The organism is Vreelandella aquamarina (genome assembly GCF_020075495.1).
GTDB classification, from domain to species: domain Bacteria; phylum Pseudomonadota; class Gammaproteobacteria; order Pseudomonadales; family Halomonadaceae; genus Vreelandella; species Vreelandella aquamarina_A.
On sequence record NZ_JABYQT010000010.1, the window covers coordinates 1 to 57,671 of the forward strand.

The window sequence follows — 57,671 nt, forward strand, 5'->3', positions numbered from 1 at the left end:
GGGTGGGGGGTATGGCAGCATCGCCATTCCCCGTATCGGCCATGAGGTGATTGTCTCGTTTCTGGAAGGCGACCCGGATCAGCCGTTGGTCACCGGGCGCACTTATCATGGCGTGAATACCGCGCCGTACCCGCTGCCCGAGCACAAGACTCGCACCGTTATCCGTACCCAGAGCCACCAGGCCGAAGGCTTCAACGAGCTGCGTTTTGAAGACGAAGCCGGTGAGGAACAGATCTGGCTCCACGCCCAGAAAGACCTGGCGCTGTTGACGCTTAATAACCGCACGGAAGAGATTCAAAACGATAGCCACCTCAAAATACGTAACGACCGTATAAGTGAAATCGACAACGACGACCACCATACGGTGCATGGCCACCGTCATGCCCAGGTCGACGGCGACGATCACCTGACCATCAGCGGCACCCGCCATGAAAGAGTCGGCCAGGCACAGCTGGTGGAAGCCGGGCAGGAGGTGCATCAAAAAGCAGGGGCAAAAACCGTTATCGATGCCGGGGCGGAAATCACCCTCAAGGCCGGTGGGAGCTTCGTTAAACTCGACCCCAGCGGTGTCACCATTTCAGGCCCTCAGGTCCGCATCAACTCCGGCGGCAGCCCCGGCGTGGGGAGTGGGCAGGCAGTAATGAACGCCGTCTTGCCCGGGCATGTGAAGCCGGAGCAGCACGAGCGTATTGCCCCTTTGCAGCAAAACCAGCTGATGACTGCTGCCTTGCAAGGGGCTGCAGTGGTCGAGATATGCCAACGGCTGAAAGACGGCACCAATGATAATGTTCATGCCTGCGCATTAGGGGAACAGTGCCCATGCCGGTAAGCACGCCGACCATGTCAGTCTTTTATCTAGCCGATCTGGCATTGTATCCGTCGCTATTGCGCAGGATGTTTCAAGCAGATGATCGTCCCGTCTATAAGCTTTTATATCTGCAAACGGCTTATGCGCAACACGCACAGCAAGGCCCGGTTCTGATCAGTCCTTCAAATGCCCGTGCCCATGCTGCTGCGTCAGAATGGATGCAGCAGGGCGCGGCTATCGCACTTCGTACGTATGCAACGTTTTCAACGGTGGTCGAGCATTACCGTGGCTTATTGCATGTGGATCGGCAAAGCGGCCCTCCAGCCCTGTTTCGTTACGCTGATCCCCGGCTGTATGCCGGTTTGATCCGTGTCTTGACCGAGGGTGACGTTCACTCATTGCTGGGCCCCGTCAGCGTCATGGAGGGCTTTGCCAATGATGAAACATGGCAGCTTGAATCACCCGCACCGGATAACGAGCCATTAGGTAGCTTCAGGCTAACGGCAGCCCATGAGCAGGCTTTGCAGAGCGCGCGTGATCACACATTCTGCCTGCAACTGATCAGCGACCATCACGTTTCCTATGCGCAAGCGCAGCAATGGTTACAGCAAATGAAACAGCTGCCCCTGGCCACTGAATATGCACGCTGGGAAGGGTGCCAGATATTGGCGGCATCACACTATCGCGCGCCGCTTTCTTCCCAATACATGGCGCAGCTAACGCGGCATGAAGGCTCCTGGCAGGCGGTGCTTGATGAGCTGAAGACGCTGGTCAGTGTGCAAACTCCTCTAACCGACGGTGATGACACATGACAGAGACCCTATCGCCCCCTGCCTTGCAGCCTAGCCGAACCGGCGAAAGCGGCGTCAGCACGCCCTCACACTGCAGCGTTGCGGTCACCGTATTGATCGTGCACCGCGATACCTTGGGTCGTTTTCTGCCCGAGGGTACGCCGGTCAAGCTATGCGATTCCGAGGAGAAGACCGTCAGTGCGCGCATTGATGCCGAAGGCATTAGCCGCCATGAGGGCGTGACGCCTGGAAAGGTCGCCTGGCAGCTGGAAAATACCCATGGCCTGCACCTGGTGGCGGTAGATGACGAGCCGCTAGACCCCCGTGAAGCGGCGGCCGCTCCCCCGGAAGTGGAGGTGGCGATAGAGGAAACGACCATTCAGGCCGTCTACCTCCCACCGCCTATCAGTCTTAACTTGCGCGACGAGAAGACCACGCCAGAAGATGACCTGTTAAGCGAAGAGCAGCTGGAACAGCTACGGTTGGCCGGCAATAACGCCACGCTATTTCTGCATGGCTACAATGTACCCTTGGGCGAGTACGGTACGTTTGCCTCTTGGGGGCAACATGCCGATATCAGTACGCCGCCTCTGTTAACCAACGCGCATACCGCAAGCCGTGCCACGATCTTGCAGGATATAGACAAGGTCGAGATGTCTATTCCGGTTACCCGGGGATACACCGCCAACAACTCGTACCATACACCCATGGAGAATAGGCCAGACGATTTCCGCGAGGCGCACTGTAATGGCAGCGGCGCGAGCAGCTGGTTCGTGCACATGGAGTACCAGCTAAACCGCGCCGCGGGCATGACCGAAGATGACTGGCAGCCCTATACCCGCATGGTGGGCATCGCCTGGTTTGGCGATACCGGAAGCGTCGACTTTTTTCAGGCCGAACTCAATGCGATGGCCGCGGGACGCCGCCTGGTAGCCTTGCTCGAGCAGTTGAACGAAGTCGGTATTGCCATCAATATCATCAGCCATTCGCTGGGCGCGCGCGTGGTGTTGACGGCGCTCAATATTCTCGGTGAGCAGGAGCGCCACCAATGGGTCGACAACCTTTATTTATGGCAACCGGCGGTGGCCGATAATGCCCTGGTCAATGAGGCGTCTCAGGACAGCCATCCGCTAGGCATGGGGATATTCCCGGATGCTCATAAGGCTGCCCGCAAGATTGTCGTGCTGCAATCGCAGCAGGATGGCATTCTTGGGCCGCCGCCAAGCGAGGCAGAAAACGTCTGGGAAGCATTTTGGGAATCTCCTGATCATGTAAGAAATATCTTTTCAGCGGATGACATGCTGGATGCTACCTTAGGAGCGGCTGGGGGGGCCTATAGAAAGAAATGGTGGGCCTTCCCCATTGGCTTATCTGGACCCATCACGGATTACTATATGGGTAAAGCACCAGCCAATACGGTGAGACCCACGCCCCTGAGTTCTGATCCCTATAGTCGTATACATGACGCTAGGCGCGCAGATAATGCCTGGGCCGTTTTCCGAGAACAGGCCATTCAGGAGGCGCGTGAAGCAATCGCCAGCGCCGATCCCTTGCCCATTTACGACCTGCTGGCCCCACTTGCCCATCATGCAGTGGTGAGTGAGGAGCGAGCAGCCGATTATATCGATCGTTTGCAAAGGCTTGTCCAGAGAAATTGGTGGGCAGACAAGGCGCCCAGGGCTGCGCTGGGGAGTATTGGGTTTAGTGCACTTATGCTAGAAAATCGATTTATCGATAACAAGTTAGATAACGATGATTACAGTTTCGTTGACCAAACGCTTTGGCTACTCAATCACTCGGGGATGAAAATCCCTAGTGATGAGGTATTTGAGAAGAGTTATGAAGAAGGAATTATGCAGCCTTTACTACTCAATAGCGGATTTGGCTACTATGCACCGATCTAACAAGAAAATTATGGGAATTGGAATATTTGTGCTCATCCTTATGGCTTGGGGGATACTGGCCTGGAAATCTTTGTATGAGCTTGAGCCAGTGATCTCGCTCAGTATTTCCAGTGATGGCCACTATGTGATCTCTGCCCACGAAGATGGTGCATTGGTGCTGTGGAATGTTGAGCACAAAAAAAGAGAGGTGCTTTCTAATGATGCCAATATCTACAGCGCTTACTTTATCGAAGAGAGCGATGTCTTCCTGTGGCAGGATCAGAATGATGTGGTTTACATCCAGCGCGTTGACGGTGAGGTGATCGAGCAATTCGAACATTTCACTACGTATGGGCATGTGATGGACTCTACCTTTTCCGACTACCTGGCCTCCGATGAGCGTTGGAATATATTTCATGGTCATGGGAACGCCATGCAGCCGGTAATGCAGGATGGTACCTCCCCAAGTTTTGTAGGATCAGGAAAGATATTGAAGATTACTCTCTCGGAGGAAGGACGAAAATTTGTATCGGCTGGCTCGGATAACCGCGGGGGCGCTCCTTCAGTTGATATGGAGGAAGTTCCTCCTGTCTCCCCTGACCGTAGGTTCAGCAGTTACTCAGGACTCACCCTTTGGGATCTTGATACGCTCTCGCCTATTGCTTTATTACCGGGCAACTCCTACAAGCTGGATGCCACTATTAGTCCCGACGGGCAGTGGGTAATCAGTGGTGATGAGAATACAATTGGATTGTTCTGGAATACAGATGAGCCTCAAGAGCGTCATCGAATGGCCAGTTATTATCATGGCCTTTATGATGACACCCTTCCCGAAGGGCTTGATGAAGATGACTATTGGGATGAGAGCCAACTCATTTCCGTTCCTAAATCTAGTAATTCCGATCAATGGGGAAATATTCGTGCCCTGGCAACTCCAACGACGATCTCTTTAGCCTTTATCAATGGCAGTGAGGAATTCTTGCGCATTGGCTACAGCCAGTATCGCAAGGATGGCACTAGTGAAACCTATGCTGCCCTGTTTGAAGTCGGCAACCCCTGGCCTCAGGCTTATCTCGACCTAGGCACGGGCCCTTTTCCCTCCGTCAATAACTACTCCCGCAACCTGAGTATCGACTCCGCGCCTAATGCCAACCTACTGGTCACCGGCCACGCCTTTGATGGCGGTATCACCGTGTACCGCTATGACCCCGAGGAGCGCACGCTGACCAGGGAGTGGGTAGGCCGATAATGCTGGCGAGCCTTAAACACCGGCGCCGTGAACTGGCGATGATTGCTTTAGTTATCGGTTTGGGCACCTGGCTCTGGTCTACGCTTCACCATTTGGGGCCGGTGACCTCGCTAAGTGTTTCCAGCGATGGCCGCTATGTGCTTTCCGCCCATGAAGACGGTGACTTGGTGCTATGGGATGTTGAAAACCAAGAAAGAGAAGTGCTATCCAGTAATGCCAATATCTACAGCGCTTATTTTATTGAGAAGAACGATGCCTTTCTATGGCAAGACCAGGATGATGTAGTTTATGTACAGCGTGTTGATGGTGAAGTGATCGAAGAGTTCGAGCATTTCCCGACGTACGGACATGTGATGGACTCCACCTTTGCAGACTATCTGGCTTCCGATGAGCGTTGGAATATATTTCATGGCTACGGGGAGTCCATGCAGCCCGTGATGCAGGACGGTATTATCCCAAGCTTTGTAGGTTCAGGAAAAATTTTGAAGATTACTCTCTCGGAGCAGGGGCGAAAATTTGTATCGGCTGGCTCGGGTGATAGCGAGAGCCCAAGCGTTGACGAAGTGCAAGCAGTGGCGCCTGAACGCCGATTTAGTAACTACACGGGGGTAACTTTATGGGATCTTGATACTTTTCAGCCAATTGCCATGCTGCCAGGAAATTCGTTCAAGGTAGATGCCACTATCAGTCCAGATGGTAGATGGGTAGTCAGCGGTGATGAGAATATCATTGGACTGTTCTGGAACACGGATGAGCCTCAAGAGCGTCATCGAATGGCTAGCTACTATCACGGCCTTTATGATGACGGTCTTCCTGAAGGGTTGGATGAAGATGACTACTGGGATGAGAGTCAATTGATTTCCGTCCCTAAATCTAGTAATCCAGATCAATGGGGAAATATTCGCGCCCTGGCGACTCCAACCACGATTGCTCTAGCCTTTATCAATGGCAGTGAGGAATTCTTACGTATTGGCTACAGCCAGTATCGCAAGGATGGCACCAGTGAGACCTATGCCGCTTTGTTCGAGGCTGGCAACCCCTGGCCCCAGGCGTATCTGGATCTGGGCACATCCCCTTCCCTTCTATCAATAACTACTCTCGCAACCTGAGTATCGACTCCGCGCCCGATGCCCGTCTGCTGGTCACCGGCCACGCCTTCGACGGTGGCATCACCGTGTACCGTTATGATCCCGAGGAACGCACATTAACAAAGGAGTGGGTGGGTCGTTGATGCTGGCGAGCCTCAAGCACCGACGCCGTGAACTGGCGAAGAAAATTAAGGTAGAGGATAAATTATGCGTCGAGTTCGGTGGGGAGTCGCTGTGCTGGCAATTGTTATCGGCGGGTATGTCATCGGAATCGGCGGCATGTGGGAGCACGTTAGCAATGATTTCATGAAGGACGATACCCCTTATGGGCCTGGCGATTTTCGGATAAGCAATGAGCAAGTGCTATCCATGAAACTTACAAATCCTGAAACTACTTTCAAGCATAGAACCGATGAAGAAGTAAATGCTAACGTCAAGCTTGAATACAGCGAGCGCTGGATGGCTAGTCCCTCTGAACGTGCCAATCGCCGTACTGTACGCATCCTGGCAGGAAATATCGAAGACGGGATCGAGCGACGCTTTGAAGAGCGGGCTCAGCAGGCAGATTGGTGGCTTTCTCCCGACTGGAACACGCTTTATCTTGCGACAGGCTGGTCGGATCGTTCTGTTAATAAGCCCCGAGGGCAGCGCTATCACCCACAGGCCACTCAGCTATTTAAATCCACAGACCAGGGCGAATCCTGGGAAAAAATGCGCTGGCCTGAGCATCAGAACATCTCGGCACTGCGCTTTCTGGATGCCCAGCGCGGTTATCTGATTGGTTGGGGTCCCCATATTTGGCGTACCGAGGATGGCGGTGAGCACTGGGAGGAAATCCCTGTACCCGCCGGGGCACGCAACCCTGAAGACGAACGCCAGCGTTTCGACCTGGTCGCGCTGGGCCAGGATGACGTGCTGCGCATGGCGTTTCTTGATGAGGCCCGTGGCGAAAGCGTCATCTATTCGCTTGCCTGGGGTGAAGACGAACCAGTCTTCGATGTGGCAATAGGTGATTACAGGATTAACGATATCGCCGCCAATGAGCAGGGCGAGGTCTATATTCTGGCCCGCAAGGGGCGCCCCATGGGCTTTAGGCCCAAGAAAGAGCTGGTTAATCACCCCAGCTCTGTTTGGCACTGGAATGGCGACCAGTTAGCCGAACTGCATGAGTTTGATAGCGACCTGGTGGGCTATGCCCTGTACATCACCCCTGAAGAAGGATTGTTGTTTGATGGGGTTAACGAAGGCAGCTTGCTGGGCAAGGATGTCACCGCCATCAGCTACGACGGCGGCGGCGATTGGAAGATCGAAAACGAAGGGCGAAGTGCCGAGGGCGGCTATTACGATACCCGCACCGGCGAACGGTGGCGGGTCTCTGGTTATTCGCTTTACCGGCGGGAAATTCCCTGAGAAAGACTGCCTTTTGACAAGATGATTAAATATCTATCCTGGTAAGACAATAGAGCGGCCTATAAGTCGGGGCCGCCCATTCTCTGCCGAGCTCCTATGCGCTACTCATCAACCATCGGTTCAAACCGGTCGACTGATCGTTGTGTGACGGCGTTTTCCCGCGATACACACCTAACCAGCAGCGTTTGTTAATGTTGTGAAGCGCATGTCAGCGGGTTAGCGTAAAGCATGCCCTTAAAGTGCCTTGATCGCTGCTGGGACACGTGCTGGCTGTCGGCGTAACGCATTGCGCAGGGGCCGGCCAAACCCCTTCAGGCTGATCTCGAAACGGTCACCATCGCGGATCTGGATCTGATCGGCAAAGCTGAGCGTGGCGGTGCCGAAGAAGTGCACGTGGACATCGCCAGGGCGGCGAAAGCCTGGGTATTTGAAGTGATGGTATTCAAGGTTGGCAAGGCTATGAGCCATATTGGCTTCACCGGTTAAAAACGGCTTTTCCCAGAGCGTCTGGCCATCGCGCACGACGCGGCTGGTGCCTTCAAGATGAGCGGGCAGTTCGCCGATCAACAGTTCAGGGCCGATGCTGCAGGCGCGCAGCTTGGAGTGGGCGAGCCACAGGTAGTTGAAGCGTTCGGTGACATGGTCGGAAAACTCGTTTCCTACAGCGTAGCCGATTCGCCACGGCGTACCGTCGTCAGCAACGATATAGAGCCCGGCAAGCTCGGGTTCTTCACCGGCATCCTGGGCAAATGCGGGGGAGGGCAACGCCGCTTCCGGTGCGACGATGCAGTCACCGTCGCCCTTGTAAAACCACTCGGGCTGCGCTCCCGGCTGGCCCTCGGCGGGTTTTCCGCCTTCCACGCCCAGCTTGAACATGCGCATGGAGTCAGTCAGCTCGTCGTCGCTGACCTGGGTCTTGGCGTGCATGGCCGAGCGGGTGTCGGCGCTGCCCAGATGGGTAAGCCCGGTTCCCGTGACCAGGCAGTGCGCGGGGTCTGGATGGGTGACGGGGGGAAGCAGGCGCTGCTCATCGATCAACGTTTGATAGTCGATCAGTACGTCGCTCTGGCGAGCCGTTGCCATCTCTTTCAATGAGCATCCCTCTGCCATCGCCGCCTGGGCAAGGCTGTAGGTGCCACCGTCGATCTCGATAGGCCTGATCTGTTCGTGATTTTCGACCAAGGCTACCCGCACCCTGTTGGCCTCTACGTACTGAATGAGTCGCATCGTGGTTATCCTTGTGTGATGTGAGCTATACAGCTGGGCATTGAGTAATACGGTTAAATGTCATACTTTATGAGCATATGTTCAACATATACTTTTGTATGTTGTTTGTCGCAGGCAGTCACACACTGGCGAGCGAGAGCGCTGGTGAACGGTTGTGATAGCGTCTGGGCAAGTACGCTATGATTAGGCACGAATGGAAACAGGACCGATTGCAGTGACGTCATCTCTGAACAAGCCTGTGGCTCGCCCCAGCATTGCGGAGTACCTGATCAGTGACATCCTGGCCGGGCAATATCGGCCGGGTGACTTCGTGCCGCGCGAGCTGGATCTTTGTGAGCGCTTTGCGATCAACCGGTCGGCGGTGAGAAGCGATCTTCGCCAACTGGTGGACGGGGGGATTATCGAGCGCATTTCAGGGCACGGTTCGAAAGTGCGTGAATATTCACAGTGGCACATTCTTGATCCACAGGTGACCGATTGGCTGACCCGCTACGCGGCGCCCAACCCTGATATTCAGCGCCAGATTCTCGCTTTCCGCCTCGATGTAGAGCCCTACGTGGCGATGACCGCTGCCAAGCGTGCCACGGCACGGGATTTGGTGGCTATCGAAGAGGCATTTGAAGGCCTGGGTCAGAACCTGCGTAATGCCACTTGCCCTGAAGAGCGGCGCTTGCATAGTGAATGCGATGTCGCTTTTCATGAGGCGATCTTCAAGGCGACTCACAACATTGTTTGGGCACAGCTTTCACATATCTTGCGTCCTTCCATCTACATGCTGGTCTCCATGTCCAATGAAAGTGCTCTAGACCCTGACGAGAGTTTGGAGCAGCATCGTCAACTAATGGAAAGTATTCGCCTGCGCCGCCCTCGGGAGGCTTTTTCAGCGGCTCAGGCCGTGTTGGCAGGCACTGCAAAGGCGTTGGGGCTTGAGGATGGTGCCAGCTCGCTAGGCTGTAGCATCAAGCACCGCTGAGCCTTGCATTGATTCCACTTTTGCTAACAAGGCAAGTGTATGTCTCATGTAATGATTGGCCTGGTCGGGGTGGGAAAAATTGCCCGCGACCAGCATATCCCTGCCATGACTGCGGTTAGTGGCTGTCAGCTTGTCGCCACCGCTGATCCTCATGCGGCCCTGCCCGATACCCCCGCCTATGCGTCGCTTGAGGCCATGCTGGATGCTCACCCTGAAATAGCCGCGGTGGCCGTCTGCACGCCTACCCACCTGCGCTACTCTCAAGCACGCCTTGCGCTGATGCGAGGCAAGCATGTACTGCTTGAGAAACCGCCAGGAGCCACGTTAAGCGAGGTAGAAGACTTGATGACGGTGGCCGACCAGCAGGGGGGCAGCCTGTTTGCTGCCTGGCATTCACGCTTTGCGCCGGGTGTTGCCCATGCCAGGCAGTGGTTGGCAGAACGCCGTATTCAGCGTGTTGAAATCGAGTGGAAAGAAGATGTAAGGGTATGGCATCCAGGCCAGGCGTGGATCTGGCAGCCCGGCGGTATGGGGGTGTTCGACCCCGGTATCAACGCGCTCTCCATTGCCACGGCTATCTTGCCCCAGCCGTTTTTCCTGCGCGGTGCCACACTGCAGGTGCCCAGCAACTGCCAGACCCCCATTGCCGCTGAGCTTAGTTTTACCGACGCGCATGAAGCTGTTATCGAGGCGCATTTCGACTTTCGCCAGACCGGGCCGCAAACCTGGGATATCCACATCGAAACCGATGCTGGGCGGCTTGACCTGACTCAGGGTGGCTGTTGTCTGGCCATTGATGGCGAGATGGTCGTCGAGGCCGAAGAGCGCGAGTACGCCGGGCTTTATGGTCATTTCGCCGAGCTCGTCGCCCGGCATGAAAGCGATGTGGATGTCGCGCCACTTCGCCAGGTGGCCGATGCGTTCCTGTATGGCCACCGCGAAATGGTCGATGCGTTTATCGAGTAGGGGCATTCTTTTACAGGTGTGCATGCAGTCACAAGGTCCGGCATGTGCCGGACCTTGCTGATTCGATGGGCGTCGTTCCCTTCAGCAGGGCGTTTCTAGAGCCCTGGCCCGTGTCATTCCACCGAACCGACCTCGGTGCCCCAGTTACTGATGATCTCTTTTACCAGCGTGCCGGAGTCGGTCAGGTCTGAAGCGTTCCACTGGCCTGTAGGGCTAGCACCCGGTCTGATGATGGAGGCACCTTCATTCTTGTCGCTCACCGCCCAATTGAGGTGCGTGATATTGTTTTCGGCGAGAAAGTCCATCCACTCACGCGTGCTCTGCTCGGCCACGGCTCCGCCGCCATCGGCGTTGACGGCGCCCCACTCCGTTACCATCAAGGCGGCGCCGTTATTCAAGGCGGTTTCGGCCTTGTCGCGCAGGGATTGCCCGTGGGTACCGGCGTAAAAGTGCAGTGCATAGGCAATATTGCTGCCCTGGATTGGGTCGGCGGAGGCGGCATCGACGTCTTGCGACCAGGTGGGTGTGCCCACCACGATGAGATTGTCAGGATCGATGTCGCGGATAGCGGCAATGACATCTTCTGCATAGGGCTTGACCACATTACTCCAACTTACCTGCAGCGGCTCGTTGTAGATTTCGTAGATGACGTTGTTGTGGTCACCATACTGCTGCGCCATTTGTTGGAAAAAGCGAATGGCATCCTCCTTTTTATCTTCGCCGTGATGCGTGTGAAAATCGATGATGACATACATGTCATTGTCGATAGCCGCGTCGACAATCGTTTCCACCCGTTCGACATTGGCTTGAGGATCCTGCTGGTAGGAGCCACCTTCATCTGCCCCCATTGCTGCTCTGACGATCGTGGTATTCCAATCCTCCTTTAACCACTGCACCACCTGGGCGTTATACATTTTCTCCTGATCCCAGCCGGTATTGCTCCAGAAAAAGCTGTTACCGGCAAAGCTCTTGGCTTCCCCGCCGCTCAGAATCTGATTGCCTTCGACGCTTAATGGCGGGACGTCCGCAGCGGCAGCGGTACTTGCACTGATTGCTAACGTGATGAGTGCGGGCTTTAACCAGACAGGCTTGGCCGCGGAATTGAGTAGAAATTTCATCAAGTGCTCCTTTACCAACAGGTAGGTGAACTTCAGTGAAACGGCTTATGCTGACGCAGCATCAAGAGCTGAAGCAGCAGTAAGAAAAGCGTAGTTCATGGCTGTATATATATACAGTATTTTTGTAAAAATACGACTAGCCTCCCGATACGTTTCAAACGATCTGGCGAGGTGGCAAGGTATGGTTTCCAGGCTACAAGCGACGGGAGGCGAACGTATTCTTCCAGCTTGTTCGATCAGCTTATTTGATCAGTTCGCGCAGCGTGTTCATCAATACCGCCGCGCCCGGCGAAAGCCGTTGGTGGCGCAAGCTGACCAGCCCGTAGGGCTGCACGTTGAGCGTTTCCACGAAAGGCAGCAGATGAAAGCGTTCGGGAGTACAGAGCAGGTCGGCGGTTTCACGGGTGGTGACAGTAATGGTGTCTGATTTCGAGGCCAGCGCCAGTGATACCAGCAGGTCAGTGGTATCGACTACCTGGCGCGGCGGGGTTACCTGATGGTGCAGAAACAGGCTGTCCACACGCTGTCGCATGAGCGCGCCGGGAGGCTGAAGTGACCACGGATACGCCGCCATATCGGCCAGACTCAGGGGTGTCTTACCTACCAGCGGGTGCCCTTCACGGCAGACAAAGCACAACTCCTCCTCGCCGATCTCTTCAAATACGAAGCGTTCTATATCGCTCCCTGCGGGTATACGGGTAATCGCAAAATCCAGTTCACCTTCCAATAGACGTGGTATCAGCGCTTTGCTGACATCCACCTCCACACTGATCTTGAGCTCTGGGCTGTTCCTGTGTACCCGTTCGATAGCGCTGGTCAGTAGCGTAACGGCAGGCGCCATGACGGTGCCGATGGCTACGGTGCCCATATTGCCGTTACGCAGTGCGCTCAACTCTTTCCCGGTATGGTGCAGCGTCGACAGCACGCTGTGCGCCTGACGAATCATTACCTCTCCATACCAGTTGGGTGTCAGCCCACGCGGCTGGCGATCAAACAGGCGCACACCCAGGTTCGCTTCCAGGTCGCTGAGCAATTTTGAGGCTGCGGGCTGGCTCATGTTGAGCTGGATAGCCGCGCGATGCAGGTTGCGATGCTCGTCAAGCGCCAAAAAAAGCTGAAAATGACGCAACTTTAGTCGAGCGTTGAGAAACCAGTTACTGTCAGGAACGCTCATGGAATAAGCCTTTCAGTGTTTCTGATAACAATAAATGTATCGGAATTAACGTGTTTTTATATTGGTTGGTTATGGCAGAGCCGTCTAGTGTAGAGCGTGTAATAGCGAGCCTCATGTCGCACGAATAACAATAATGACGTCAATAGGAGGAATAACATGCACCTCATGCCCACACACGCAGCTAGCGTTGGTTCGAGGCTAGTGCTGAGTGCAGGTGTCGTTGCACTGCTGACAAACCTTGCCCAAGCCCAAAGCGACCAGGAAGCCATGGCGAATAGTAACGCAGGGAGCACTATCGAACAGTCGACGTTCGGACAGTTGCCTGATGGACGTGAGGTGGAGAGCTACCGGCTGACCAACGCCAATGGGGTCGAACTTCAGGTCATCAACTATGGCGGCACGATCGTATCGCTGAAGGTGCCCGATGCAGAAGGCAATATGGACGATATCGTGCTGGGGTTTGATTCACTGGATGATTACCTGTCCGACACTTACCAGCAGGCCAATCCTTATTTTGGCGCGCTTATCGGCCGCTACGGTAACCGTATCGCCGAAGGTCAGTTTACGCTGGAAGGAGAAACCTACACGCTGGCCACCAATGACGGTGATAACCATCTGCACGGCGGCGAGCAAGGATTCGATCGCGTTTTATGGCAGGCCGAGCCGTTTGAAAATGACGCAGGTACGGGGCTGGTGCTGCGTCACCTCAGCGAGGATGGCGAAGAGGGCTACCCCGGCGAGCTTGCCGTTGAAGTCACATATACCCTTACCGATCAAGATGAGCTGATCGTCGATTACCAGGCCGAAACCGACAAGACGACACCCATCAACCTGACGCAGCATAGCTACTTCAACCTCAAGGGTGAAGGAAATGCCTCCATCCTTGATCACCAGCTCATGCTCAATGCCGATGCCTTTACGCCGGTAAGCGAAGCGTTAATTCCTACTGGCGAACTGCGCGACGTGGCTGGCACGCCGTTCGATTTCACCCAGGCCACACCGATCGGGGAGCGCATCGATCAGGACAACGATCAACTGCGTTTCGGGCAAGGCTACGACCATAACTTTGTGCTCAATCGAGACGATGCCGAACCGGGGGATCTCGTGATGGCCGCCAGGGTGTGGGAGCCACAAAGCGGCCGAGTGCTGGAAATTGAAACCACCGAGCCCGGTATCCAGTTCTACTCGGGGAATTTCCTGACAGGTGACCTGATCGGTAAAAACGGGCAGGCCTATCCACAGCGCTCCGGCTTTGCCCTGGAAACTCAGCACTTTCCCGATTCACCCAATCAGGACGGCTTTCCCAGCACCCTTTTGCAGCCGGGCGAGACGTATCGTTCACGCACCCTCTTTCGCTTCTCCGTCCAAAGCGATATGGGCGCATAACGCTACGGCTGACTGACCGTAGAGTGTGATAGCAACAATAACACCAACAACGAAAGCATCAGGAGCACAACAATGAACATTGTAACCACGTTTACACGCCTGGCGCTGGGCAGCGCCATCATGCTGGCCTCGCTGGGTTCTGCGCAGGCGCAAAGCGACGATGTGAAAATTGGCTTTATCGTCAAAAAGCCTGAGCAGGCCTGGTTCATTAACGAACAGCGCGCGGCTACGGAAGTGGGTGAGGAGCTTGGGTTTCAGGTCGTTCGCCTGGGGGGCGAAGATGGGCAGGAGGTACTCAGCGCGATTGACAACCTCTACTCCCAGGGCGCGCAGGGCTTTGTCATCTGCCCGCCAGATGTACGCCTGGGGCCGGCGATCATGAACCGCGCCGAACAGTACGGCATGAAGGTCATCACCGTGGATGACCAGTTCGTCACTTCCAGCGGTGAACCGATGGAGGGCGTGCCGCATCTGGGCATGTCCGGCACCAAGATTGGCCAGCAGGTAGGCGAGGCGATTGCCGCCGAAATGCAGGCACGGGGCTGGGACATGGACGAGGTCGCCGCGCTGCGCATCACCAACAACGAGCTACCCACGGCGGTGGAGCGTACCGACGGCGCCACCCAGGCACTGCTCGAGGCGGGCTTTCCCGAGGCGAACATCTTCGATGCACCCCAGCAGAGTACCGATACCAGCGGGGCGTTCTCCGCGGCATCGCCGGTACTCTCCCAGCGCGGCGGCTATGAACACTGGGTCATCTACGCGCTCAACGAAGAGAGCGTGCTGGGCGGGGTGCGGGCCACCGAACAGTACGGCCTGGCCGCGGAAGACGTCATCGGCGTGGGCATCAACGGCTCCGGCGCGGCCTTTGCCGAGTTCTCGCGCAATAACCCCACCGGCTTTCATGGCACCGTGGCGGTGAGCTCCACCATGCACGGCCGTCAGACCGCGGAAGATCTCTACTACTGGATCAGCGAAGACCGCGAGCCCGAGGCCAATACCGAGACCACCGGCACGCTGATGACGCGGGATAATTGGCAAGAGGTGCGTGAAGAGCTGGGCCTTTGAGGCCTTTCGGTGAGGAGGAGAGTGAGATGACCGATCCCTACCTTCGTTTCGAGGACATCAGCGTGGTGTTTCCCGGCGTGCGGGCGCTCGACAAGGTGAGCTTTGCCGCCCACGCCGGTCAGGTCCATGCGCTGATGGGCGAGAACGGTGCCGGTAAATCGACCCTTCTCAAGGTGCTCAGCGGCGTCAACCGCGTCACCGAAGGGGCGCTCTGGATCGACGGGCAGCGTCACGTCTTTGCCAACGCGCGAGAGGCGCTGCGCGAAGGCGTGGCAATCATCTATCAGGAGCTGACGCTCTCGCCGAACATGTCGGTGGCGGAAAATCTGCTGTTGGGTCAGTTGCCGACCCGGCAGGGGTTTGTCGACCGGCGCCGATTGAAAGAGCGGGCGCTGGCAATCCTGAAAGATCTGGGCGAAGGCGCCATTCATCCATCGACGAAGGTTCGCGAGCTCTCCATCGGCCAGCAGCAGATGATCGAGATCGGCCGGGCGCTTCTGCGCGACGCGCGCATCATCGCCTTCGATGAGCCGACCAGCAGCCTGTCGGTACAGGAAACGCGCCAGCTCAAGCGCATCGTGGCACGCCTGCGCGACGAAGGGCGGGTGGTGCTCTACGTGACCCACCGCATGGAGGAGGTGTTCGAGATGTGCGATGCGGTCACCATCTTTCGCGATGGAAAGCACATTCGCACTCATGAGCAGATGGGTACGCTTACCCACGATCTTCTGGTCAGCGAAATGGTCGGGCGGGATATCGATGACGTCTACGGCTATCGCGCCCGTGAGACGGGCGATACGGTACTCAGCGTCGAGAGCATCGAGGGCCGCGGTATCAACGCGCCGGTCAGCTTCACGGTGAAAAAGGGCGAGGTGTTCGGGCTGTTCGGCCTGGTCGGTGCCGGGCGCAGCGAGCTTTTACGTCTGGTGTGCGGGGTCGAGACGCCCAAGGGCGGAAGTGTGACCTTCAACGGCACGACGCGGCGCTTCAAGAGCCCCGGCGAGGCAATTCGCGCTGGCATCGCCATGTGCCCGGAGGATCGCAAGTCCCAGGGCATCTTTCCCGTGGCGAGTGTTGCCGACAACCTGAACATCAGCTGCCGACGCTTCTTCAAGCGCTGGGGCGTGTTCCGCCATCCCGGGCGCGAGCGGCGCAATGCCGAGGCGTACATCCAGAAATTGAGCGTCAAGACGCCGGGCTACCGCGCGCCGATCGGCAAGCTCTCCGGGGGTAATCAGCAGAAGGTGATCCTTGCCCGCTGGCTGGCCGAAGAGATCGATCTTTTCGTCATGGACGAACCCACCCGCGGTATCGATGTGGGGGCGCGGCGCGACATCTACAGCCTGCTCTACGATCTGGCGGAGCAGGGCAAGAGCGTGGTGGTGATCTCGAGCGACCTGGCCGAGGTGAGTTCGATCTGCGACCGCATCGCGGTGATGCGCGACGGTGAGCTGATTGAGGTGGTCGAGCGCGACGAGGCGACGCCGGAGCGCCTGCTGGGGCTGGCGCTGCCGGCATGAACCGACATTCAAAGGGTTTCACGATGACAACGAACAAGACAACCCATTATCACGATGACGGCCAGGCGCCCGCGCGCCCGGCCGGTCGCCAGGGGCTGATCAAGCCGCTGCGCACGCTTCTCGATACCTCCGGACTGATCGCGATCTTTCTGCTGCTGTTCGTGGCGCTGGCGGTTTTCATCCCCGATTTTCTTACCGGGCGCAACATGGTGGGACTGCTGCTCTCGATCACCCTGATAGGGAGCCTTGCGACCACCATGATGCTGGTGTTGGCGCTGGGTGAGGTGGATCTTTCCGTGGCCTCTATCGTGGCCTTTGCCGGGGTGGCAGCGGCCGTCGTGACCTCCAGTACCGGTAGCGTTTTTATTGGCGTGATAGGCGGCATTGTGGCCGGTGGCGCGGTGGGTGTCTTCAACGGTTTCGTGATTGCCAGGTTTGGCATCAACTCGCTGATTGCCACCCTGGCGGCCATGGAGTTCGTTCGCGGGCTGGCCTATATCACGTCCGGCGGCGACGCGGTGATGATTACCGTACCGGGTTTCTTTGATCTGGGTAGCGCCTCGTTTCTGGGGCTGACGCTGCCGGTGTGGACCATGCTGTCCTGCTTCGTGATCTTCGGCGTGGTGCTCAACATGACGGCGTTTGGCCGCAACGTACTCGCCACCGGTGGGAACTCGGAAGCGGCGTCGCTTGCGGGGGTCAATGTTCGGCGCCTGAAGATCATCGTCTTCGGCTTGCAGGGGGTAGTGGCAGGTGTGGTTGGAGTATTGCTGGCATCACGGATGGGCCTTGGCGACCCCAATACCTCCATGGGGCTGGAGCTTGCGGTGATTTCTGCCTGTGTTCTGGGTGGGGTGGCGCTATCAGGCGGCGTTGCCACTATTACCGGGGTAGTGGTCGGGGTACTGATCATGGGCTGCGTGCAGAACGCCATGGGGTTACTGAACGTGCCAACGTTCTACCAGTACCTGGTACGTGGAGCAATTCTGCTGCTGGCGGTGATGTTTGACCGCTGGAAACAGGCCCGCCGACAGCGCGCCTGACGCCACCTTTTACTACTTCCTTTTTGCTTCGACTTTTTACCGATCCTTTACGGAGAGACGCCCATGTCTGATCGCAAGCCGCCCCTACGTTCTGCCCAGTGGTTTGGCACCGCCGATAAAAACGGCTTCATGTACCGTAGCTGGATGAAGAATCAGGGCATTCCCGACCATGAATTCCAGGGCAAGCCGATCATCGGCATCTGCAACACCTGGTCGGAGCTCACGCCCTGCAACGCCCACTTTCGCAAGCTCGCCGAGCACGTCAAGAAGGGCATTCTGGAGGCAGGGGGCTATCCGGTGGAGTTCCCGGTCTTTTCCAGCGGCGAGTCCAACCTGCGCCCCACGGCGATGTTCACCCGCAACCTTGCGAGTATGGACGTGGAGGAGGCGATTCGCGGTAATCCCATCGACGCCGTGGTGCTGCTGGTGGGTTGCGACAAGACGACACCGGCGCTTTTGATGGGCGCGGCGAGTTGTGATATCCCCACCATCGTGGTGACCGGCGGGCCCATGCTCAACGGCAAGCACAAGGGACGTGATATCGGCTCCGGCACCGTGGTCTGGCAGCTCTCCGAGCAGGTCAAGGCGGGCGAGATCTCGCTGCACGATTTCATGGCCGCGGAAGCCGGCATGTCGCGCTCGGCGGGCACCTGCAACACCATGGGTACCGCGTCCACGATGGCCTGCATGGCGGAATCATTGGGTACCTCGCTCCCCCACAATGCGGCGATTCCCGCGGTGGATTCGCGTCGTTACGTGCTTGCGCACCTCTCGGGCAATCGCATTGTCGAGATGGTCAACGAAGATCTCAAGCTCTCCAGAATCCTCACCAAAGAAGCGTTTGAAAACGCCATTCGTACCAACGCAGCAATTGGCGGCTCCACCAATGCGGTAATCCACCTCAAGGCGATCGCCGGACGCTTGGGGGTCGATCTAAAACTGGACGACTGGAGCCGGATAGGGCGCGGTACGCCTACGCTGGTGGATCTACAGCCATCCGGGCGCTATCTGATGGAAGAGTTTTACTACGCCGGTGGGCTGCCCGCGGTGCTCCGGCGCTTGGGCGAGGCCGACCGGCTGCCCTTCAAGGATGCGCTAACCGTCAACGGCAAGACGCTGTGGGAAAACGTCAAGGATGCCCCGCTTTATAACGACGAGGTGATCCGACCGCTAAATAACCCGCTGACAGCGGATGGTGGTATCTGTGTGCTGCGCGGCAATCTCGCGCCCAATGGCGCGGTGTTAAAGCCCTCGGCAGCGACGCCGGAGCTGATGCAGCACCGCGGTCGCGCCGTCGTGTTTGAAGACTTCGATGACTATAAAGCACGCATCAACGACCCGGACCTGGACGTGGAGGCCAACGATATTCTGGTCATGAAACACTGCGGGCCTCGCGGTTATCACGGCATGGCGGAGGTCGGCAATATGGGGCTACCGCCCAAGCTTCTTGCTCAAGGCGTTACCGACATGGTGCGTATATCCGACGCGCGCATGAGCGGGACCGCCTATGGCACGGTGGTGCTGCACGTGGCACCGGAGGCCGCCGCAGGTGGACCCTTGGCCGCGGTGCGTAACGGCGACTGGATCGAACTGGACTGCGCCAGCGGCCGGCTGCATCTGGATATCAGCGAGGAAGTACTGGCGTCACGTCTGGCAGAACACGACGCCACCGCCGCCTCCACACTCATCGCACGCCAGGGCGGCTACCGCCAGCTCTATATCGAGCGAGTGCTGCAAGCCGATGAAGGCTGTGACTTTGACTTCCTGATTGGTTGCCGGGGCGCTGATGTGCCGCGCCATTCGCACTAGACCAGGTTTTGTATTGGCTAATAAATAGTCGAATGTATCAAAAGAGCAGCCCCATCAAATGAAGCACCTCTATTAAAAGAACAATAGGAGAAACGTATTTATGCATGTTCGTGCATCGTTACATCACGATTTCAAGATTAGTCGGATTGATGATCGTCTCTATTCTGCATTCATCGAGCATATGGGAAGAGCGATCTACTCCGGGATTTATGAACCAGGCCACCCTCAAGCTGATCTCAATGGCTTTCGCAAGGATGTACTTGAACTGGTACGAGATCTTCATATTCCTGCGATTCGCTATCCTGGCGGTAATTTTGTATCTGCCTATCACTGGGAAGACGGCATAGGCCCCAAAGAGAATCGCCCGGTAAGGCTGGATCTGGCCTGGCGTTCAAAAGAGAGCAATCAAGTAGGCATCAACGAGTTTGCCCAGTGGGCCCAGATGGCCGGAATCGAGATGATGCTGGCCGTCAATCTTGGTTCGCGTAGCCTTGAAGATGCGCGCAATTTTGCCGAATACACCCTTCATCCTGGGGGCACCTACTGGTCGGACCTTCGCCGTAGCCATGGGGTTCAGGAACCCTACAACGTCAAGATGTGGTGCCTGGGTAACGAGATGGACGGCCCTTGGCAGATAGGCCAGAAAAAGGCCAAGGAGTATGGCCAACTGGCGAATCAAACGGCCAAGGCGCTCAAGGCACTCGATAGCAATATCGAAGCGATTGTGTGCGGTTCCTCCAACGATCAAATGCCGACGTATCCTGATTGGGAGCGTGAAGTGCTCGAAGAGTGCTACGAGAATGTCGACTATATCTCGCTGCATAAATACTTCGGCAATTCGAGCCGCGATACGTTGAACTACTTTGCCAAGATCGAAGAAACCGGCCGATATATTCAGGCCATTGGCGGCGTGATCGATTTCGTGAAAGCCAAGAAGCGCGCCAAGAATGATGTCTACATCTGCTTTGACGAGTGGAATGTCTGGTATCACCGCCGTGAAGAGGATGCTAGACGTTGGCATGAATGGAATTGGCCGGAAGCCCCGGCACTGCTTGAAGAGGATTACAACTTTGAGGATGCGCTGTTCGTTGCAGGCTTGATCAATGAATTTATTCGGCGCAGTGACCGTGTGCGAATTGCCTGTATTGCCCAGCTGGTTAACGTAATCGCCCCTATTCGTGCCGAAAAAGGCGGCCCCGCCTGGCGTCAAACCATCTATTACCCCTACCAGTTCGCATCACTTTATGGACGTGGCACTGCGCTTGATGTGGCGGTCGATGGCCCTACCTACGACTGCAACGTGGCAAGCGATGTGAACTACCTGGATGCAGCAGCGGTGCATGATGAAAAGGCCGGCATGGTGACCCTGTTTCTGGTTAATCGTCATCTTGAAGAAGACGTAGATCTGGACATGACGCTGACGGGGTTTTCCAACGCGCGGCTGGTTGAGCACAACGTCATGGCGGGATTTGGGCTACGTGATACCAATGGGGCGGATAACCCGGATGCAGTCGCACCGCGCAACGGCACAGGTATCGGTGTCGATAATAGCCGTATCAAGGGTAAGTTGGCAGCACTCTCTTATCACGTCCTGCGCCTTGATATATCAACGGGAGTCAGCACATGACAGGCGTTACGCTAACATCTGTCGATAAAGTCTTTGGCTCGGCCAAGATTATTGACAATGTGTCGATGGACATTGCCAAGGGGGAGTTCGCGGTCTTTGTCGGTCCTTCGGGCTGCGGTAAGTCGACCCTGCTGCGCATGATCGCGGGGCTTGAGGAAACCAGCGCGGGCACAGTCGAAATCGAAAGCCGGGATGTTACTCAGGTCGAGCCCGCTCAGCGAGAAGTGGCCATGGTGTTTCAATCCTATGCCTTGTATCCCCACTTGAGTGTGTTTGACAACATGGCGTTCAGTTTGCGCCTGGCCAAGACCCCCAAGCAGCAGATTACGGCTCAGGTCAATGAGGCAGCGCGCATCCTCAAAATCGAGGAGCAGCTAGACAAGAAGCCCTCCAAACTTTCGGGAGGACAGCGTCAGCGGGTGGCGATTGGGCGGGCGATTGTGCGCCAGCCCAAGGTATTTCTGTTTGATGAGCCGCTTTCCAATCTGGATGCAGAGTTACGCGTGCAAATGCGCCTTGAGCTTTCTCAGCTACACCGGCAGCTTGGCTCTACCATGATTTATGTGACCCACGATCAGGTCGAGGCAATGACGCTTGCCGACAAGATTTTTGTCCTGCGCGGAGGCGTTGTTCAACAATCCGGCACGCCTTTGGCGCTTTATGACGACCCTGACAACCAGTTCGTCGCCGGCTTTATTGGTTCGCCCGCCATGAATTTTCTGACGGCAACAATTAGCGCAGTCACTCGCGAAGGCGTGGTTGCCTCTATCGAAGGCAGCGGGGGCCAGACACTAGAAGCAACGCTGCGCGATACCTCCCTCGACATCGGCCAGAACGTGGTGCTGGGCATACGCCCTGAGCACTTGCATATCCGTGAGGAGGGTTTTAGCGCCACTGTCGAGATGACCGAAAATCTCGGCGGCGTTGCCTATCTGCATTCCCGCTTGGCAGGTGGGCAAAAAATCGTGATTGAGCGTCGTGGCGAACGCCAGGCGTATCAATGCGAGAGCATTTCAGTCTGGGCTGATGCCAAGCATGTGCTGGTCTTTGATCAGGGGGGGCAGCGTTTGCGCTAATGCGTTAGCGTTTTGAAAGCGGCACTGAAAACTAGAACAAGAGCGCGCCATTCGCAGAACTCGTGGCTCGCCAGAGAAGCCATTCGTCTTTAGGAGACAATAATAATGAAATTACTGAAATCAATCGTACTGGCTACCGCAACCTGCGCCACCGCAACCTCGGCAATGGCACAGACCAACGTGGTCTGGTGGGACTTCTTTGTAGGCGGCGATGGGCAGCGCATGAAAGCACTGATCAGCCAGTTCAACGAAGAGCATCCGGATATCAATATCGATGCCACCTCATCGGAGTGGGGCGTACCGTTTTACACTCGAGTACGTACTGCCTCAGCGGTAGGCCAGGGGCCGGACATGGTGAGCTATCACCTGTCTCGCGTGCCGCTGGCGCTCTCGGAAGGCATTCTGACGCCTATCAGCGATAGCGATCTTGAGCATGCCGGCCTTGCGCGTACCGACTTTTACGAACGCTCGATAGAGGCCGCGTCTGACGATGAAGGAACACTATATGCAGTGCCCTTCGATATTCACTCGATCATTCTGTATTACAACAAAAGCTATCTGGAAGGCAGCGAATATCTGGATGAAGAGGGCAATTTGACCGGAATAGAAAGCCTGGACGATTTAAATGCCGCCCTGGCGCTGGCCCAGGATAACGGCTCCCGAACGCCGCTTTCCTACCAGACTGGCGGGCCAGGTGGTATCTGGCGGATATTTCATACGCTGCTTAGCCAGCAGGGCGGAACGCTGATCGAAGATGGTGAGGTCTTGCCTGGCGACAATTTCGACAAGGCCGTACGTGCCATCGCGATCATGCAAGACTGGGGCGATAACGACTACCAGCCCGAGCATGCCGAATACGAAGCCTCGGTTGCCCTGTTTACGTCGGGACGTTCGGCCTTCTTCATCAACGGCGTATGGGAAGTGCCGACGCTGGTCGATATGCAAGAAGCGGGCACACTCAGTTTTGAATGGGGCGCAATCAAGGTGCCGACCCTGCTCGAAGAGGATGCTATCTGGGCCGATAGTCACGCCTTCGCCATCCCGATTCAGGGAAGTGAAGAGATGTCGGCAGAAAAGCGTGAAGCGGTAATGACCGTCATTGGATGGATGGAAAACCACTCCCTGGACTGGGCGGCAGCTGGCCATATTCCCGCATATTTGCCCACTGCCGAAAGCGAAGAGTTCGCGCAGATGGAGCCCAATGCGACTTATGCCTCGCTTGCCGATAACGCCGTATATGACGCTCGTTCTACCATCGCTGGTGTGGCCTCCCCGGTCTACGATGCAGCGCTGAATGTGATTGCGCCCGCTATCCACGGCTTCCTTGAGCCAGAACAGGCTGCTGAGCAAATGCGCCAGGAGTTGCAGGCGCTGCTTGACTGAACGCCTGCTGGGCTAAACACCATGGCTGCTCGCACTACTGATAAACGCGCAATAAGAGGTAACGGTAGTGCGGCACTTAAGGGAGTTCCACCATTGGCTATGATCACAAATCGGCGTAAGCATATTGTGGTGGCGATGACACTGATTGCCCCCTTCGTGTTTATCTTTGCATTGGTATTTCTCTACCCGACGGTGCAAATGATCGGATTGAGCTTTACCAATGCGCCATTGATTGGCTCGGGGGAGTGGGTAGGGCTGGATAACTATCGACGTCTGTTGAGCGATAACCTGTTTTATACCTCGCTCAAGAACAACGGCTATTTTGTGCTGCTGACTGTCGTGCCGACCACGGTGATTGCATTGGCCATTGCGCTGGCGGTCAATCGTCTTTCTGGGCGCATGCAGGCGTTGGTCCTGGCGATCTTTTTTCTGCCTTATATCTTGCCTGTCTCGGTGGTTACGCAGATCTGGGCCTGGATGCTCGATTTCCAGTTCGGCATACTTCAGCCGCTCCTTGAGTGGATGACGGGCAGGCCTGTGGCTGTCTTCAACCATCCTGGCTGGGTCATGCCTACCGTGGCAGCTATCACTATCTGGTGGACGAATGGGTTCAATATTCTGCTGTTCATTGCAGGGCTGCGCAATATTTCCTCCGATCTCTACGAAGCGGCAGCGTTGGATGGTGCCTCTCGGCGACAGCTGTTCATGAAAATCACCTGGCCGCTTTTGTGGCCGGTCACAGCGCTGGTGCTTACGCTACAGCTCATTCTCCAGCTTAAGCTATTCGACCAGGTGTACCTTTTAAGTGGAGGCGGCCCCTTCAACTCCTCTTATGTGCTGTTGATGATGGTCTACCGTGAGGCTTTCCAGCTCAACAATGGTGGCTATGCCTCTGCGGTCGCCCTGGTTCTGTTTGTACTGATCATGGTTGTCTCGGTACTTCAATTCCAGCTGCTGAGAATCGGAGGTCGCAAGTGAGAGTTCAAAGAGTTACCAATCCGGGTTGGAAAGCCGTTACACACGCCGCCAAGCCGCGGGGGACGAAAATCGGCACTCGAAATGTAGAAAATACCATGCTGCTGGTCATTACGTTGACTGCCGCTGTCATCTGGATATTTCCGCTTTACTGGGCCTTTGTTACCTCAATCCGCAGTGAAGGCCACGTGGTTAGCGAGGCGGCGGGTCTTCTGCCCGATATGTTTAGCTTGGCCGCTTATAGCGATGCGCTGTTCAACTCCAACTTGCTGACATGGTATGTCAATTCCATTGGAACCTCGGTCATTATCACTGTCCTGGTACTGATATCCGGGATGATGTGCGCTTACGCATTATCGCAGATGCGCTTTGCGGGCCGAAGAGTGCTGTATGCCGTTGTTCTGGCAAGCTTCATGATCCCTTCTCAAGCGCTGGTGGTCACTCAGTTCGTACTCATGAGCGATCTTGGGCTGGTGAATACCTGGGCGGGCATTATTCTGCCGCAACTCATCGTTCCCGTAGTGATCATTGTCTACAAGCAGTTCTTTGATGCGGTGCCCAAGGAGATGCGCGAGGCTGTGCTACTGGATGGTGGCGGGGAGTATACGCTGCTGTTCAAGGTTTACCTGCCGCTTAACTGGGGCATCACCTCGGCGCTTGCGATCATTACCTTTATCATGGCGTGGAACCAGTTCTTCTGGCCTTTTCTGGTAATTACGTCAGAAAACATGATGACCATCCCAGTCGGGATCACACAGGTACGGGATACCTTCGGCGTCAATTACGCACGCGTAATGGCAGTAGCGCTATTGGGAGCCGCCCCTGTGGCGATTGCTTATCTTATCTTCCAGAAAAAAGTGACCGAAGCGGTAATGATTTCCTCGGGAGTCAAGGGATGATTGTTAACCGTGATAAGGCATGTCCTATAACGCAATATTGATGATCAAGTTCGTATCGTCAATATCCGTTTTACTAAAATATAGTGCCATTTATAGGCGTTATTGGTAAAGCCTCGTCTACGAACAGATGAATTTCAGAAATTGGCGACATTTCAGGCGTCAATGCTGAAAGAAGGGATGGTTCGATCTTCATGAAGCCATCTTGTAATCATGTGAGTCGAAGCTCACTACTCTTGTTAAAACAACTAAAACAATCAATAAGGATAAATGATTATGCTGTTTTCTCGATATACAAAACTGTCTTTAGCCCTCGCTATCACCATGGGAGGCATAACACCGGTGCTGGCCGCTGCGACTTATGAAGACGAGAGAGGAGTAATAAGTTTTGGAGGTGATGTAGAACTCGACATCAATGCTTATAACGAACATGAAGGGGGCGTTTCGCTATTTCGAAACCAGTCCGGTGAGCCTCTTGGACGTGAAGATCGTTTCAACCAAGATGGCCGTATCCTGTTGGATATTGGTGGCGAACGCCATTATCAGAGTAATTTTGCCAGGTTCAAGTTACAGCCACTCTGGGGAACCAGCGGTAATGCTGGATTGGATGATGCCTGGCTGGCGATCGGTAGTGAGCAGGGAAGTGAAATCAAGGTAGGTCGCTTTGAAGCTTACAACCTATTCCCGCTGGGACACGATATTTTCATTCAGTACAGTGGCACGACCTCAGACAGCCTGTACAGCGACGGTCAGAGTTATGTTTATCAGGCTCGTGAGGGGCGGGGACGTGGCGACTCAGGGCAAATTGCGCTCAGCCAGCGGTTCGATAACGGCTTCTATGCAGAAGTCGCTACACTGTTCGGGGATCGCTCGGGCCTTTTTGATGGTGATACGTATCACGGTTATCGCATTGATGACGATACTAAAAGTGCTGCCATCATTCGACCGGTCATCGCTTGGCAGCCCGACGACTGGTCGTTTGCGTTAGGTATGGAAACCAATGTAGTCAATAACTCAGTCATGGATGAGCGCGGCGCGGATATCGGCGACCGTACGGGGTACGGGGTAACGGCTTCCTATAATGGCAATGGCTTGATCCTCAATGTCAGCCTGGCTCATATGGAGGCTCATGAAGAGAGCAACAGTTCCGTTGGCATTAACACCATCTGGAATAATATCGGGCTAGGTTATATTTATGCGCGCAATCAAATTGATAATGTCAATCTGGCAGCCGAGCAGGAATTTCTTACCCCTGTAGGGCGCAATGAGTCGAATACGGTTTATACGTCATACCGATTCGCTAATGTGCTGGGACTGAACGACTTTGATACCTATATAGGGGCTTACTATAGTTACGTTGATCATGATAGTGACGTTAATAGCGACGACACTGATCGTTATGGTGCCAGAATACGCCTTAAATACTTTTTCTGATAAGGCCAGCCTGCTTCAGGTGTATGGTTTCGAGAAGTGATTGCGTCTTATTGCTTTGGTCTTTAGCGCCCCGTCATGCTGGGCGCTTTTTTTAGTCGCCAAGGCGTCGCAACGGCGGATAAATCAATCGCATTGCGTATGTCAGACGGGGCTCATGTGCCAGCAATAACCAGCATACGCCTAGCCATTCCACCTAGAATAAGGGAGTTGGCACACTGTGTGTGTTTTATAAGCTCATGTATTTTAATGTGTTTTATTTATTTTTCCGAAAGTTGGTATGCCTGCTGCAATACCCAGAGCAAGAACGCAGCATCAGGAAGATGATGGGTTCTTGGCTAAATGTTCCTTATGTGAATTACCGAAGTAACAGACAGAAGTAACAGACAGCATATTGTTTAGGAGGCATGACCATGAAAAAGGAAGCTCTGAAAAAACTAGGTATTCTGGGCGTTTCATTCGGCCTGATGGCAAGCCCGCTGGCATTCGCGCAAGTTGAAAGCGGTGCCGAGCAAGAACCCATGCCGCAGGAAGAGCCGATGCAGGATGAGCAAGGCAACTTCAATTCATACGATACCGAGCGTGACCAGGACCAAGGTGTCACCACCGAGTATGAAGAGGAAGAGCAGGAATTCACTTACGAAGAAGAGGAAGAGGAGCAAGAGTACGAGCCTATTGGGTCTGATACGGACACGGATACCGATACCGACGACGATTCCCAGTGGTAATACCCCTCCCTCAAGGACCGACTCTTTTTTCGGCTCATGGATGAGCCAAGGGATGCCCCGCCGTTTGCGGGGCATCCTTGCGTTTAACCTCCCGCTTAGAGGCATCACGTTTATAGGCTATTGTTAAACGAGATCAACTGCCTGATCCGTCATGACAACAAGGATGTCTATCGTGATGAACTGGAAAGAAATTCCGCAGCTTCCCAAGGCCGAAGGGCGAATCGAAGCCATTGACCTGGCGCGCGGCATTGCGATCGGGTTGATGATCGTAAGTCATGCAGTCAGCGGTCTTGTAGGCATTCGTAACGTGCCCGATTGGGGCATGGTGCCCATACACTTCTTAACCAAATTCTCCTCGTCGCTGTTCATCCTGGTGTTTGGCGTAGCGCTTGCCGTGGCCTTTCTGGCCCATACGCAAACCGAGCAGTGGTCCAAGCGGCGCTTGAAGCTGTGGCTTCGCGCGCTGGAAGTCTGGTTCTGGTACAAGGCGCTGATCATTGTCGAGATGCTGCCGTTCAGTGCGCCGGCGGATATCGTCGATACGCTGCTTTATGGTCGGTTTGCCATCTGGGTCGAGATTCTTGGCTTCTATGCCATTGCACTGCTCTGGGTGCCTTTGATTCTGCCGCTTTGGGCGCGCGCGCCGCTATGGGGGCGAATCGGGGCCACTGTCGGGCTTGCACTGCTTGCCGCCTGGCTACAGGGCGTAAGCTTCGGCGGCAACGATATTCTCAAGGCGCTCGTGGTCGATCATCAGGATCATTACGCCTGGGGGCAGCTCAGCCGGGCGCCGCTGATTTTTATTGGCCTGCTGATTGGCGAAGCGCTGTTGCGCTGCTACTTCACCACCCACCTGCGCCGGCGGCTGGTACTGGCGCTAGTGGGGGTAGGCGTACTGATGATTGCGGCATTTTATGGGCTCGCGCTTGTCGAAGGCGATGTGCATGCCGCGATGATGAGCGTAGCCCGTAACGTGGGCAAGCACCCGCCAGGGCTTGGATTCATGCTGTTCAGCGTGGGCGGTGCACTGGTACTGCTGGGGCTGGCCCTGGCCGGTGGTGCGCTGGCAGCCAAAGTGCTCTGGCCGCTGACCGTGGTGGGCAGCGATGCGCTCAAGGCGTTCATTTTCCATATTGTGATGATTTTTCTGGTGCTGCGGTTTCTTCTCGAGGGTGAGGGTATGTACACCTACCTACAGGCACTTGGCGTTGGAGGCGTGCTGATACTCGGCGCCGCCGCCTGGATATGGCTGACCCGCTGGATGGCCGAGCACCGCTAGGAGGTAGTTTGCGATTACTGAAATGCTGGCTGATAGGCATGGCACTGATGATGGCCCTGCCGGTATCAGCGGCTGTGTACGCTGCCCAAGAGGTCGAGCGAGAGGAGCACTGGCGGAGCGATCTCGACGCCCGTCTGGCGACCATCGAAGCGTTCTTCGAAGGCGAGCTTGGGGTATATGTGTACAACCTGGCTACTGATGACGCCTACTCGTGGCGGGCGGGCCAGCCTTGGTATCTCGCTTCGCTGGTGAAGGTGCCGGTTGCCGCGCAGGTGCTGGCCGAGCGCCAGGCGGGCACGCTGACGCTCGAGCAGCGTCTGACGCTTCTACAAAGCGATTTCGTGGATGGCGCCGGGCCTGTGATCTGGCACGAGCCCGGCACGCGGATCTCCATTCGCTACCTGCTGGAACAAATGATTACCGTCAGCGATAACACCGCCTCCGATATGCTGATCAACCGGGTCGGGCTGGATGCCGTCAATGCTCGAGCACGCGCCATGGTAGCCGCCGGTGGCGGCAATCCCGAGGAGATAGGGCCGATTACCCGGCTGGTAGGCGTGCGCCAAGGCGTTTACGGGCAGTTGCATCCGGATGCGCGTACCCTGGGCGGCATGGATTTCATTGCTCTTCGCCAGAACCCGATCAGCCAGCGGCCAGCTGCGCTTGCGCAATTGCTGGGTATCAGGCACGAGACATTGCATCAGCCCGACTATGACCACGCCTTCGATGCGTATGAGGCAAGCGGAGACAACGTCGGCACACTACGTGCCTACGGTGCCATGTTGGCAAGTCTCGAGCGGGGCGGTCTGAATGACCTGAACGCAACCCAGCGTGAGACGTTACTGGACATCATGCACCGAACCCGCTCCGGCGAGCAGCGATTGAAAGCAGGCCTGGGTGATGACGTAAACTTCGCTCATAAAACCGGCACCCAGCACCGGCGAAGCTGTGATGCGGGCATTGCCACCCGCGAAGACACTGGCACTGACGGCTCTTGGGTGGTGGTGGCCTGCAGCCGTGGCCCTGTGGCCGCCACTGAGCATGAACAAGCCCTGGCCCGCGTTGGCGCGGCGCTGCGTGAAAGCGGCGCTATCGGCACGCCGTGAAGGGCGGCCAATATCGTAAGGAGCGTGATAGACTAGTGCTTCGCTATGTACATTCAATGCAAAAGGAGTCCGTTATGGCACGTGCCAGCGCTCGTCATATCCTGGTGAACAGTGAAGAGCAGTGTTTAGCGCTCAAGCAGGAAATCGAAAACGGCCGCGACTTCGCGGACGTGGCCAAGCAGCACTCAAGCTGCCCCTCCGGCCGTCAGGGCGGTGATCTTGGCAGCTTTGGCCCCGGCCAGATGGTGCCCGAGTTCGATAAAGTGGTGTTCAGTGGTGAGTTGAACCAGGTTCACGGCCCGGTAAAGACCCAGTTTGGCTACCACCTGCTCGAAATTACTGACCGCACCTAAGCGGGCAGTTCCCCGATAGCCGTGCAGGCGCGATTTTGCGCCGCTCGGCTATTTTTTGGCCTGCCATGACACTACCTCGAACGTTCGCCGTAGGCCGCAGCGTGAGGAGTACGCCTTGAACGATCCGATTATTTCGATTAACGGCCTGAACAAGACCTACCAGGGCGGTTTTCAGGCGCTCACGCGAGTGGACCTGACCATTCAGCGTGGCGAGATCTTTGCCCTGCTTGGCCCCAACGGCGCGGGCAAGACGACCCTTATCAGCGTGGTGTGCGGGTTGGTGAACCCGACCCAGGGCGAAGTGATCATCGATGGCTTTGATAGCGTGCGTGACTACCGCCAGGCGCGCGAGCGCATCGGCCTGGTGCCTCAGGAGCTGACCAACGAAGCTTTTGAAACGGTATGGAACACGGTCAGCTTCAGCCGCGGCCTGTTCGGCAAGGCGCCGAATCCTGCGCATATCGAGAAGGTACTGAAGTCGCTGGCACTGTGGGACAAGCGCGATAACCGTTTGATGACACTTTCCGGCGGCATGAAGCGCCGCGTGCTGATCGCCAAGGCGCTCTCTCACGAGCCGCGCATCCTGTTTCTCGATGAGCCCACCGCCGGGGTGGATGTCGAGCTTCGCCGGGATATGTGGGACGTGGTGCGCGGGCTGCGCGAAAGCGGCGTGACGATCATTCTCACCACCCACTACATCGAAGAGGCCGAAGAGATGGCCGACCGCATCGGCGTGATCAATCGCGGTGAGATCGTGCTGGTGGAAGAGAAGGCGGCGCTGATGCAAAAGCTGGGCAGCAAGCAGCTCACCCTGCAACTGCAAACGCCACTCGACGAGCTGCCCGAGGCGCTTCAACTCGAGGCGCTGAGTCTGGCCGCCGAAGGCCTTGAGCTGGTGTACACCTACGATGGCCGACAAGCCGAAGAGGGCCACGGCATTCCGGCGCTGCTGGCCACGCTCGAACGTGAAGGCATCACCTTCAAGGACCTGCATACCCGGCAGAGCTCGCTTGAAGATATCTTTGTCGACCTGGTCAAGGAGCGCGCATGAATCTCTATCCTGTTCGCGCCATCTACATGGCGGAAATGGCACGTACACGGCGCACCCTGCTGCAGAGCATCGTCTCGCCGGTAATCTCCACTTCGCTCTATTTCGTGGTGTTCGGGGCCGCCATTGGCTCGCGGATCAGTGAAATCGGCGGGGTAAGTTACGGCGCCTTCATCGTGCCTGGGCTGATCATGCTGATGCTGTTGACCCAGAGTGTTTCCAACGCGTCGTTCGGCATCTTCTTTCCCAAGTTTTCGGGCAGTATCTATGAGATCCTGTCGGCGCCGATCTCGTATCTTGAAGTCGTGATCGGCTATGTGGGGGCGGCGGCCTCGAAGTCGATTCTGCTGGGGCTGATCATCCTGGGCACCTCGAGTTTCTTCGTACCGCTTCAGATTGCCCACCCGTTCTGGATGCTGACCTTTCTGGTGCTGACCGCGGTTACCTTCAGCCTGCTGGGCTTCATTATCGGGATCTGGGCGGACGGCTTCGACAAGCTCCAGCTGGTGCCGCTTCTGGTCATCACGCCGCTTACCTTTCTGGGCGGCAGCTTCTACTCGATCGACATGCTGCCGCCTTTCTGGCAGAACGTGACGCTTGCCAACCCGGTGGTCTATCTGGTCAGCGGCTTCCGGTGGAGCTTCTACGGCATCAGCGATGTCAGCATCGTGGCGAGTGTGGCCATGATTTCGCTGTTTCTGATCGCAAGCCTTGCCACCATTGCCTGGATTTTCCGCACCGGCTACCGCCTGAAGCCGTAATCCGCGTGCTTGTTTAAACCTTTGGAGCTGATACCCGCTTATGCCGCTACTGCACAGCATCGTTCATCGCCTGGACCCGACGCTTGATGGCGAACGCCTTACGCTGACCGCCGCGCCGGCACCTGCACAAAGCGACGACCCGGTCATGGCGAGTCTGGTGAATACGCTCAACGATACCTACAACACCAAGGCCAAGGGCTGGGGCAGCTTTGCCGAGCAGGGCGACCAGGCAGGCCCGTTGCTTGCCTGGCTGCGGGCCTACCTGGCCGGCGAGCAGGACTTTACCCAGCTTTCCACCGCCATTGCCGAGCGTCTGGCCCGTGAGCTTCAGGCACAGCTGTCGGTGAGCGGCTACCTGCTGCTGGCGCATATCCGCCAGGGCGATACCGAAACCCTGTTCATGGCCCTGGTGCATCAGCGCGAGGGGATCGGCATTGGAGAGGCCCACCAGGCCGTGCCCGCCGCCCAGCTCAATGTAAGCCAACTGACTCTGGCGGCGCGTATCAACCTGACCCAGTGGCAAAGCGATACGCCGGGTACCCAGTACATCTCGTTTCTCAAGGACCGCGGCGGCAAGAAGCTGGCCGAAGGCATGACGGCGCTGCTGGGCATGGAGGAGGGCATCGACGCCCCGGCGGAAACCCGCACACTGCTCAAGGCCTTCAGCGACTATGTCGAGAAAGAGGACCTGGGCGAAGACGCCAGTCGGGAGAAAACCGACACCCTGGTGGACTACGCCAACGAGCAGCTGCGCCGTGGCGAGCCCATGACCCTGGAAGCGCTCTCGGAGCTGGTGGACGAACAGCAGCCCAAGGCGTTCTACGACCATATTCGAAACGTGGATTACGGCCTGGCCGCCGAGATCCCGCCGGACAAGCGCACCATCAGTCAGTTTCGCCGCTTTACCGGTCGTGCCGGTGGTGTATCCATCAGCTTCGACTCGCACCTTCTGGGGTCCAGTATCGAGTATGACGAAGGCCAGGACCGGCTGATCATCAAGCAGGTGCCCAAACAGTTGAAGGAGCAGTTGGCCAAGCGGAAGTCGTGAAGGTGAGTGTCGCGCTGGGCACTTTGCGGGACGTTTGTCGTCGAAGGATTGGATGCACGTATCATCAGGAGATAGCCTCATGCTGGATGCGATTACCCACTTTTTTCAACGTGCCCTGGCGGAGCCCGAGCAGCGAGACAACCATACACTGACGCTGGAACTGGCCACCGCGGCCCTTTTATGTGAAGTCATGCGTGCCGACTACCACTCAAGCGACGCCGAACGGGCAGCGCTGAAAGAGATGCTGACCTGCCGCTACCGGCTGGATGAGGGCGAGGTCGAGGAGCTGATGGCGCTTGCCGAAGCGGAAGTGGAAGAAGCGGTGGATCATTACCAGTTCGTCAGCCTGGTCAAGGAGCACTACAGCTACGCCCAGCGCTGCGAGCTGGTAGCGTTGATGTGGCAATTGGCCTGGGCCGATGGCAGCATCGACCCGCTGGAGGAGCACCGCATTCGCCGCCTGGCGGATCTGCTTCACGTCAGCCACGGGGACTTCATTCGCACCAAACTTCAGGTAAAAGAGCACCATGACGCGCAGCAATGAGTGCTTAATTCACTTGATCATTGGCGGCATGGCCTACTCCTGCTTCATCAGAAGCTCCTCCACCAACTGATTCAACTGCTGCTGAAACTGCCCGCCCGGCGAAGGCGGTGTCGGGTCTGAGGTGATGGCGATAGTCATGGCCCGCTCTGGGATCACATACAGCGCCTGACCGCCATAGCCGCGCCCGTAATAAGTGGGCGTTTCGGCCAGCTGGGTGATGAACCAGCCAAATCCGTAGCCGTCGCCGGTCCATGGGGAAGTGCCGCGCGGGGTCCAGGAAGCCTCTACCCAGCCTTCGGGTAGTAGGCGCGTATCTTCGACCACTCCATCATTGCGGTAAAGCTCGCCGACTTTGATCAAGGCGCGCGGCGAAAGCTGCATATCGTTGCCGCCAAAGTAGATGCCCTGCGGGTCACGCAGCCACGGAACAATGGTGATGTTCAGCGGCTCGCCCAGCAGTCGCTGCGCAAGGCCGTGCGTGGTCTCGCCGCTGGCATACGTCAGCGCCGCCGAGAGCAGGTGGCTGGTGCCGGTGGAATAGAGCATTCGCCCACCAGGTTCATCCACGAATGGGCGGGTCAAGGCATCGTTGACCCAGTGGCTGCTTGCCACCCAGGCGCCATAGTTATCGCCCGAGGTGCGCTCGAGCCCGGCTTGCTGGGCAAGCAGGTGCGCTACGGTGATGTCGTTCACCTGCGGGTCGAGCCCTGCCGGCAAGTGCTCGCCGAACAGCGCCACCATGGGCTGCTCGACGGATTCGATGATACCTTCTTCGATTGCCGCGCCGGTGACCGCCGCCAGTACCGTCTTGGAAAGTGACTTGATATTGGCAGGTGCGGCCACGCCCGGGCCACCTTGGTGGTACTCGTGAATGATATCGCCCTGATGCGCTACCACCAGCGTGTGCAGGCGCGACAGCCCGCCGGCGGCCTCATCGATCGCGGCCAAGGCAGCGGGTGAAGGCCACTGCGCCTGAGCACTCTGGACTCCCAGCACGATGCAGGCCCAGCAGGTTAGCCAGCGACGGGGTTGCATAAGCTATCTCCTTGCATACGGCATTGATACGTATGAGGCCCACGCCTGCGAACAGCCCCAAGCATAGGCCCCACGAGCCAAAATAAACATGTTCTCGGTATAAAATAGGCCTCGATTACGCAAAAAGCCGAAAAGCCTGCTAGGCTGAAGGCGTTACCGAGATGTAAGCAACCCTTTGATTTCACCCAAAACGCAAACTAGCAAGGAGCGCCGACATGCGTAATATCATCTATATCGTAGGTCTGATCGTCGTTGTACTGTTCATTCTCTCAATGCTCGGCCTGCGTTAATCGCACCAATAAAAAAGCCCATAGGCAACGCCTGTGGGCTTTTTTGTGCGCGCCGTTCGGCGCCAAGCCTCAAGCGCAGTCGGCTGCCCCTTGGCCGAACATGTCGAACATCATCTCACGGCCCAGGGCGGTCAGCACGAAGCGCCCGTAGCCATTGAAGGTAACCGCGCCACTCTCTTCCAGAACCTGCTGACAAGCTGCCCATTCAGGTGCGTTCGCGTGCAGGATATTCAACTCATGCTGGTTCAAGCCGCGCTGCTCCAAGGTGATGCTTTCCAGCACATGACCGTTCTCATAGAGCGCTTGCGCTACCCAGGAGAGGCAATGACGAAGGCGGCGTTGCGCATTCCTCGAGGGCGTTTGACTGGCATCGTGAGCGTACTGAGCAAGCATCGTGCGTATCCTGCAGGCGTTGCGGAAAGTGGACTGCAGATAGTGTAGAGTAGTGTGCGTATTAGACCAAGGTATGATTCACGATTCCTGTGAGTAATCGGCCTATATTTCACGCAAATGCAAGAATTTTGTTTCAGCCTATATTGATAATAGATGCCACCCTTGAATTGAAAAATTAACAATTATCATCTAGGAGGTTGATGGCGCCTCTTTGTCAGACTCATGTGTCTTTTTCATAATTAAACATAAGCTTTACGATAGGTGAGTTAATATATTATAAAATTAACTTAAACAAGGCGGTCAGGTAATTGAATCAGCAGAAAATTTAGTTTGTTAACTATATCAAGAAGCCAGCATACGTCGCATGTGTACAGTCATTATGCGTACAGCTATGTAGCTATCAAGGGAGCGGACGACATGCCAGCATGCAACAAGGTACCAGTCGACACAGGCAAGTCGCCCACTGATGCGTCGAGCCAATCAGCAGATAACCCAGCATTTTTCTCTAGAAAAGATGCCTGCTCAAGGGGTTGGAGCAAAGAAACGGCTAAGGCCAATAAAGAGCTTCTGGCAAGAACGCCAACGCAGAGTTTCGAGTTGGCGCTAGCTGCTAATCAAGACATCGACCCGCTTCTTCAGCAGCAATGGGCGCAGCTAGGCATGTTGGAAAAGCAGATGCTGGCGGCTAGCCGCTATTTTCATCAGCAACGGCTGATTTTCCGCAGCGATATGATCGGCACCTCAATTGGGTGATAAGGCGGCTAACTGATTACCGCAAAGGCACATGTAGCCAAGCGGATACGAATCGAATAGGCATTAAAGTTATCTTTAATTCAGCCGATATGATTCATAGAATTCATGTTTTGTGTCTGCGAGGACTGTACGGATGGCATCGATTACCTCCCTTGGTGTTGGCTCGGGTTTAGATCTCACCGGCCTGCTGGAAGAGCTTCAGAAAGCCGAGCGCGGTAAACTGGAGCCAATTACACAGCAGAAAGCCGATCAAAAAGCCAAGATTTCTGCTTATGGGCAGTTGCAAACGTCACTCAATGCTTTTCAGGATGCGATTGCCAAGGTCAATGATCCGAAGCTTTATCAAAGCCTTTCCGCCAATGTACGTGGCGATGGTATCAAGGCTACTACCTCGGCAAGTGCATTGCCAGGGAGTTATCGGGTAGAAGTCAGTCAACTGGCCACCTCCGGCTCGCTGGCTGGCAGCCGTGTTGCCGAAAAGGACCAGCCCCTTGATTTGCAGGGTGCCACCGCACTCAAGCTGAATTTCGGAGGCCGCGAATCAGTCGATATCGAGCTTGGCGCCGACAGCTCGCTCAACGTTATTCGCGATGCCATCAACGCCAATAAAGAGGCAGGCGTCAATGCCACAATCATCAATGATGGTGAAGGCTACCGCCTGGCACTCAGTTCCAAGGCCACTGGCAAAGATGCCTCCATCGATAGCTTCAGCTTTGTAGATGCAGAAGGTGCAAACGTTACAGGCCCGTTCGGCGAAGCGACAGAAGTTGGCGCCAAGCAACAAGGGAAAGACGCCTCGTTGACGGTTAACGGCATCGCCATCACCAGCGCGAAAAACCAGGTGGAAGGCGCTATTCAGGGCGTCACACTCAACCTGGGCGAGCTAAGCATTGCCGAAGACGAAAAAGCAACCAGTACGGTCAATATCGAGCGTGATACCCTGAAGCAGCGAGAAGCCATCAACGGATTCGTCAAGGCGTTTAACGAATTGAAAGGCACGATGGGCAAGCTTGCAAGCTTCGATGCCGAAAGCGGAGCGGCAGGCGAATTACTGGGTGATAGGGTAATTCGCACTATCGAGTCTCGTCTACGTAGTGTGCTCACCGGAGGTGTTGAAGGCGGAGAGTTTTCTACGTTGAGTCAACTGGGTATTACGCTGCAGCCTGATGGCAAACTGAAGGTCGAAGATGGCAAGCTTGATAAGCTGATTGCCGACAACCCGCAAGCGCTCAGCGCGTTTTTTGCTGGCGATAAAAAAGAGAACGGTTTAGCAGGCAAGTTAAACAGCTCCATTGATCGAATGAGCAGTAGCAACGGCGTATTGAAAGGAGCAATTGCAGGCGCTGAAAGCAACGTAAAAAGCCTGGATACCCGCTTTGCACGCATGGAAAAAAGCATCGACGCAACGATTGCGCGCTATCGCACCCAGTTCAGCCAGCTGGATGCCATGGTATCGCAAATGAACAGCATGAGTTCATACCTGACCCAGCAGTTCGATGCCATGGATGCTCAGCTAGGTCGTAAGCGATAATTCCTTCTAGAGCCTGGAGTCCAGGCTATCTACCTTCGCCACCTTACTGTAGGAGCCCACTTCCAGTGGGCGAAGCAGCGCACAGCGCTGCCAGGGAAAGGGTGGCTCGCGCCGCCATCGCCGAGTAGTGCGGCGTAACGAGCACCGCGAGGCACCCGCAAAGCAGCACACCGTGCTGCCGGGGTAAGGCCGCTGAATGGCATAACCACTTGATCAACCTATTAATTCAAACAGCTACGCCAGCACCTCCCAGCCTCCATTATTCTACTCCTGCCGTTACCAAGCGTTACATCTTTTTTTACTAACTCCCCTAAAGGTTTTCCTGGCGGTGCCGTTAATAAGTATAACGGCGCACAACACGCCGAACAGCGGGCCACATGGCCAGTCTTAAAGAAAGGGGAATACCACCATGTCAGTGATCAATACCAACATCACCTCCATGATTGGCCAGTCCAACCTGGCCAAGTCACAGTCTGCACTGCAGACTTCCATGGAGCGTCTGTCTTCTGGCCTGCGTATCAACAGCGCGAAAGACGACGCTGCCGGTCAGGCCATCGCCAACCGCATGAGCGCCCAGATCACTGGTCTGGCCCAGGCTCAGCGTAACGCCAACGACGGTATTTCTCTGGCGCAAACCGCTGAAGGCTCGCTGAACCAGATCAACGACAACCTGCAGCGTATTCGTGAGCTGACCACTCAGGCACAAAACGGCACCAACTCTGCCGACGACCTGACCTCCATCCAGAACGAAATCGGCCAGCGTCTGATTGAGATCAACCGTATCTCCGATGAAACCCAATTCAACGGCGTTAAAGTTCTGGCTTCCGACCAGGGTGTGAAAATTCAGGTAGGCGCTAACGATGGTCAAGCCATCACCGTGAATCTCGAAGAAATCAATGCTGAAACGCTTGGTCTCAAAGGCTTCAACGTCGATGGTAAAGGCGAAGTCGCTAACAAAGCGGCCACGGCTGATGATTTGACTCTTGCAGGCTTCACTGCAGGCACTCCTGTCGATGGTACAACCCAATACGACAAGACCACTACGGTCGCTAACACAGCAGCTACTTCCGCAAATCTTTTTGCTAAAGCGGAAGATGGCGATACTGTGACCTTTGCTGGCGCTAACAACGGGCTCAATACCGCAGCTACAGGCGATTACACCTATGATGCAGCTAGCGATTCATTCAGCTTCAATGCTAATGGCGTAGCTACTGCTGATGCCAAATCGGCCCTCACACCAGCAACAGGTGAAACGAAAACGGCTTCTGTCACCATTGGTGGTAGCAAGCAAGACGTTATTATCAGCAGCGATGGCTCAATGCGGGCCGCTGATGATAACGCTGCGCTCTACTTGGATGGTGACGGCAACCTTACCAAAAACCAGGGTGGTACTACTGCTGCAGCTACAGTCGATAACGTAGTCGATGCATTAGAAAACGTGGCTGGCGATAGCATTTCTGTCGGTGGTACCACCTTTACAAGTGATGGTGCGGACTTCGATGTAACGGGTGCTACGATTAGCGCTAGCAAACTTGCAACTGAAACTGCAGGTAGCGCACATACTGTCACTTTAGATGGTACTGCTTATGCTGTTGACGCTGCCGGTGAAGTTACGGCAGGTGGTGCTGAACAATATGTGAACGCTGATGGCGACTTCACCGCAGACGATGAAACAACCACCACTGTTACCTACTTTGCGCATGAAAATGGCAACGTAACTGATAATACTGGTAAGCAGGTTTACAAGACTGAAAGTAATGAGCTAACTTTTGATGCGACTACTGTTAGTGAAGCCACTTCAGACCCTCTGAAAGCACTGGATGCTGCTCTGAACCAGGTTGACTCTCTGCGCTCAGATCTCGGTGCGATTCAAAACCGCTTCGAGTCTGCCATCACCAACCTGAACACCAACGAGACCAATCTCTCCGCTGCCCGTTCGCGCATCGAAGATGCCGACTACGCCGTAGAAGTTGCCAACATGACCCGCGCGCAGATCCTGCAGCAGGCCGGCACTTCCGTACTGGCTCAGGCGAACCAGATTCCGCAGTCTGTTCTTTCTCTGCTGGGTTAATCGGTTAGTTACATCGCTGATTGAGACGTACCTAACGGGGCCGAAAGGCCCCGTTTTTTTATTAGCTGTCTTCGTACTGGGAAATAACCGCTTATGAATAGTCAACAGCAACAACAGGTTATCGATAAGCTGGAAGCACTTATCCGCGAAACCCAGGCAACCATTGATCGCGTCGAAGTGCACGGTTTGGATAAAACCATGCCGGATGATTACGAAAAGCTTCTGGATATTCTCGATAGCGCCATCAAACAGCAGCGAGAACATACATGGACGATGCTGCAAGAAAAAGTGCCTGAGGGATAAAGGTATGGCTTATATGTAATGTATACTTAATTTCCTGTGCGCTCTAAATAGAGGGCAGTTCTCAATATCAGGAAAGCGATCAGTGTGATGGTTTTAAATATTTTGCGTGAATCTTTTTCTTCTCTGTTTTGTTATATGCGCTCTCTTAATAAAGCATTGATCGGGCCTTTGATCCTGGCGCTCGCTGCTGAGCTTTTAACGCTGACGCTAAGTATGAACGAGCCATTCTCGTTATTTTTTTATTATTCAGCCCATTGGTTCGCCGAGTTTATCAGCCTGGTTTCATACACCCTGCTAGCTATTATCGTTATTCAGACGGTTTTACAAGATAACGTAAACGGCTTTGGTTTTGGGCTGTTTTGGAGAAAAAGAGAAACACGGTTTTTGCTTCATCAACTGGGGCTTATAGCCTTACTCATACCGGTATCCTTTCTGGGGTTTATTCCAGGCATTGGGTCCTGGTTGGTCATGTTGATGGCAGGGTATCTGTTTAGCCGCTTCGCGTTGGTGTTTCCGGGGATCGCTCTGAACCAAGGTATAACGTTTCGAGTAGCCTGGAAGCTTTCTCAGCGCTATCAACTAAGTGTTTTTACCCTTGCCGCGCTGCTGCCAGGCATCGGTATGGTCATCACGGATTTATTGTTAATCGACCTTTACAGTCTCCCCCTGAAATTTATTCTGGATTTTGTGCTTTCAGTGTTCTTTATTATCGCCATGGCGCTTTTATATCGGAACATCGTGTTGAGGGCGGCCTCTCAGAACTAGCCATAGGCCGTTTACTCTGCGCCACTCAGTAGCCTGCTGATGGATAGGAACCCACTTTTAATGGTGGTCTGACACATCGTCGAAGCAGCGCACGGCGCTGCCGGGAGTAAGGGCGGCTAGCGCCGCCATCGCCGAGTGAACTCAGCTCCTACAAAACCGGCTGTGTCGGGGAGTGGTACGCCTGGGCAGGCTGCTTGCTTTTGTGGGAGCCCACTTCGGTGGGCGAAGCAGTGCGCAGCGCTGCCGGGAGTGAGGCAGGTGACACGGCCATCGCCGAGTGAACTCAGCTCCCACAAAACCGGCTGTGTCGATGTGTCGGGGAGTGGTACGCCTGTGTAGGCTGCTTGCTCACCCGGGCTGGTTTTGTGGGAGCCCACTTCAGTGGGCGAAGCAGTGCGCAGCGCTGCCGGGAGTGAGGCAGGTGGCACGGCCTTCACCGAGTGAACTCAGTTTTGCAGGCGGCGGGGCGAAATAAATTCAGCGCCGCTCTCATGTCCCGCCGCCTGCACGTTCTCCATCTCATGGCACTAGCGTATTAATGCGATCTTACATGCTGGAACGCACTGTTAGACGCTTCGCTGACTAATACCCTTGATACGCCAGTGCCAGCGAACCATTGCCTTCTGTCACCTTGAAACGCCCCACCATATCCGCCATATCCCCCGCCTGGTCATCCAGCGAGCGGCTCGCCGTGGCCACCTGTTCCACCAGCGCGGCGTTTTGCTGGGTGACTTCGTCGAGTTGCGTCAGGGCCTGGTTGATCTGTTCGATGCCGGACGACTGCTCGCTAGTCGCGGCGGATATTTCCGATACCAGCGCGGCGGTATGCTGGGCGCGCTCGGCGATGGTTTTCAGTGTTTCGCCGGTGGAAGCCACCAGATTTTCGCCTTCCTGGATACTTTCGACGTTGTGGTGAATCAGCTTGCGAATCTGCTTGGCTTCCTCGGCACTTCGGCTGGCCAGGTTACGCACCTCAGAGGCGACCACCGCGAATCCCCGGCCCTGCTCGCCTGCGCGGGCCGCTTCTACGGAAGCGTTCAAGGCCAGGATATTGGTCTGAAACGCGATACCGTCGATGGCTTCCACGATGGCGGTAACCTTCTGGTTGGCCTGAGAAATCTTATCCATCGCCACCCGTGCCCGCTCGGCGATATCGTTGGCTTCTTTTGCCTGGCTGGCCATCTCCTGTGTAGAGTGGCGTGCTTGCTGTGCGGTATCGGCACTCTGCCTGACCGTTGCGGTAATCTGCTCCATGCTGGACGCCGTTTCCACCAGCGAGGCGGACTGCTCTTCGGTGCGCTGCGCCAGGTCGGCATTGCCTTTCGCTATCTCCTTGCTGGCGACCTCGACGGACTCTGCCCCTTGCTTGATGCTGGCCACCAGCGCTTCTGTTTCAATGGTCGATTGATTGAAGGCCTGGTACAGCTGCGAAAGTTCATCGCTGCCCGGAACGGCCAGGCGCTGGGTCAGGTCGCCGCCACGTGTCTGGATATTCGTCAGCGCGGCCTGCAAGGGGCGCACGATGCTGCGCACGATCAGGATGGAAAGCAGAATCGCGATCCCCGCGGCGGCTACCGAAAGCGCCAGATAGTACACCAGGCCGCTGACCGCTCGATCACGCAAGCCCTGGGCGGTTTCGATCAAGTCACTTGATGCCTTTCGCCCAATCTCGCCTAGCTGATCTATCAGGCGGGTCTGCTGTTCGAACCATTGCTGATGATCAGCCCCGAAGTTGCCGGCGATGCCTCGCTCCACTGCAATACCACGCATGGCCGCCAGGTTCCTTGCAAGGTCACTGGACAAGACGTCTGCCAGCTCGCCCTGGATCTCCTGGTTGGCGAGATTGTTGAAACTGCTGGTATAGGCATCGGCGCGGCCTGTAAGCGAAAGAAGATTGGTGTACATGGTGGCGGAGAGGGCGTCTGTGCTAAAGGCGGTAGTCAACAAGGCGCGCTCTATACCAGCAAGTTCTTTTATATTCTGCAGGTTGTAATAGGCGTTCAACTGCCTGACGATCTCTCCGTTTTCCACGCTGAAGGTCAACCTGCTGACGATATTGATCAGGAGGTTATTGATGCTGGTGTAGTAGGTGCTGGACTGCTCGCCCACTATTTCCTGGTGATCAGCGCGCTGGCGAAGGCGGCTCACATCGTTCAGAAGCTGCTTGGCCTGTTCTACCTGCGCCTGTACGCCAGCATCCTGTGCAGCAAAGCTCAGGCTGTGGGTATAGGTGTTGAAGGCATTGATCCGCTCATCCGTCTGCCTGCGCTGTTCGGGCAGTTCGGTACGAAAATTCTGGCCATTGCTGCCCAGAAAGGCGGCGGTCATGCCGCGCTCGCGCTGAAGCTCGTGGACCAGAGCGCCGGCATATTGGCTCAGCACGGTCATCTCCTGAAGGTGGCCCATCTCCGAGACAAGCGACTTGCGCTCCAAGATACCCGATACCGCTAACCATGCCATGGCAATCAATGGCAAGGCGAGAACCAGAACGAATTTACGTCCTATGGAAATACGGTGTAGTGCCTGCAGCATTCTATTTTCTCACTTGGAAGGAACGTTCGGGGTATTTACGGCAAAGAAATCGTAAACAGCGTTATATTAAGTAAAAGTGCTCTGTTTTTATCGGCAAGAGCTATTGATACTAAAGTCGTAATATTACATATCTATTGAAGAATTGATTCCGGTCAAGTTTTAGCTACAGAACTAAGCAAGGGTGGTTTTTACGACAAGGAGAGGCTTAGAGTGATTGAAGGAATTCTCGAAGGCTTTGCCAGAAGTGTGGGGTGGTTCCTGGGCCACGTAGTCAGTTTCGTTATTTTTCGCGTGGGCTATTTTATCGGCTGGCCGTTGGTTAAGTGTCTGACACTCGGCGCCTATCCTGGCAAACGCCGATACCAATACGGGGAGCGGCAATATACACAAGAAGAGCTATGGACGAGCTGCCTGGGGGTGTTGATTGCCATAACGTTAGCCGTATATATCTATACGCGCTGAAAGCCGCTAACCAAGCCAGCGCGAAGGCGCGAGAACGTAAACAAGCACGTGTTCGTTGTAAGACATTCGCTATATGTCATGTAAGCAATATCTCAAAATAGGGCACTTGCTTGATTTTGATTATCGATTCTGTAAGTTTGGCCCATTGGCTGAGAATGCAGTGCCCTGGCCCTGAAGGGCTGTATGACGTGATTCGTCATGGCCTGATGAATTGGCTATCGCGTTGATATTTAAAGCGCCTCTGCAGCAATGCGCGAGGCCGAGACTCCCCCTGTCTTCATGGATGCAAGACGCATGCCTCTATTTTTTTCGATCACCACCACGTTTCCGACCGTTATCTTCAGCGTGCTGCTCGTGATGGCCGTTATCTATTGGCTTATCTCGCTTTCAGGCATGGGCGATGGTGACCTGGCTGATGGAGATGTGGGCGGCGAAGGCGTGACCGGCCTCGGTGGCCTCTTGGCAACACTCGGGCTCCAAGGCGTGCCGCTACCCTTGGCCGTGACGCTGGTGGCTCTGTTTGGCTGGGTCTTCAGCTATTTCAGCGAGCTGCTGCTGGGCGAGTGGGTGGCCGCAGGGCTTTTATACGGGCTGTTCGGCACGCTGGTGGTGGTGCTGAGCTTCGCTTTTGGCGTGTTCGTCACCTCTTATCTGATTCGTCCTTTGCGGCCGCTGTTCAAGCCCGCCCGCCACCTGCCTGCCGAACAGCGGCTGACCGGCACGTCGTGCACGGTACGTTCGGGCAGTGTAGATAGAACCCGGGGCCGGGCTGATGCCTACATGGATGGTGACCATTTCATACTGCAGGTACGCAGCGACAAGCCGCTGGTGCGCGGCGACCGCGCCGTGCTCATTCAGTATCTGGCTGACGAAGACGCTTACTGGGTAATGCCCGAAGACGATTTTACAACCGGCTTAGCCGACTGATTACTCTGCTGGAGGAGAAAAAGAATGGATTTATCGTGGGTCATGCCTGGTTTGATTATCATTGGCGGTCTTGTATTTCTCGGCATAGCGATTCTATCGCTGATCAAGGCGTTCTACCGCAAGATCGACCAGGGCGAGACTCTGATCGTCAACGACCTTTCGACGACGCCCAAGGTGTACTTCACCGGCGCGATGGTGCTGCCGGTCATTCACCGCGCGGAAACCATGAAAATTTCCGTGATCACCCTCGAGCTGAACCGTACGGGCAAGGAAGGCTTGATCTGCCGCGATAACCTGCGTGCCGATATCAGCGTGGCCTTTTACCTGCGCGTCAACGCCACCGCCGAGGACGTGCTGCGGGTGGCCAAGTCGGTGGGCGTGAATCGAGCGTCTGATCGCAATGCGGTCAATGAGCTGTTCAATGCCAAGTTCAGCGAAGCGCTGAAGACCGTCGGCAAGAAGATGGACTTCATGCAGCTCTTTGATGAGCGCCAGCAGTTCCGCGATGCCATCGTCGAGACCATCGGTCAGGATCTGAACGGCTATGTGCTGGAAGACGTCGCAATCGACTATCTGGAGCAGACGCCCAAGAGTTCGCTCGACCCGCACAACATTCTGGATTCCGAAGGTATCAAGTGCATCACCGAGATCACGGCGAAGCACAATGTGGAAACCAACCGCCTGGAGCGTGATCAGGAACTCGAGATCCAGCGCAAGAACGTCTCGGCCCGTGAGGCCGCCCTCGAGCTCGAGCGCACCCAGGCCGATGCAGAAGCGCGCCAGCGCCGTGAAATCGAGAGCCTGCGCTCGCGGGAAGAGTCCGAGGCCGAGCAGGTTCTGCATCAGGAGCGCTCCAAGAGTGAAGCGGCACGCATCAAGACCGATGAAGAGCTGGCGATTGCCGAAGAGAACAAGCAGCGTCAGATCGAGATGGCTGCCAAGGCGCGTGAGCGTGCGGTGCAGATCGAAGACGTGCGTATCCGTCAGGCCCGGGAGCTCGAGGACGTCAACCGTGAGCGCGCGGTAGAGATCGAGCGCATCGGCATGGAGAAGGCGCTGGAAGAGGAACGCAAGGAAATTGCCGATATCACCAGCCAGCGTATCGCCGTCGAGCGCAGCGTGGCCGAGGAAGAAGAGAACATCAACGATGTACGCAACCGTGCCGAAGCCGAGCGGAAGAAGGTCACCCGCTTGACCGCGGCTCAGGCCGAGGCCGAAGAGAGCAAGACCAAGGAAGTTCGCGCAGCCGAAGCGGCCTACGAACGCTCCAAGCTCGAGGCTGAAGAGACGATCATCCGTGCTCAGGCGGAGCTGGACTCTGCTGAAAAACGCGCTGCTGCTGATGAAAAACAGGCGCGTGGTCATCAAGCTCTGACCGCAGCAGACGGCCTGGCCGAGGCGCAGGTGCTTGAAGCGCGTGCCCACGCTCAGCGTAGCGAAGGCCTCGCCCAGGCGGAAGTCAAGACCGCCACGGCCAAGGCCGACGAGGAAGCCGGCATGGCCGAAGTGCGCGTGCTCGAGCAGCGCCTGGAAGCCGAAGCCATGGGCGAAGAGAAGCTGGGTGCCGCCAAGGCACAGGCTCGCGAAGCGATGGCCAAGGCCGAAGCGAATGGACTGGTCGAGAAGCTGCGCGCCTACGACAACATGTCCGAGGAAGCGCGTCACTTCGAGGAATTCCGCATGAACCTGGAAGTCCACGAGAAGGAAGTGATGGCCCAGATCGAAGCGCAGCGCATCGGCATGCTGGAAAACGGCAAGGTCATGGCCGCGGCGCTGCAGAACGCCAAGTTCGAGCTGATAGGCGGCGACGGCGGTATCTTCGAGAAGTTCGCCACCGGCCTTGGCTATGGCAAGACCGTTCAGGGCGTACTCGACAAATCGCCGGCGCTGCAGGCCACCTTGGCAGGGCTTGCCAATCGTGCCATGAGCCCCGGTAAGTCCTCAGAATCGGCCTGATAAAAGCGGCCATTCATCCAATGCCAGGACGGGCATGATGCCGTCACATGGTTCCTGGCCTTTACAAGACCGCATGTGTTATCGCTGCGGTCTTTGCTGTTTCGCTTGAGCACTCTTTTCAGGATGAGCACTATGTCTAAGGACGCGGTATCGCAGGAGCACGCTTCGGTCGAGAATATCGTCAGAGAAAGCACGGCATTCGAAACCATTCAACGCCGTCTGAGCACCCAGGGCAATGAGCTGGACGTCTCCGTTGCACGCTTGAACGAAGCGCGCGCGGACGTTTTCGGAAGCAGCAGCATGGCGCTTCTAGGCCGGGCGCGTGTGCGAACTGAAAATAACGCGATCGCGCGTGACATGGTGCGCATCGGCGACCAGATCCTGTTCGGGTTCAACGTGCAGCTTGGCTTGCGCAAGACGCTGGATGCCAGCGATATCTTCGCTCTCTACCATCTCAAGGACGATGACGATGGGCTCGAGCTTGCAGAAGCCTCCTTTACCGACAGTTTCTTGACCGACGAGCAGTTTGCAAGGGATTTCAAGGAGCTGCAGCAGTATTACAGTCACGCCACCCTCGTGCAGTTGGTGACGCTCAACAACAAGCTGCTGATTGCCTTTCAGATTGGCGAGAAGCTAAGCGATGTACGCGTCTTCCGCTGGGAGTTGACAGGCCAAGGTGAGGTCAGCCGCTACATTGATAACCGGGGCGAGCGTGACCTGGTATTTCCTGACCGCTTTGCCTTCCCCTGGAAGCCGGCAGGGCGTGACCTGCAGGAACAGGGACGCGCGCCCCACCTGAATATTCTCGATACTGTCTTCGTCGATAACCTGCGTGGCCATATCACCTTCAAGATCGAAAACAATACCAGCAGTGGCGAGGGAATTTTCACCGACCCGGTGGAGTCCGACTCGCAGTCGCTGGACGATGCGACGTTCGAGTATGCAGACCTGGGGCCGGTGCTGCTTGTGCGTATACTGCCGTTCAATGAAAAGCAGTGGCGTTACTATCTTTTCAACCGTGCCGAGCAGCACGTCAAGCGAATCGATGCCATGGCCGGCTCGGTGATCGAGCTTCCGGAAAACCATGGTCTGATATTTCCCTCGGGGTTCTACCTGAACACGGGGGAACTCACCACCTACGAAGTGCCGGAAGAGGATCTACGCTTCAAGCGGATGGTGCGCTCACCGAATGGCGAAGATGTCCTGTACGTCTTTTATGCCCCGCGTACCGGGCACGTGGTGCTCTACCGTTACAACCTGATTCGCAAGCAGGTGGATACCCCCATGGTGGGCCATGGCGCGGCGCTGCTGGAGAACGGGCATCTGGCAATCTTTTATGCCGAAGATGAGCCGACGCTGGTGCATCCTATCCAGGTATGGGACACGCCATTCATGTCCGAGCGCTTCCACGCCCAGGACGCGGTGCGCAACGACACCCCTCTTGGCCGAATCGGGAACCCTGAGCTGGTGCGCGGCATTGCCGAGCTGAACAGTATCGTGCAGCTCTCCGGCGAACAGCAGGCGAACGAGCGGCATTTCAACGCCATTATCCGCCGTGTCGATCGCACCTTGAACCAGTTCTACTGGATTGGCGAGCCGGATTTCAGCGCCATTCACGAAGCGCTGGAGCAGCTCAAGCATACCGCTGAGCTGATGCTCGACGAGTACGAAAAGGTGCAGGCCATTCGCGCTCAGACAGCCAAGGCGCTGGATGAGGTAGAAAAGCAGCAAACCGAGCTGTTGCGTGAGCTCAAGCCCAGCAGCTGGAAAACCCCCGATGTGTTCGTGACCTATCTCAAGCGCCTGCGCGACCACCGAGGCCGGCTGATGGCGCTTCGCGAGCGCCGCTATCTCGACGAGAAGCGGCTTGAAACCCTGGTCGAGGCGCTGGACAAGGCGGAAACATCGCTCACTCGGCAGACCTTCACCTTTCTGGCTCAGCCTGAAGCGTTGGAGGGTTATCGTGAAACGCTGGCGGAGCTCAAGGCCCAGGTGGGCGAGTCACACACCCGCCAGGCGCTTGCCGAGTGTGTGGCGCAGTACCGTGAGCTGACCTCGGGCCTGGATATGATTCAGGGGCTGCTTTCCTCGATGTCGGGTGGCGATGCCGTCGAGCAGACGCGTATTACCGAAAACATTTCCAGCATTTATGCTGCCATCAACCAGCAGCGCTCCGAAGCGGAAATCCGCCTGCGCGAGCAGGGCAGCGCTGAAGCCCAGGCCCAGTTTGCCGCCCAGATTCGCCTGTTTGAGCAAAGCCTTGCCAACGGGGTAGGGGCGCTGCGAGAACCCGATGACTGTGATCAGTTGATGACGCGCATGCTGGATCAGCTCCAGGAGCTGGAAAGCCAGTTTGGTGAATTCGACGAGTTCTTGACCACCATTCTCGAGCAGCGTGAAAGCGCCCATGAAAGTATCGAAGGCCGGCGTCAGCAGCTTCAGGACGAGCGCCAGCGCCGGGTTGCCACCTTGACCGAGGCCAGCCAGCGAATTCTGGCCAACGTGGCGCGCCGCACCGAACGTTTTGAAACGCTGGAAGAGCTGCATAGCTTTTTCGCCGCAGACGCCATGGTGGCCAAGGTGCGCAGCATGGTGGACGAACTGCGCAGCGCCGGCGCCAACCTGGAGGCGGACGATATCGCCGGGCGCCTGCGCGCCTCCCAGGATGCGGCACTGCGCAGCGTACGCGACCGTGCCGATATCTACGAGTCCGGTGGCAATGTGATTCGCCTGGGGCCGCGCCACCGTTTCAGTGTCAACCAGCAAAACCTCGATCTGACGCTGGTACCGCGTAACGATCACATCATGCTCCATCTGACGGGAACTCAGTACTATGAGCCGCTGGAGGACTCGCGCCTGACCGAGCTGCAGGATTACTGGAGCATGTCGCTGCCTTCGGAAAGCCGCACCGTCTACCGTGCCGAATACCTTGCCTACCTGTTCATGCAGGAGCTGGCGGCGCCGGGGGCCCCGCAGGTCAATGTCGAAGACGTCGAGGAGTTGCAGCGTCACATCGCCAGCTTTGCTTCGCCGCGCTATCGCGAAGGATACGAGAAGGGCATTCATGACCATGATGCAGCGCTGATCGTGAAAACCCTCTGGCCCGCCCGCCAAAGCGCAGGGCAGCTTGGTTTCGGCCCCTTGCCCCGGGCGTTCGGCATGCTGTTCTGGGCCGACCGCTCGAGCGACGAGAAGGCTACGCGCAACCTGCGCGCCCGCTGCCTGTCGGCGGGTATTCTGTGTCGAATCATGGACAACGACGACTTGATTCACGCCTTGATACAGGAAGTGAAGCCACAGCTCGAGGCCTTCCTCAAGACGCACCAGCTTGGCGGCTCGCAAAGCCAGCTTGCCAGCGCCACCGAGTTTCTGGTGCGCCAGCTGGCCGAAGAGGGCGATAGCTTCCCGGTGACCCAGTACGCGGCCAACCTGGTGGAGAGCTTTTCCACTACCATGCAGCGCCAGGGGCATTACGGGCACTTTCAGGAGGCGCTGGCCGTGGTCATGGGCCAGCCCGGCGCGCGGTGGACCATCACCTCACACTGGCTTCAGGCGCATGCCAGGCAGGCAGGGCAGGAGGCGCTGCTGCACTACCTGCCGGAGGCCATCGCCATGCTCAACACCGCCGAGCGGCTCAAGACCACGGCGCATAGCGTCGAGCTTGCCTTTACCGTCGAGGGGCTCCTGGGCCAGCACGAGCGCCTTGACAAGCAGCAGCTCGCTTTACAGCTGGACGACTTCCAGGAGCGGCTACGCCATCATCAGCAAATTGCCGTGCGCGACTGGTCCGCGCTTCAGGAGCGGCGTCAGCGTATTCTCCAGGAGCAGCGCCAGCGTCTGAGACTCGAAGAGTACGCGCCCAGGCCGCTGAACTCCTTTGTGCGCAACAAGCTCATTACCCAGAGCTACCTGCCGATCATCGGCGACAACCTGGCCAAGCAGATGGGCACCGTGGGTGATACCCGGCGTACCGACAACAGCGGCCTTCTGATGATGATTTCGCCACCAGGCTACGGCAAGACCACCCTGATGGAGTATGTGGCCAACCGTCTCGGGCTGATCTTCATGAAGATCAACTGCCCAAGCCTTGGCCACGATGTGACATCGCTGGACCCGGACTCAGCCACGCACTCCACCGCCAGAGCGGAGCTGGTCAAGCTGAACCTGGCGTTTGAGATGGGCAACAACGTCATGCTCTATCTCGATGACATTCAGCATACGCATCCGGAGTTCCTGCAGAAATTCATTTCGCTGTGTGACGGCAGCCGGCGTATCGACGGCATCTGGAACGGCCGTACCAAGACTTATGATATGCGTGGCAAACGGTTCTGCATTGCCATGGCGGGTAACCCGTATACCGAAAGCGGCGATGTCTTCAAGGTGCCGGACATGCTCGCCAACCGGGCGGATGTGTATAACCTGGGAGACGTGCTGAGCGGGATGGAGGATGTGTTCGCGCTCTCCTATATCGAGAACTCGATGAGCGCCAATACGGTGCTGGCGCCGTTGGCGACACGCGGACTGGACGACTTCTACCGTTTTGCCGACATGGCCGCCGGACGGGACGTGCCGAGCACCGATTTCGAGCACGACTACAGCGCCGCAGAGCGCGAAGAGATCGTTGCCGTGCTGAAGAACATGTTCAAGGTGCGCGAGGTGGTGCTGCGCGTCAACCAGCAGTACATCGCCTCCAGCGCCCAGGCCGATGAGTACCGCACCGAACCGCCTTTCCGCCTGCAGGGCAGTTACCGGAACATGAACCGCCTGGCGGAAAAGATTTCGCCTATCCTCAGTGAAGAAGAGCTTGAGGACATCATCGACGACCACTATGTCGGCGAGGCGCAGCTGCTCACCCACGGAGCGGAAGAGAATCTGCTCAAGCTCAAGGAGCTGCGCGGTACGTTAAGCGATGAGGAAAAAGCGCGCTGGGAAGCGATCAAGCGCGAATTCAAGCGCCGTCAGCTCACGGGGGGCGATGAAGAAACCGGCGCCCTGGTGGTACGCCAGCTCAGTCTGATCGCCGAAGGGGTTGGTCAGTGGGGCCGTGTAAGGCAGGATGAAACCTGACCTGATCTCGCCGACCCCAGGCGGGAGATAGCAACCGAAAAACGCTGTTTCAAGGAGTTCGATCATGAGATTCGGGCTTGCCGTGCCTAACTGCTGAAACAGGAACCGCGCCTGGATAATACCAATAGCCTGCCCGAACGGTTATAGCGCCTGGCCCCGTGTTAATGCACCCATCTTGGCGGCATAACGAGCGCCAGCGAAGCATCCGCAGTGGCGGCCCGGTGTGACGTGGCGACAGCCGCCCGGGCCGCGGCGCTGAGTCATGCTACTCGATGGCAGAAAACGGGTTCTCGGCCATCAAAAACGCCCGCAGGTCGGGTTTTTGTGGGTGATCGTTCAGCCACTGGCGGATTTCCAGGGCTTTCTCGTAATCGCTGTCGCCAAACTTCTGGCGATAGAGGTGGGCGAAGGTATCGCTGGTTCGCTCTTCGCGAATGCGCTGCTGCCAGTGATCGGTGAGAATGGCATTCAGGTTGCCTGCCAGGCCCTCCGCCACCAGCATTTCCCACTCGCCTTTATTGAGCCAGACACCGCCGACTCTGGCGCTATAGTCGATGCGATGGGCGTGGTCCTTGGTAATTCGGAACTTGCTCATGATACTGCCCGTCATGGGGCAGATCATCGCGCCTATCGTATCTTCAGCATCGATGTTTTCGATATGGCCATCGTCAAATACATGTTCAGGGTGGCGCTCTTTCCAACTGATGTAATCTTCGATCAATATCCAGTTACCACCGCAGTGATCACATGTATGGCTGCGAAAAAGTGCGTCGATAAAACTGGGTGTCAAATGGCCTTCTTGGCACGCCGTACATTTCAATGAACTGCTCCTTATAACTTTAACGCTTCTAAAGATACTGAAAGCTGCCATGAAAGTTCATTAGGGGCAAGTTATCCTGAGAGGCAGATTACGACTCTTCCCTGCAGGTATACCTGGTGTCGGGCGCTACTCCCCAAAACCCGGTGCGGGTCGCAAATGCCTATCCGCCGGGTGTGATGCCCTCTGCCGACGCGTTTTTGGAAGAAGCGAACGTGTTGAGCGGAGTAAGCCTGATCGTCGAGAAGCCCAAGCGTAAGCGCGGCTTTGACAAGCTGCAGTTAGGCAAGCTGGTCGCGCTAGGTCAGGAGTTTGCCGCACTCGGTGGCGCCATACTTGACGCCGACCGACAACCTGCCTCGCCCAAGACGTTCAAGAACATTACGGGGTAGTCCGTCAGCGCCGTGAGGCACTCGTTGACCGCCTTGGCTAACGCCAGTGCTATTTAACGTCTACACTTTTTTAGAAAGTAGATGTATACGGCGTCCCGCCTCCGCGCTGACCTGATGTCGTTATTAATAGCTATAATGAATAAAAACTATTTTTAATATTCTTTTTTGTATTTATGATGCGTTCATAGCTGCTACACCGCTAAACAAGAGTGGCAGAAGCTAACCGTCGAACCCGGCAGGCAGTGCTTGCCCATGAGGATACCTGCAGATGACACGTACACGCCGAATCACATCTCGTCGATTGGCCCAGCTGGCCGCGGCCCTCACCCTGAGCGTGGCAAGTGGTCTTGCCACCGTTCAGGCGCAGGCGGATACGCTGCGAGTGGGCATGTCCGGCGGTTATTTCCCCTTTACCTTCGTCGAGCGCAACGAGCTTAAAGGGTTCGAAGTGGACGTTCTCAACGCGGTAGGCGAGATAACCGGCGATGACGTCGAGTTCGTGACCGCGAGCTTCTCGGGCCTTGCCGGCATGCTGGATTCCGGGCGCATCGATACCATTGCCAACCAGATCACCATCACCCCAGAGCGCCAGGCCAAGTATGTATTTACCGCGCCCTACGTATATGACGGAGCACAGGTCGTGGTCCGCGCCGGTAATGACACCATCAATGGCGTGGAAGATCTTTCCGGCAAGACCGTGGCGGTAAACCTGGGCTCCAACTACGAGCAGCTGCTGCGTGAGTTGCCCAATGCCGATGGGATCGATATTCGCACCTACGAATCCAACGTGGAGCAGGATGTGGCGCTCGGGCGTATCAATGCCTTTGTCATGGACCGGGTAAGCGCGACCCAGGTCATCAAGGAGCGCGGCCTGCCGCTGGCGCTTGCCGGCCAGCCGTTTACGGTCATCGAAAACGCTCTGCCGTTTCGGGATGACGAGGCGGGCAATGCTCATCGCGACCGGGTGGATGAAGCGCTAGCCGAGCTTCGCGAGAACGGCAAGCTGCGCGAAATTTCCGAAAAATGGTTTGATACGGATATCACGCAACAGCCGGAATAACCGCTACGCTGTCATCTGAAGCTATGTATTGAACACGGCCGTGGGTAGCCCACGGCCGTTTGCTTATAAGCGATGCCGACATGCTAAACCTGGAATACATGTGGGGGCTGTTACCGGTCCTGCTGAGCTATCTACCGCTGACGCTACAGATGGCGACTATTGCCATGCTGTTTGCACTGGTGTTTGCCTGCCTGCTGGCGGTGGTCCGTGTGACCCGCGTGCCGCTTTTGAACGGTTTGGCGCTACTGTTTATCTCGTTTTTTCGCGGCACGCCGCTGCTCGTCCAGCTGTTCCTGTTCTATTACGGCCTGCCGCAGCTGGTCGAAGCGTTGGTGTCGATCAACGGTGTCACGGCGGCGGTGCTTGGCCTGACGCTGCATTTCTCGGCATACATGGCCGAATCCATTCGCGCAGCCATCGTGGGGATCGACCGCAGCCAGACCGAGGCGGCGCTCTCCATCGGCATGACCCAGCCGCAGCTGATGCGGCGCATCATTCTGCCCCAGGCGACGCGTGTGGCTACTCCCACGCTGATGAACTACTTCATCGACATGATCAAGGCGACGTCGCTGGCCTTTACGCTGGGCGTCACCGAGCTGATGGGGGCGACGCAAAAAGAGGCTTCCAGCAGCTTTCTGTATCTGGAAGCCTTCCTGCTGGTCGCAATCATCTACTGGGTCGTGGTGGAGTTGCTCTCCTGGGGGCAGCGGCGCCTGGAAACCTATCTCAACAGGGCGTACCAGCGATGATTACTCTTGAGGCAGTGACCAAGCGCTTTGGCAAGCAGAACGTATTTGCCGACATCGACCTGACGCTTGCGCGGGGCGAGATCATCGTCATCATCGGCCCCTCGGGCACGGGAAAATCCACCCTGCTGCGCTGTATCAATTTTCTGGAGCGGCCGGATTCAGGGCGCATTACCGTAGGGGGCGTGCAGGTGGACGCCCAGCGCGCCAGCCGGGCGGATATCCTGAAGCTGCGCCGGCGTACGGCGTTCGTGTTTCAGAACTACGGCCTGTTTGCCAACAAGACGGCCCTTGAGAATATCAGCGAAGGCATGATCGTGGTCGACAAGATACCCCGGCAGCAGGCCCATGCCCGCGCCCGGGAGATTCTCGAGCGTATCGGCCTGGCCGATAAACACGATGCCTATCCGGCCGCGCTTTCCGGCGGTCAGCAGCAGCGTATCGGCATCGGGCGCGCCATGGCGGCCAACGCCGATGTAATTTTGTTTGACGAGCCGACGTCATCACTGGACCCGCAGTGGGTAGGGGAGGTGCTGAGCCTGATGAAACAGCTCGCCTCCGAGCAGCAGACCATGATCATCGTCACCCACGAAATGCAGTTTGCCCGCGACGTGGCAGACCGGGTGGTATTCATGGACGAAGGGCAGATCATCGAGCAGGCCCCGCCACAGGAGTTGTTCACCGCGCCCAAGGACCCGCGCACGCAGCGCTTTCTGCGCAAGATACTCGCGCCCACCGGCCAGCCGCTGCCCTGAACGGCGTGATACCCGCTAGCCTGGCGGCTTTACGCGTGATAGACTACGCCATCCTCTCAGACAAGACCCGTGGGCGGGCAGTCACATCAACTGCCGGTCACACACTTTGAATGAGCTTGAAAGCTCTTCAAATCAATTGGTTGTTACGGAAATGTCGTGATTGGGCGAGCGCCCTCCGACAAACACAAAGTTAATCCGTTGCCGAATCAGCGGCAACCTTTATTCTCCAAGGAGATACCAGTGGCGAACAGCAAGCAAGCTCGCAAGCGCGCCCGCCAGGCCGAGAACCGTCGCGTCCTGAAAGCCAGCCAGCGCAGCATGGTCCGCACCTACATCAAGCGTGTGATCAAGGCCATCAACACCGGCGACCATGGCAAGGCAATGGAAGAGTTCAAGGTGATGCAGCCGGTCGTTGACCGTATTGCTGACAAGGACGTGCTTTCCAAGAAGAAAGCGGCGCGCCTGAAAAGCCGTTTGAACAAGCGTATCAAGGCACTGGCGGCGTAAGCCGGCAGGCGCCATAAAAAACCGGCTGCGGCCGGTTTTTTTGTGTCTGATGGTTTTTCCTGGCGATGGTAAGCGGGCAACCTGCCCGCGTGAACGGATAAAAGCGATGACCCAAAGCACGCCTGCAGGCGACCCCTCATCTGCCGCCAACGTGGCGCCGGCGCACGGGCTCATGCGCTCGGGGCTGGTGGTCAGTGTCATGACCATGCTGTCGCGGGTAATGGGGCTGGTGCGTGACGTGGTGGTGGCGACGCTGCTGGGCGCCAGCGACGGGGCGGATGCCTTTTTCGTGGCGTTCAAGATCCCCAATTTCCTGCGTCGCCTGTTTGCCGAAGGGGCGTTCAATCAGGCCTTCGTGCCGGTACTTTCCGAGTACTCGACCCAGCGCACCAAGCAGGAGATTCGCGAGCTGTTGAACGCGGTGGCGGGAAGTCTGACAGCACTGCTTGCGCTGATCACGGCGCTGGCGATGCTGTGCGCGCCGTGGCTTATCTGGGTGTTTGCGCCGGGGTTTGGCAGTGACCCGGGCAAGCTCGCCATGACCGCCGATATGCTGCGCCTGACGTTTCCATATCTGCTGTTGATTTCGCTCACGGCGTTTTCCGGCAGCGTGCTGAACACCTGGAACCGCTTTGCCGTGCCCGCCTTCACGCCGGTACTGCTGAATCTTTCGCTGATCGGCGCGGCGCTGTTTCTGACGCCACTGATGGACGAGCCTGCCATGGCGCTCGCCTGGGGGGTGCTGATCGCCGGCGCCGCCCAGTTGATCTTCCAGGTGCCGTTTCTGGTGCGCCTGGGGCTCTTGCCCACGCCCTGGCCCAATTTTGCCCATGAAGGCGTCAAGCGTATCCTGAAGCTGATGGCGCCGGCGCTGTTTGGCGTATCGGTATCCCAGATCAACCTGCTGCTGGATACCGTGCTGGCATCCTTGCTCGCCGCCGGCAGTGTCTCCTGGCTCTACTATTCCGATCGCCTGGTGGAGCTTCCGCTGGGCGTATTTGGCGTGGCGATCGCCACGGTGATTCTGCCAGCACTTTCCAAGCGTCATGCCGCGCAGTCCAGGACGCATTTTGCCGCCATGCTCGACTGGGCGCTGCGCGTGGTACTGCTGCTGGGCTTGCCCGCCGCCCTGGCGCTGGCGGTACTGGCCGAACCGTTACTGATTACCCTGTTCCACTATGGGGCAATGACCGACACCGATATCCAGATGGCCGCCATGAGCCTGCGCGCCTATGCGTTTGGCCTGGTGGCGTTCATGCTGATCAAGGTGCTGGCGCCGGGCTTCTTCGCTCGTCAGGACACCAAGACACCGGTCAAGGTAGGGATTGTCGCCATGGTCGCCAACATGGTGTTCAATCTTGTCCTGATCTGGCCGCTGGCTCACGCGGGGCTTGCGCTGGCAACGGCGCTGTCGGCATTTCTTAACGCCGGGCTTCTAGGCTATCTGCTGCACAAGCAGGGCGTGCTGGTCTTTCAACCCGGCTGGGGGCGCTATGCAGTGCAGCTTGGCGGAGGCAGCATCCTGATGACCGTGGCGCTCT

Annotated in this window: 49 protein-coding genes (1 of these 49 running past the window's edge); 42 read left to right on the forward strand and 7 right to left on the reverse strand. The window is 56.6% G+C overall.

The features are described from left to right. The 6 genes from HW452_RS14115 to HW452_RS14140 form a co-directional block, all read left to right on the forward strand. A partial coding sequence (locus HW452_RS14115) for a type VI secretion system Vgr family protein (RefSeq protein WP_224106739.1) occupies nt 1-829 on the forward strand: 829 nt, incomplete at its 5' end. After that, complete coding sequence (locus HW452_RS14120) at nt 820-1,620, forward strand: DUF4123 domain-containing protein (protein ID WP_224106740.1); 801 nt, start codon at nt 820-822, stop codon at nt 1,618-1,620. The genes HW452_RS14115 and HW452_RS14120, both read left to right, overlap by 10 nt. A gap of 92 nt (nt 1,621-1,712) precedes the next feature. Continuing rightward, complete coding sequence (locus HW452_RS14125; RefSeq protein WP_263433682.1) at nt 1,713-3,503, forward strand: alpha/beta hydrolase; 1,791 nt, start codon at nt 1,713-1,715, stop codon at nt 3,501-3,503. Further along, nucleotides 3,439-4,731, forward strand: coding sequence for a WD40 repeat domain-containing protein (locus tag HW452_RS14130; protein ID WP_224106741.1), 1,293 nt, complete (start codon nt 3,439-3,441; stop codon nt 4,729-4,731). The genes HW452_RS14125 and HW452_RS14130 overlap by 65 nt, the downstream gene beginning before the upstream one ends. Continuing rightward, complete coding sequence (locus HW452_RS14135; RefSeq protein WP_224106742.1) at nt 4,731-5,840, forward strand: WD40 repeat domain-containing protein; 1,110 nt, start codon at nt 4,731-4,733, stop codon at nt 5,838-5,840. Before HW452_RS14130 ends, HW452_RS14135 begins: the two co-directional genes overlap by 1 nt. A gap of 213 nt (nt 5,841-6,053) precedes the next feature. Continuing rightward, complete coding sequence (locus HW452_RS14140) at nt 6,054-7,229, forward strand: WD40/YVTN/BNR-like repeat-containing protein (protein WP_224106743.1); 1,176 nt, start codon at nt 6,054-6,056, stop codon at nt 7,227-7,229. Nucleotides 7,230-7,463: 234 nt separating this feature from the next. Here HW452_RS14140 and araD1 read toward each other — a convergent pair whose 3' ends face one another. Beyond that, nucleotides 7,464-8,456, reverse strand: coding sequence for an AraD1 family protein (araD1, locus tag HW452_RS14145; protein WP_224106744.1), 993 nt, complete (start codon nt 8,454-8,456; stop codon nt 7,464-7,466). Nucleotides 8,457-8,670: 214 nt separating this feature from the next. Between araD1 and HW452_RS14150 the strand changes: the two genes are divergently transcribed. Both HW452_RS14150 and HW452_RS14155 read left to right on the forward strand, forming a co-directional pair. After that, complete coding sequence (locus HW452_RS14150; RefSeq protein WP_224106745.1) at nt 8,671-9,429, forward strand: FadR/GntR family transcriptional regulator; 759 nt, start codon at nt 8,671-8,673, stop codon at nt 9,427-9,429. A gap of 39 nt (nt 9,430-9,468) precedes the next feature. Next, nucleotides 9,469-10,395 (forward strand): Gfo/Idh/MocA family protein, encoded by a 927-nt coding sequence (locus HW452_RS14155; protein ID WP_224106746.1) that lies wholly within the window; start codon nt 9,469-9,471, stop codon nt 10,393-10,395. Nucleotides 10,396-10,508: 113 nt separating this feature from the next. On the opposite strand, the gene HW452_RS14160 is transcribed toward HW452_RS14155, so the two are convergent. After that, nucleotides 10,509-11,513, reverse strand: a complete 1,005-nt coding sequence (locus HW452_RS14160) for a glycoside hydrolase family 5 protein (RefSeq protein WP_224106747.1) — start codon at nt 11,511-11,513, stop codon at nt 10,509-10,511. Between the two features lie 241 nt (nt 11,514-11,754). Then, nucleotides 11,755-12,687: a LysR family transcriptional regulator gene (locus HW452_RS14165; protein WP_224106748.1), complete on the reverse strand. Its 933-nt coding sequence runs from the start codon at nt 12,685-12,687 to the stop codon at nt 11,755-11,757. A 267-nt stretch (nt 12,688-12,954) separates the two neighbouring features. Here HW452_RS14165 and HW452_RS14170 point away from each other — a divergent pair, with 267 nt between their 5' ends. From HW452_RS14170 to HW452_RS14260, 19 genes are all read left to right on the forward strand, one after another. Beyond that, nucleotides 12,955-14,073 carry an aldose epimerase family protein gene (locus tag HW452_RS14170; RefSeq protein ID WP_317986358.1) on the forward strand — a complete coding sequence of 373 codons (1,119 nt, stop codon included), beginning with the start codon at nt 12,955-12,957 and terminating at the stop codon, nt 14,071-14,073. Nucleotides 14,074-14,145: 72 nt separating this feature from the next. Then, nucleotides 14,146-15,141 (forward strand): arabinose ABC transporter substrate-binding protein, encoded by a 996-nt coding sequence (locus HW452_RS14175; protein WP_224106750.1) that lies wholly within the window; start codon nt 14,146-14,148, stop codon nt 15,139-15,141. Nucleotides 15,142-15,167: 26 nt separating this feature from the next. Then, nucleotides 15,168-16,661: an L-arabinose ABC transporter ATP-binding protein AraG gene (gene araG, locus HW452_RS14180; protein ID WP_224106751.1), complete on the forward strand. Its 1,494-nt coding sequence runs from the start codon at nt 15,168-15,170 to the stop codon at nt 16,659-16,661. A gap of 23 nt (nt 16,662-16,684) precedes the next feature. Further along, nucleotides 16,685-17,704, forward strand: a complete 1,020-nt coding sequence (gene araH, locus HW452_RS14185; RefSeq protein WP_224106752.1) for an L-arabinose ABC transporter permease AraH — start codon at nt 16,685-16,687, stop codon at nt 17,702-17,704. Nucleotides 17,705-17,767: 63 nt separating this feature from the next. Then, nucleotides 17,768-19,513: an IlvD/Edd family dehydratase gene (locus HW452_RS14190; RefSeq protein ID WP_224106753.1), complete on the forward strand. Its 1,746-nt coding sequence runs from the start codon at nt 17,768-17,770 to the stop codon at nt 19,511-19,513. A gap of 100 nt (nt 19,514-19,613) precedes the next feature. Next, on the forward strand, nt 19,614-21,140 hold the full coding sequence (locus HW452_RS14195) for an alpha-N-arabinofuranosidase (RefSeq protein ID WP_224106754.1): 1,527 nt from the start codon (nt 19,614-19,616) through the stop codon (nt 21,138-21,140). Next, nucleotides 21,137-22,216, forward strand: coding sequence for an ABC transporter ATP-binding protein (locus HW452_RS14200; protein ID WP_224106755.1), 1,080 nt, complete (start codon nt 21,137-21,139; stop codon nt 22,214-22,216). The genes HW452_RS14195 and HW452_RS14200 overlap by 4 nt, the downstream gene beginning before the upstream one ends. 105 nt (nt 22,217-22,321) lie before the next feature. Continuing rightward, nucleotides 22,322-23,599 (forward strand): extracellular solute-binding protein, encoded by a 1,278-nt coding sequence (locus tag HW452_RS14205; protein WP_224106756.1) that lies wholly within the window; start codon nt 22,322-22,324, stop codon nt 23,597-23,599. A 99-nt stretch (nt 23,600-23,698) separates the two neighbouring features. After that, on the forward strand, nt 23,699-24,577 hold the full coding sequence (locus tag HW452_RS14210; RefSeq protein ID WP_224106821.1) for a carbohydrate ABC transporter permease: 879 nt from the start codon (nt 23,699-23,701) through the stop codon (nt 24,575-24,577). Between the two features lie 95 nt (nt 24,578-24,672). Further along, on the forward strand, nt 24,673-25,473 hold the full coding sequence (locus tag HW452_RS14215; RefSeq protein WP_224106757.1) for a carbohydrate ABC transporter permease: 801 nt from the start codon (nt 24,673-24,675) through the stop codon (nt 25,471-25,473). A 273-nt stretch (nt 25,474-25,746) separates the two neighbouring features. Continuing rightward, nucleotides 25,747-26,904 carry a carbohydrate porin gene (locus tag HW452_RS14220; RefSeq protein WP_224106758.1) on the forward strand — a complete coding sequence of 386 codons (1,158 nt, stop codon included), beginning with the start codon at nt 25,747-25,749 and terminating at the stop codon, nt 26,902-26,904. Nucleotides 26,905-27,314: 410 nt separating this feature from the next. Continuing rightward, a complete protein-coding gene (locus HW452_RS14225; protein ID WP_224106759.1) occupies nt 27,315-27,629 on the forward strand; it encodes a hypothetical protein in 315 nt (104 codons plus the stop codon). A 175-nt stretch (nt 27,630-27,804) separates the two neighbouring features. Continuing rightward, nucleotides 27,805-28,908, forward strand: coding sequence for an OpgC domain-containing protein (gene opgC, locus HW452_RS14230; protein ID WP_224106760.1), 1,104 nt, complete (start codon nt 27,805-27,807; stop codon nt 28,906-28,908). 8 nt (nt 28,909-28,916) lie between these two features. Next, nucleotides 28,917-30,014: a serine hydrolase gene (locus HW452_RS14235; RefSeq protein WP_224106761.1), complete on the forward strand. Its 1,098-nt coding sequence runs from the start codon at nt 28,917-28,919 to the stop codon at nt 30,012-30,014. 56 nt (nt 30,015-30,070) lie between these two features. Then, nucleotides 30,071-30,367, forward strand: coding sequence for a peptidylprolyl isomerase (locus HW452_RS14240; protein ID WP_224106762.1), 297 nt, complete (start codon nt 30,071-30,073; stop codon nt 30,365-30,367). 115 nt (nt 30,368-30,482) lie between these two features. Next, nucleotides 30,483-31,418, forward strand: a complete 936-nt coding sequence (locus HW452_RS14245) for an ABC transporter ATP-binding protein (RefSeq protein ID WP_224106763.1) — start codon at nt 30,483-30,485, stop codon at nt 31,416-31,418. Then, nucleotides 31,415-32,176 carry an ABC transporter permease gene (locus HW452_RS14250; RefSeq protein WP_224106764.1) on the forward strand — a complete coding sequence of 254 codons (762 nt, stop codon included), beginning with the start codon at nt 31,415-31,417 and terminating at the stop codon, nt 32,174-32,176. The genes HW452_RS14245 and HW452_RS14250 overlap by 4 nt, the downstream gene beginning before the upstream one ends. 40 nt (nt 32,177-32,216) lie before the next feature. Continuing rightward, a complete protein-coding gene (locus HW452_RS14255; RefSeq protein WP_224106765.1) occupies nt 32,217-33,224 on the forward strand; it encodes a nucleoid-associated protein in 1,008 nt (335 codons plus the stop codon). A gap of 79 nt (nt 33,225-33,303) precedes the next feature. Further along, complete coding sequence (locus HW452_RS14260) at nt 33,304-33,768, forward strand: TerB family tellurite resistance protein (RefSeq protein ID WP_224106766.1); 465 nt, start codon at nt 33,304-33,306, stop codon at nt 33,766-33,768. Between the two features lie 33 nt (nt 33,769-33,801). Here the strand turns inward: HW452_RS14260 and HW452_RS14265 are convergent, their stop codons facing one another. Continuing rightward, nucleotides 33,802-34,803, reverse strand: a complete 1,002-nt coding sequence (locus HW452_RS14265) for a serine hydrolase domain-containing protein (RefSeq protein ID WP_224106767.1) — start codon at nt 34,801-34,803, stop codon at nt 33,802-33,804. A 359-nt stretch (nt 34,804-35,162) separates the two neighbouring features. Further along, complete coding sequence (locus HW452_RS14270) at nt 35,163-35,486, reverse strand: hypothetical protein (RefSeq protein ID WP_224106768.1); 324 nt, start codon at nt 35,484-35,486, stop codon at nt 35,163-35,165. Nucleotides 35,487-35,903: 417 nt separating this feature from the next. On the opposite strand from HW452_RS14270, the gene HW452_RS14275 reads away from it, so the two are divergent. From HW452_RS14275 to HW452_RS14300, 5 genes are all read left to right on the forward strand, one after another. Then, nucleotides 35,904-36,239, forward strand: a complete 336-nt coding sequence (locus HW452_RS14275; protein ID WP_224106769.1) for a hypothetical protein — start codon at nt 35,904-35,906, stop codon at nt 36,237-36,239. A gap of 133 nt (nt 36,240-36,372) precedes the next feature. After that, nucleotides 36,373-37,770 (forward strand): flagellar filament capping protein FliD, encoded by a 1,398-nt coding sequence (gene fliD, locus HW452_RS14280; RefSeq protein ID WP_224106770.1) that lies wholly within the window; start codon nt 36,373-36,375, stop codon nt 37,768-37,770. Between the two features lie 409 nt (nt 37,771-38,179). Then, nucleotides 38,180-39,841 (forward strand): flagellin, encoded by a 1,662-nt coding sequence (locus tag HW452_RS17670; protein ID WP_317986359.1) that lies wholly within the window; start codon nt 38,180-38,182, stop codon nt 39,839-39,841. A 93-nt stretch (nt 39,842-39,934) separates the two neighbouring features. Then, nucleotides 39,935-40,144 carry a hypothetical protein gene (locus tag HW452_RS14295; RefSeq protein WP_224106771.1) on the forward strand — a complete coding sequence of 70 codons (210 nt, stop codon included), beginning with the start codon at nt 39,935-39,937 and terminating at the stop codon, nt 40,142-40,144. Nucleotides 40,145-40,228: 84 nt separating this feature from the next. Further along, nucleotides 40,229-40,909, forward strand: a complete 681-nt coding sequence (locus HW452_RS14300; protein ID WP_224106772.1) for a hypothetical protein — start codon at nt 40,229-40,231, stop codon at nt 40,907-40,909. A gap of 582 nt (nt 40,910-41,491) precedes the next feature. Here the strand turns inward: HW452_RS14300 and HW452_RS14305 are convergent. Continuing rightward, nucleotides 41,492-43,441 (reverse strand): methyl-accepting chemotaxis protein, encoded by a 1,950-nt coding sequence (locus HW452_RS14305; RefSeq protein WP_224106773.1) that lies wholly within the window; start codon nt 43,439-43,441, stop codon nt 41,492-41,494. A 210-nt stretch (nt 43,442-43,651) separates the two neighbouring features. Here HW452_RS14305 and HW452_RS14310 point away from each other — a divergent pair, with 210 nt between their 5' ends. From HW452_RS14310 to HW452_RS14325, 4 genes are all read left to right on the forward strand, one after another. Beyond that, entirely contained in the window at nt 43,652-43,903 is a 252-nt protein-coding gene (locus tag HW452_RS14310; RefSeq protein ID WP_224106774.1) for a hypothetical protein, read from the forward strand. Nucleotides 43,904-44,197: 294 nt separating this feature from the next. Beyond that, on the forward strand, nt 44,198-44,830 hold the full coding sequence (locus HW452_RS14315; protein ID WP_224106775.1) for a hypothetical protein: 633 nt from the start codon (nt 44,198-44,200) through the stop codon (nt 44,828-44,830). Nucleotides 44,831-44,854: 24 nt separating this feature from the next. After that, a complete protein-coding gene (locus HW452_RS14320) occupies nt 44,855-46,786 on the forward strand; it encodes a flotillin family protein (protein ID WP_224106776.1) in 1,932 nt (643 codons plus the stop codon). Nucleotides 46,787-46,918: 132 nt separating this feature from the next. Beyond that, nucleotides 46,919-51,853: a DNA repair ATPase gene (locus HW452_RS14325; RefSeq protein ID WP_224106777.1), complete on the forward strand. Its 4,935-nt coding sequence runs from the start codon at nt 46,919-46,921 to the stop codon at nt 51,851-51,853. A 265-nt stretch (nt 51,854-52,118) separates the two neighbouring features. Here the strand turns inward: HW452_RS14325 and HW452_RS14330 are convergent, their stop codons facing one another. Beyond that, on the reverse strand, nt 52,119-52,724 hold the full coding sequence (locus HW452_RS14330; protein ID WP_224106778.1) for a zf-TFIIB domain-containing protein: 606 nt from the start codon (nt 52,722-52,724) through the stop codon (nt 52,119-52,121). Between the two features lie 65 nt (nt 52,725-52,789). Between HW452_RS14330 and HW452_RS14335 the strand changes: the two genes are divergently transcribed. From HW452_RS14335 to murJ, 6 genes are all read left to right on the forward strand, one after another. Then, nucleotides 52,790-53,062: a hypothetical protein gene (locus tag HW452_RS14335; RefSeq protein WP_224106779.1), complete on the forward strand. Its 273-nt coding sequence runs from the start codon at nt 52,790-52,792 to the stop codon at nt 53,060-53,062. A 268-nt stretch (nt 53,063-53,330) separates the two neighbouring features. Then, nucleotides 53,331-54,122 (forward strand): amino acid ABC transporter substrate-binding protein, encoded by a 792-nt coding sequence (locus HW452_RS14340; RefSeq protein WP_224106780.1) that lies wholly within the window; start codon nt 53,331-53,333, stop codon nt 54,120-54,122. A gap of 80 nt (nt 54,123-54,202) precedes the next feature. After that, the gene (locus HW452_RS14345) at nt 54,203-54,871 is read left to right on the forward strand and encodes an amino acid ABC transporter permease (RefSeq protein ID WP_224106781.1); all 669 of its coding nucleotides are present in this window, start codon (nt 54,203-54,205) and stop codon (nt 54,869-54,871) included. Further along, complete coding sequence (locus tag HW452_RS14350) at nt 54,868-55,623, forward strand: amino acid ABC transporter ATP-binding protein (protein WP_224106782.1); 756 nt, start codon at nt 54,868-54,870, stop codon at nt 55,621-55,623. The genes HW452_RS14345 and HW452_RS14350 overlap by 4 nt, the downstream gene beginning before the upstream one ends. 240 nt (nt 55,624-55,863) lie before the next feature. Next, nucleotides 55,864-56,130 (forward strand): 30S ribosomal protein S20, encoded by a 267-nt coding sequence (gene rpsT, locus HW452_RS14355; protein WP_106375229.1) that lies wholly within the window; start codon nt 55,864-55,866, stop codon nt 56,128-56,130. A 106-nt stretch (nt 56,131-56,236) separates the two neighbouring features. Further along, nucleotides 56,237-57,671, forward strand: partial view of a murein biosynthesis integral membrane protein MurJ gene (murJ, locus tag HW452_RS14360; RefSeq protein ID WP_224106783.1) — the 5' portion only. It continues 155 nt past the right edge of the window; 1,435 of the gene's 1,590 nt are visible here — the first part of the coding sequence; it begins with the start codon at nt 56,237-56,239; its stop codon lies beyond the right edge, outside the window.

Bases quoted from the DNA above. Each gene is read 5' to 3' on its own strand.
- araD1 (WP_224106744.1), bottom strand. From the start codon at position 8,456: ATGCGACTCATTCAGTACGTAGAGGCCAACAGGGTGCGGGTAGCCTTG.
- HW452_RS14170 (WP_317986358.1), top strand. From the start codon at position 12,955: ATGGCGAATAGTAACGCAGGGAGCACTATCGAACAGTCGACGTTCGGA.
- HW452_RS14320 (WP_224106776.1), top strand. From the start codon at position 44,855: ATGGATTTATCGTGGGTCATGCCTGGTTTGATTATCATTGGCGGTCTT.
- HW452_RS14265 (WP_224106767.1), bottom strand. From the start codon at position 34,803: ATGCAACCCCGTCGCTGGCTAACCTGCTGGGCCTGCATCGTGCTGGGA.
- opgC (WP_224106760.1), top strand. From the start codon at position 27,805: ATGAACTGGAAAGAAATTCCGCAGCTTCCCAAGGCCGAAGGGCGAATC.
- fliD (WP_224106770.1), top strand. From the start codon at position 36,373: ATGGCATCGATTACCTCCCTTGGTGTTGGCTCGGGTTTAGATCTCACC.
- araG (WP_224106751.1), top strand. From the start codon at position 15,168: ATGACCGATCCCTACCTTCGTTTCGAGGACATCAGCGTGGTGTTTCCC.
- HW452_RS14160 (WP_224106747.1), bottom strand. From the start codon at position 11,513: ATGAAATTTCTACTCAATTCCGCGGCCAAGCCTGTCTGGTTAAAGCCC.
- HW452_RS14130 (WP_224106741.1), top strand. From the start codon at position 3,439: ATGAAGAAGGAATTATGCAGCCTTTACTACTCAATAGCGGATTTGGCT.
- HW452_RS14120 (WP_224106740.1), top strand. From the start codon at position 820: ATGCCGGTAAGCACGCCGACCATGTCAGTCTTTTATCTAGCCGATCTG.
- HW452_RS14200 (WP_224106755.1), top strand. From the start codon at position 21,137: ATGACAGGCGTTACGCTAACATCTGTCGATAAAGTCTTTGGCTCGGCC.
- HW452_RS17670 (WP_317986359.1), top strand. From the start codon at position 38,180: ATGTCAGTGATCAATACCAACATCACCTCCATGATTGGCCAGTCCAAC.
- HW452_RS14270 (WP_224106768.1), bottom strand. From the start codon at position 35,486: ATGCTTGCTCAGTACGCTCACGATGCCAGTCAAACGCCCTCGAGGAAT.
- HW452_RS14195 (WP_224106754.1), top strand. From the start codon at position 19,614: ATGCATGTTCGTGCATCGTTACATCACGATTTCAAGATTAGTCGGATT.
- HW452_RS14250 (WP_224106764.1), top strand. From the start codon at position 31,415: ATGAATCTCTATCCTGTTCGCGCCATCTACATGGCGGAAATGGCACGT.
- HW452_RS14345 (WP_224106781.1), top strand. From the start codon at position 54,203: ATGCTAAACCTGGAATACATGTGGGGGCTGTTACCGGTCCTGCTGAGC.
- HW452_RS14215 (WP_224106757.1), top strand. From the start codon at position 24,673: ATGCTGCTGGTCATTACGTTGACTGCCGCTGTCATCTGGATATTTCCG.
- HW452_RS14205 (WP_224106756.1), top strand. From the start codon at position 22,322: ATGAAATTACTGAAATCAATCGTACTGGCTACCGCAACCTGCGCCACC.
- HW452_RS14255 (WP_224106765.1), top strand. From the start codon at position 32,217: ATGCCGCTACTGCACAGCATCGTTCATCGCCTGGACCCGACGCTTGAT.
- HW452_RS14315 (WP_224106775.1), top strand. From the start codon at position 44,198: ATGCCTCTATTTTTTTCGATCACCACCACGTTTCCGACCGTTATCTTC.
- HW452_RS14210 (WP_224106821.1), top strand. From the start codon at position 23,699: ATGATCACAAATCGGCGTAAGCATATTGTGGTGGCGATGACACTGATT.
- HW452_RS14240 (WP_224106762.1), top strand. From the start codon at position 30,071: ATGCAAAAGGAGTCCGTTATGGCACGTGCCAGCGCTCGTCATATCCTG.
- HW452_RS14325 (WP_224106777.1), top strand. From the start codon at position 46,919: ATGTCTAAGGACGCGGTATCGCAGGAGCACGCTTCGGTCGAGAATATC.
- HW452_RS14155 (WP_224106746.1), top strand. From the start codon at position 9,469: ATGTCTCATGTAATGATTGGCCTGGTCGGGGTGGGAAAAATTGCCCGC.
- HW452_RS14295 (WP_224106771.1), top strand. From the start codon at position 39,935: ATGAATAGTCAACAGCAACAACAGGTTATCGATAAGCTGGAAGCACTT.
- HW452_RS14330 (WP_224106778.1), bottom strand. From the start codon at position 52,724: ATGGCAGCTTTCAGTATCTTTAGAAGCGTTAAAGTTATAAGGAGCAGT.
- HW452_RS14225 (WP_224106759.1), top strand. From the start codon at position 27,315: ATGAAAAAGGAAGCTCTGAAAAAACTAGGTATTCTGGGCGTTTCATTC.
- HW452_RS14165 (WP_224106748.1), bottom strand. From the start codon at position 12,687: ATGAGCGTTCCTGACAGTAACTGGTTTCTCAACGCTCGACTAAAGTTG.
- araH (WP_224106752.1), top strand. From the start codon at position 16,685: ATGACAACGAACAAGACAACCCATTATCACGATGACGGCCAGGCGCCC.
- HW452_RS14260 (WP_224106766.1), top strand. From the start codon at position 33,304: ATGCTGGATGCGATTACCCACTTTTTTCAACGTGCCCTGGCGGAGCCC.
- HW452_RS14220 (WP_224106758.1), top strand. From the start codon at position 25,747: ATGCTGTTTTCTCGATATACAAAACTGTCTTTAGCCCTCGCTATCACC.
- HW452_RS14190 (WP_224106753.1), top strand. From the start codon at position 17,768: ATGTCTGATCGCAAGCCGCCCCTACGTTCTGCCCAGTGGTTTGGCACC.
- HW452_RS14175 (WP_224106750.1), top strand. From the start codon at position 14,146: ATGAACATTGTAACCACGTTTACACGCCTGGCGCTGGGCAGCGCCATC.
- HW452_RS14275 (WP_224106769.1), top strand. From the start codon at position 35,904: ATGCCAGCATGCAACAAGGTACCAGTCGACACAGGCAAGTCGCCCACT.
- HW452_RS14340 (WP_224106780.1), top strand. From the start codon at position 53,331: ATGACACGTACACGCCGAATCACATCTCGTCGATTGGCCCAGCTGGCC.
- HW452_RS14350 (WP_224106782.1), top strand. From the start codon at position 54,868: ATGATTACTCTTGAGGCAGTGACCAAGCGCTTTGGCAAGCAGAACGTA.
- HW452_RS14135 (WP_224106742.1), top strand. From the start codon at position 4,731: ATGCTGGCGAGCCTTAAACACCGGCGCCGTGAACTGGCGATGATTGCT.
- HW452_RS14305 (WP_224106773.1), bottom strand. From the start codon at position 43,441: ATGCTGCAGGCACTACACCGTATTTCCATAGGACGTAAATTCGTTCTG.